Source organism: Psychrobacillus sp. INOP01, from assembly GCF_018140925.1.
Taxonomy (GTDB): Bacteria; Bacillota; Bacilli; order Bacillales_A; family Planococcaceae; genus Psychrobacillus.
Genome location: NZ_CP073315.1, coordinates 3,459,514 through 3,517,184, shown reverse-complemented (window position 1 = coordinate 3,517,184; position 57,671 = coordinate 3,459,514). Strand labels below are relative to the sequence as shown.

At 36.3% G+C, this 57,671-nt stretch carries 57 protein-coding genes (1 of these 57 running past the window's edge); 14 read left to right on the top strand and 43 right to left on the bottom strand.

Going from position 1 to position 57,671, the window contains the following annotated elements; translation table 11 throughout:
- The 18 genes from KD050_RS17165 to KD050_RS17080 all read right to left on the bottom strand — a co-directional run.
- Positions 1–803, bottom strand: partial view of an FtsW/RodA/SpoVE family cell cycle protein gene (locus KD050_RS17165; protein ID WP_370627238.1) — the 5' portion only. It extends 253 nt beyond the left edge of the window; 803 of the gene's 1,056 nt are visible here — the first part of the coding sequence; its start codon is at positions 801–803; its stop codon lies beyond the left edge, outside the window.
- 55 nt (positions 804–858) lie between these two features.
- Positions 859–2,214: a UDP-N-acetylmuramoyl-L-alanine--D-glutamate ligase gene (gene murD, locus KD050_RS17160; protein WP_211893543.1), complete on the bottom strand. Its 1,356-nt coding sequence runs from the start codon at positions 2,212–2,214 to the stop codon at positions 859–861.
- A 1-nt stretch (position 2,215) separates the two neighbouring features.
- A complete protein-coding gene (mraY, locus tag KD050_RS17155) occupies positions 2,216–3,187 on the bottom strand; it encodes a phospho-N-acetylmuramoyl-pentapeptide-transferase (protein WP_211893542.1) in 972 nt (323 codons plus the stop codon).
- Between the two features lie 46 nt (positions 3,188–3,233).
- The gene (locus KD050_RS17150) at positions 3,234–5,114 is read right to left on the bottom strand and encodes a penicillin-binding transpeptidase domain-containing protein (protein ID WP_211896338.1); all 1,881 of its coding nucleotides are present in this window, start codon (positions 5,112–5,114) and stop codon (positions 3,234–3,236) included.
- A gap of 89 nt (positions 5,115–5,203) precedes the next feature.
- Positions 5,204–7,369 carry a penicillin-binding protein gene (locus KD050_RS17145; RefSeq protein WP_211893541.1) on the bottom strand — a complete coding sequence of 722 codons (2,166 nt, stop codon included), beginning with the start codon at positions 7,367–7,369 and terminating at the stop codon, positions 5,204–5,206.
- 35 nt (positions 7,370–7,404) lie between these two features.
- Positions 7,405–7,773, bottom strand: a complete 369-nt coding sequence (gene ftsL, locus KD050_RS17140; protein WP_211893540.1) for a cell division protein FtsL — start codon at positions 7,771–7,773, stop codon at positions 7,405–7,407.
- Complete coding sequence (gene rsmH, locus KD050_RS17135) at positions 7,774–8,724, bottom strand: 16S rRNA (cytosine(1402)-N(4))-methyltransferase RsmH (protein ID WP_211893539.1); 951 nt, start codon at positions 8,722–8,724, stop codon at positions 7,774–7,776.
- A 136-nt stretch (positions 8,725–8,860) separates the two neighbouring features.
- A complete protein-coding gene (gene mraZ, locus KD050_RS17130; RefSeq protein ID WP_211893538.1) occupies positions 8,861–9,292 on the bottom strand; it encodes a division/cell wall cluster transcriptional repressor MraZ in 432 nt (143 codons plus the stop codon).
- A gap of 955 nt (positions 9,293–10,247) precedes the next feature.
- Positions 10,248–11,864: a bacillithiol biosynthesis cysteine-adding enzyme BshC gene (bshC, locus tag KD050_RS17125; protein WP_211893537.1), complete on the bottom strand. Its 1,617-nt coding sequence runs from the start codon at positions 11,862–11,864 to the stop codon at positions 10,248–10,250.
- Between the two features lie 107 nt (positions 11,865–11,971).
- Positions 11,972–12,349 (bottom strand): DUF3397 family protein, encoded by a 378-nt coding sequence (locus KD050_RS17120; protein WP_211893536.1) that lies wholly within the window; start codon positions 12,347–12,349, stop codon positions 11,972–11,974.
- Positions 12,342–13,232: a 2-dehydropantoate 2-reductase gene (locus KD050_RS17115; protein WP_211893535.1), complete on the bottom strand. Its 891-nt coding sequence runs from the start codon at positions 13,230–13,232 to the stop codon at positions 12,342–12,344. The genes KD050_RS17120 and KD050_RS17115 overlap by 8 nt, the downstream gene beginning before the upstream one ends.
- Before the next feature lie 872 nt (positions 13,233–14,104).
- Positions 14,105–15,646: an acyl-CoA carboxylase subunit beta gene (locus KD050_RS17110; RefSeq protein ID WP_211893534.1), complete on the bottom strand. Its 1,542-nt coding sequence runs from the start codon at positions 15,644–15,646 to the stop codon at positions 14,105–14,107.
- A 15-nt stretch (positions 15,647–15,661) separates the two neighbouring features.
- On the bottom strand, positions 15,662–15,874 hold the full coding sequence (locus KD050_RS17105) for a biotin/lipoyl-containing protein (RefSeq protein WP_211893533.1): 213 nt from the start codon (positions 15,872–15,874) through the stop codon (positions 15,662–15,664).
- A complete protein-coding gene (locus KD050_RS17100) occupies positions 15,871–17,232 on the bottom strand; it encodes an acetyl-CoA carboxylase biotin carboxylase subunit (RefSeq protein WP_211893532.1) in 1,362 nt (453 codons plus the stop codon). Before KD050_RS17100 ends, KD050_RS17105 begins: the two co-directional genes overlap by 4 nt.
- Positions 17,233–17,362: 130 nt before the next feature.
- A complete protein-coding gene (locus KD050_RS17095; RefSeq protein WP_211893531.1) occupies positions 17,363–17,761 on the bottom strand; it encodes a transcriptional regulator in 399 nt (132 codons plus the stop codon).
- Positions 17,762–17,821: 60 nt separating this feature from the next.
- Positions 17,822–18,583 (bottom strand): enoyl-CoA hydratase/isomerase family protein, encoded by a 762-nt coding sequence (locus tag KD050_RS17090; RefSeq protein WP_211893530.1) that lies wholly within the window; start codon positions 18,581–18,583, stop codon positions 17,822–17,824.
- 93 nt (positions 18,584–18,676) lie between these two features.
- Positions 18,677–18,850, bottom strand: a complete 174-nt coding sequence (gene rpmF, locus KD050_RS17085) for a 50S ribosomal protein L32 (RefSeq protein WP_090562877.1) — start codon at positions 18,848–18,850, stop codon at positions 18,677–18,679.
- Between the two features lie 24 nt (positions 18,851–18,874).
- Positions 18,875–19,414 (bottom strand): YceD family protein, encoded by a 540-nt coding sequence (locus tag KD050_RS17080; RefSeq protein ID WP_211893529.1) that lies wholly within the window; start codon positions 19,412–19,414, stop codon positions 18,875–18,877.
- A 124-nt stretch (positions 19,415–19,538) separates the two neighbouring features.
- Between KD050_RS17080 and KD050_RS17075 the strand changes: the two genes are divergently transcribed.
- Complete coding sequence (locus tag KD050_RS17075) at positions 19,539–20,756, top strand: nucleotidyltransferase (RefSeq protein ID WP_211893528.1); 1,218 nt, start codon at positions 19,539–19,541, stop codon at positions 20,754–20,756.
- Between the two features lies 1 nt (position 20,757).
- Here the strand turns inward: KD050_RS17075 and KD050_RS17070 are convergent, their stop codons facing one another.
- The gene (locus tag KD050_RS17070; protein ID WP_211893527.1) at positions 20,758–21,804 is read right to left on the bottom strand and encodes a SepM family pheromone-processing serine protease; all 1,047 of its coding nucleotides are present in this window, start codon (positions 21,802–21,804) and stop codon (positions 20,758–20,760) included.
- 96 nt (positions 21,805–21,900) lie between these two features.
- On the opposite strand from KD050_RS17070, the gene KD050_RS17065 reads away from it, so the two are divergent.
- Entirely contained in the window at positions 21,901–22,776 is an 876-nt protein-coding gene (locus KD050_RS17065; protein WP_211893526.1) for a hypothetical protein, read from the top strand.
- A gap of 734 nt (positions 22,777–23,510) precedes the next feature.
- Here the strand turns inward: KD050_RS17065 and coaD are convergent.
- From coaD to KD050_RS17050, 3 genes are read right to left on the bottom strand one after another with little or no spacing between them, the layout of a single operon-like run.
- Entirely contained in the window at positions 23,511–23,996 is a 486-nt protein-coding gene (gene coaD, locus KD050_RS17060) for a pantetheine-phosphate adenylyltransferase (RefSeq protein ID WP_211893525.1), read from the bottom strand.
- A 1-nt stretch (position 23,997) separates the two neighbouring features.
- Positions 23,998–24,564 carry a 16S rRNA (guanine(966)-N(2))-methyltransferase RsmD gene (rsmD, locus tag KD050_RS17055; protein ID WP_211893524.1) on the bottom strand — a complete coding sequence of 189 codons (567 nt, stop codon included), beginning with the start codon at positions 24,562–24,564 and terminating at the stop codon, positions 23,998–24,000.
- A 15-nt stretch (positions 24,565–24,579) separates the two neighbouring features.
- A complete protein-coding gene (locus KD050_RS17050; protein ID WP_211893523.1) occupies positions 24,580–25,998 on the bottom strand; it encodes a hypothetical protein in 1,419 nt (472 codons plus the stop codon).
- A gap of 53 nt (positions 25,999–26,051) precedes the next feature.
- On the opposite strand from KD050_RS17050, the gene KD050_RS17045 reads away from it, so the two are divergent.
- Positions 26,052–26,438: a DUF7147 family protein gene (locus KD050_RS17045; protein WP_211893522.1), complete on the top strand. Its 387-nt coding sequence runs from the start codon at positions 26,052–26,054 to the stop codon at positions 26,436–26,438.
- Positions 26,439–26,444: 6 nt separating this feature from the next.
- Here the strand turns inward: KD050_RS17045 and KD050_RS17040 are convergent, their stop codons facing one another.
- Entirely contained in the window at positions 26,445–26,717 is a 273-nt protein-coding gene (locus tag KD050_RS17040; RefSeq protein WP_211893521.1) for a YlbG family protein, read from the bottom strand.
- Positions 26,718–26,917: 200 nt separating this feature from the next.
- Here KD050_RS17040 and KD050_RS17035 point away from each other — a divergent pair, with 200 nt between their 5' ends.
- The gene (locus KD050_RS17035; protein ID WP_211893520.1) at positions 26,918–27,820 is read left to right on the top strand and encodes a glycerophosphodiester phosphodiesterase family protein; all 903 of its coding nucleotides are present in this window, start codon (positions 26,918–26,920) and stop codon (positions 27,818–27,820) included.
- A gap of 562 nt (positions 27,821–28,382) precedes the next feature.
- On the opposite strand, the gene KD050_RS17030 is transcribed toward KD050_RS17035, so the two are convergent.
- On the bottom strand, positions 28,383–28,832 hold the full coding sequence (locus tag KD050_RS17030) for a YlbF/YmcA family competence regulator (protein WP_211893519.1): 450 nt from the start codon (positions 28,830–28,832) through the stop codon (positions 28,383–28,385).
- Positions 28,833–28,914: 82 nt separating this feature from the next.
- Between KD050_RS17030 and KD050_RS17025 the strand changes: the two genes are divergently transcribed.
- The gene (locus KD050_RS17025; RefSeq protein ID WP_211893518.1) at positions 28,915–29,412 is read left to right on the top strand and encodes a PaaI family thioesterase; all 498 of its coding nucleotides are present in this window, start codon (positions 28,915–28,917) and stop codon (positions 29,410–29,412) included.
- Here the strand turns inward: KD050_RS17025 and KD050_RS17020 are convergent.
- Entirely contained in the window at positions 29,361–30,752 is a 1,392-nt protein-coding gene (locus tag KD050_RS17020; RefSeq protein ID WP_235753846.1) for a UDP-N-acetylmuramoyl-L-alanyl-D-glutamate--2,6-diaminopimelate ligase, read from the bottom strand. The two genes, KD050_RS17025 and KD050_RS17020, sit on opposite strands and share 52 nt — an antisense overlap.
- Before the next feature lie 177 nt (positions 30,753–30,929).
- Here KD050_RS17020 and KD050_RS17015 point away from each other — a divergent pair, with 177 nt between their 5' ends.
- The gene (locus KD050_RS17015; RefSeq protein ID WP_370627131.1) at positions 30,930–31,661 is read left to right on the top strand and encodes an amino acid kinase family protein; all 732 of its coding nucleotides are present in this window, start codon (positions 30,930–30,932) and stop codon (positions 31,659–31,661) included.
- Here the strand turns inward: KD050_RS17015 and KD050_RS17010 are convergent, their stop codons facing one another.
- Positions 31,662–32,750 (bottom strand): CAP domain-containing protein, encoded by a 1,089-nt coding sequence (locus KD050_RS17010; RefSeq protein WP_211893515.1) that lies wholly within the window; start codon positions 32,748–32,750, stop codon positions 31,662–31,664.
- Positions 32,751–32,902: 152 nt separating this feature from the next.
- Here KD050_RS17010 and KD050_RS17005 point away from each other — a divergent pair, with 152 nt between their 5' ends.
- A complete protein-coding gene (locus KD050_RS17005; RefSeq protein ID WP_211893514.1) occupies positions 32,903–33,268 on the top strand; it encodes a YugN family protein in 366 nt (121 codons plus the stop codon).
- A 104-nt stretch (positions 33,269–33,372) separates the two neighbouring features.
- On the top strand, positions 33,373–34,437 hold the full coding sequence (gene ytvI / locus KD050_RS17000; protein WP_211893513.1) for a sporulation integral membrane protein YtvI: 1,065 nt from the start codon (positions 33,373–33,375) through the stop codon (positions 34,435–34,437).
- An 82-nt stretch (positions 34,438–34,519) separates the two neighbouring features.
- On the opposite strand, the gene KD050_RS16995 is transcribed toward ytvI, so the two are convergent.
- From KD050_RS16995 to cyoE, 7 genes are all read right to left on the bottom strand, one after another.
- Entirely contained in the window at positions 34,520–34,981 is a 462-nt protein-coding gene (locus KD050_RS16995; RefSeq protein WP_211893512.1) for a DUF420 domain-containing protein, read from the bottom strand.
- A gap of 31 nt (positions 34,982–35,012) precedes the next feature.
- The gene (gene ctaG, locus KD050_RS16990) at positions 35,013–35,924 is read right to left on the bottom strand and encodes a cytochrome c oxidase assembly factor CtaG (RefSeq protein WP_211893511.1); all 912 of its coding nucleotides are present in this window, start codon (positions 35,922–35,924) and stop codon (positions 35,013–35,015) included.
- A gap of 516 nt (positions 35,925–36,440) precedes the next feature.
- Positions 36,441–36,776, bottom strand: coding sequence for a cytochrome c oxidase subunit IVB (gene ctaF, locus KD050_RS16985; RefSeq protein ID WP_211893510.1), 336 nt, complete (start codon positions 36,774–36,776; stop codon positions 36,441–36,443).
- 1 nt (position 36,777) lies between these two features.
- The gene (locus KD050_RS16980; protein WP_211893509.1) at positions 36,778–37,404 is read right to left on the bottom strand and encodes a cytochrome (ubi)quinol oxidase subunit III; all 627 of its coding nucleotides are present in this window, start codon (positions 37,402–37,404) and stop codon (positions 36,778–36,780) included.
- A 2-nt stretch (positions 37,405–37,406) separates the two neighbouring features.
- Entirely contained in the window at positions 37,407–39,269 is a 1,863-nt protein-coding gene (locus KD050_RS16975; protein ID WP_211893508.1) for a cytochrome c oxidase subunit I, read from the bottom strand.
- A gap of 34 nt (positions 39,270–39,303) precedes the next feature.
- Complete coding sequence (gene coxB, locus KD050_RS16970) at positions 39,304–40,386, bottom strand: cytochrome c oxidase subunit II (protein WP_211893507.1); 1,083 nt, start codon at positions 40,384–40,386, stop codon at positions 39,304–39,306.
- Positions 40,387–40,485: 99 nt separating this feature from the next.
- Complete coding sequence (cyoE, locus tag KD050_RS16965) at positions 40,486–41,409, bottom strand: heme o synthase (protein ID WP_211893506.1); 924 nt, start codon at positions 41,407–41,409, stop codon at positions 40,486–40,488.
- A 321-nt stretch (positions 41,410–41,730) separates the two neighbouring features.
- On the opposite strand from cyoE, the gene KD050_RS16960 reads away from it, so the two are divergent.
- The gene (locus KD050_RS16960) at positions 41,731–42,642 is read left to right on the top strand and encodes a COX15/CtaA family protein (protein WP_305080224.1); all 912 of its coding nucleotides are present in this window, start codon (positions 41,731–41,733) and stop codon (positions 42,640–42,642) included.
- 44 nt (positions 42,643–42,686) lie between these two features.
- Here the strand turns inward: KD050_RS16960 and pyc are convergent, their stop codons facing one another.
- The 3 genes from pyc to KD050_RS16945 form a co-directional block, all read right to left on the bottom strand.
- On the bottom strand, positions 42,687–46,127 hold the full coding sequence (gene pyc / locus KD050_RS16955; protein WP_211893505.1) for a pyruvate carboxylase: 3,441 nt from the start codon (positions 46,125–46,127) through the stop codon (positions 42,687–42,689).
- 19 nt (positions 46,128–46,146) lie between these two features.
- Positions 46,147–47,304, bottom strand: a complete 1,158-nt coding sequence (locus KD050_RS16950) for an FtsW/RodA/SpoVE family cell cycle protein (protein ID WP_211893504.1) — start codon at positions 47,302–47,304, stop codon at positions 46,147–46,149.
- A gap of 67 nt (positions 47,305–47,371) precedes the next feature.
- On the bottom strand, positions 47,372–47,653 hold the full coding sequence (locus tag KD050_RS16945) for an Fpa/YlaN family protein (protein ID WP_211893503.1): 282 nt from the start codon (positions 47,651–47,653) through the stop codon (positions 47,372–47,374).
- 454 nt (positions 47,654–48,107) lie between these two features.
- Here KD050_RS16945 and KD050_RS16940 point away from each other — a divergent pair, with 454 nt between their 5' ends.
- Both KD050_RS16940 and KD050_RS16935 read left to right on the top strand, forming a co-directional pair.
- A complete protein-coding gene (locus tag KD050_RS16940; RefSeq protein WP_211893502.1) occupies positions 48,108–48,605 on the top strand; it encodes a peptidyl-prolyl cis-trans isomerase in 498 nt (165 codons plus the stop codon).
- An 11-nt stretch (positions 48,606–48,616) separates the two neighbouring features.
- Complete coding sequence (locus KD050_RS16935) at positions 48,617–48,820, top strand: YlaI family protein (RefSeq protein ID WP_211893501.1); 204 nt, start codon at positions 48,617–48,619, stop codon at positions 48,818–48,820.
- 770 nt (positions 48,821–49,590) lie between these two features.
- On the opposite strand, the gene KD050_RS16930 is transcribed toward KD050_RS16935, so the two are convergent.
- Together KD050_RS16930 and typA are read right to left on the bottom strand one after the other, a co-directional pair.
- Positions 49,591–49,917 carry a YlaH-like family protein gene (locus KD050_RS16930; protein ID WP_235753845.1) on the bottom strand — a complete coding sequence of 109 codons (327 nt, stop codon included), beginning with the start codon at positions 49,915–49,917 and terminating at the stop codon, positions 49,591–49,593.
- A gap of 21 nt (positions 49,918–49,938) precedes the next feature.
- Positions 49,939–51,786, bottom strand: a complete 1,848-nt coding sequence (gene typA, locus KD050_RS16925) for a translational GTPase TypA (protein ID WP_211893500.1) — start codon at positions 51,784–51,786, stop codon at positions 49,939–49,941.
- Positions 51,787–51,891: 105 nt separating this feature from the next.
- Here typA and KD050_RS16920 point away from each other — a divergent pair, with 105 nt between their 5' ends.
- Positions 51,892–52,077 (top strand): YlaF family protein, encoded by a 186-nt coding sequence (locus KD050_RS16920; RefSeq protein ID WP_211893499.1) that lies wholly within the window; start codon positions 51,892–51,894, stop codon positions 52,075–52,077.
- A 24-nt stretch (positions 52,078–52,101) separates the two neighbouring features.
- Here the strand turns inward: KD050_RS16920 and KD050_RS16915 are convergent, their stop codons facing one another.
- Both KD050_RS16915 and KD050_RS16910 read right to left on the bottom strand, forming a co-directional pair.
- Complete coding sequence (locus KD050_RS16915) at positions 52,102–52,908, bottom strand: inositol monophosphatase family protein (RefSeq protein ID WP_211893498.1); 807 nt, start codon at positions 52,906–52,908, stop codon at positions 52,102–52,104.
- Between the two features lie 104 nt (positions 52,909–53,012).
- Entirely contained in the window at positions 53,013–53,210 is a 198-nt protein-coding gene (locus KD050_RS16910; RefSeq protein ID WP_211893497.1) for a hypothetical protein, read from the bottom strand.
- A gap of 156 nt (positions 53,211–53,366) precedes the next feature.
- Here KD050_RS16910 and KD050_RS16905 point away from each other — a divergent pair, with 156 nt between their 5' ends.
- Positions 53,367–53,996 carry a YktB family protein gene (locus tag KD050_RS16905; RefSeq protein ID WP_211893496.1) on the top strand — a complete coding sequence of 210 codons (630 nt, stop codon included), beginning with the start codon at positions 53,367–53,369 and terminating at the stop codon, positions 53,994–53,996.
- Positions 53,997–54,036: 40 nt separating this feature from the next.
- Here the strand turns inward: KD050_RS16905 and KD050_RS16900 are convergent, their stop codons facing one another.
- On the bottom strand, positions 54,037–54,306 hold the full coding sequence (locus KD050_RS16900; RefSeq protein ID WP_211893495.1) for a UPF0223 family protein: 270 nt from the start codon (positions 54,304–54,306) through the stop codon (positions 54,037–54,039).
- 16 nt (positions 54,307–54,322) lie between these two features.
- Positions 54,323–55,279, bottom strand: a complete 957-nt coding sequence (locus KD050_RS16895; protein WP_211893494.1) for an NAD(P)H-dependent flavin oxidoreductase — start codon at positions 55,277–55,279, stop codon at positions 54,323–54,325.
- Between the two features lie 137 nt (positions 55,280–55,416).
- Between KD050_RS16895 and KD050_RS16890 the strand changes: the two genes are divergently transcribed.
- Positions 55,417–56,886, top strand: coding sequence for an aminotransferase class I/II-fold pyridoxal phosphate-dependent enzyme (locus KD050_RS16890; protein WP_211893493.1), 1,470 nt, complete (start codon positions 55,417–55,419; stop codon positions 56,884–56,886).
- Positions 56,887–57,258: 372 nt separating this feature from the next.
- On the opposite strand, the gene KD050_RS16885 is transcribed toward KD050_RS16890, so the two are convergent.
- Positions 57,259–57,447: a hypothetical protein gene (locus tag KD050_RS16885; RefSeq protein ID WP_211893492.1), complete on the bottom strand. Its 189-nt coding sequence runs from the start codon at positions 57,445–57,447 to the stop codon at positions 57,259–57,261.
- Positions 57,448–57,671: the final 224 nt, after the last annotated feature.

The following is a 57,671-nucleotide window of genomic DNA, read 5'->3' as shown; positions in this document are numbered from 1 at the left end:
ATCACAAATGCAAGTACGATTATGAAACCCCCGATGAAACCCGACTCTTCCAACAAGATGGAAAAGATGAAATCATTTTGAGGTTCCGGTAAATATAAAAACTTTTGACGGCTATTTCCATAACCAAACCCGAATAATCCAGCTGGCCCTATTGCAAGCAATGATTGTATAGCCTGAAACCCGGAGCCAAGAGGATCATTCCAGGGGTCTAAAAAGGCTTGTATTCGTACAAGTCTGTATGGCGCTGAAACGATTAATAACACAAAGGCAATAATTCCACTCATGCCAATCCAAAGGAAGAATTTAAACGGAAGACCTGCTGCAAACAATAAAAAGAATACAGCAACGACCAATACAAATGCTGATCCAAAATCTGGTTGAACCATTATAAAGCCAATTGGCAATAATAGGAGGCCTGCACTTTGAATATACGTTTTCATTCTAGATTTTTTTTCATCTGCTAGAGAGATAGCTAAAACTCCTAAAACAGCTATTTTAGCTAACTCAGCTGGCTGAAAATTCATAAACCCTAGTGGGATCCAGCTTTGAGATCCATTTCGAACTACTCCAATGCCTGGGATCAAAACGCCAATTAGCAAAAGTATGGCAACTACATATATACCTTTCCAAAATACATCCGACCGTATGAAACTCGATCTTTGAATAATGTAGGCCCCAATGATCCCTACAACTAAATACGCTGCTTGTTTTAGCGCAAAAGGCATTTGCCCTTTATAATGGACTTCACTCCAATAGGATCCCGCTGAATGAACAAATAAAATACCAATGATGGATAAAAACAGTACAGAAGATAGGAAAATAAATTTTCTTGTATCTTTCGTTTAGGTCATCCTTTCATTACTCTTCTAAAGAAATAACTCGGTCGATAAATTCTTCTCCACGTATCTCAAAGCTTTCGTATTGGTCCCAACTTGCACATGCAGGGGATAATAATACGATATCCCCTTCTGAAGATGCGTCTATTGCCATTTCAAATGCTTCACCTAATGTTTGGACACTAACTACTGAAGGTATTCCTTGCACTTCTCCAAATTTTTGCAGTCGATCTTTAGTTGCACCGTAGTGGACTAAAGCTTTCACTCGATTTAAGTATGGTATTAGTTCATCAAATGAATGGCCACGATCCACACCACCTGCTATTAATATAACTGGCTCCGTAAATCCCTCCAAAGCACTTTTAGTGGCAAGTGCATTGGTAGCTTTTGAATCATTGTAAAACTTACGCCCCTTCCATTCCCTGATGAACTGAGTACGATGCTTAACTCCGTGGAAAGTCGATAACACATTTGTAATAGCTTCTACTGAACAATTCATCGTTAATGCAGTAGCCGTAGCAGCTAATACATTTTCTAAATTATGTTTACCTCGTAGGGCAATGATCGATCGTTCAAATAATGGTTCCCCGTTCCAGTAAACGTATAGATCATCCGCACTAATACCTTCCTTTGTTTTACTGCTTACATAGAAAGGTATTTGGGATGCCATACTCTTTTGGGCATAGTCTTTAACAATTTGCTGTTCGCCATTAAAAACTAACCAATCGGTAGCATCTTGTTTTTGAGTAATTTTATATTTGGCATCTGTGTATTCTTGAAAATCCTTATGATAATCTAAATGCGCCTCATACAAGTTTAATAATACGGAAATTTTTGGTTTTAACTCCTCAGTACCCATGAGTTGGAACGAAGATAATTCGGTTACGATAATATTGTCAGCTGTCGCTTCTTTTGCAACACTAGTTGCCACCGTCCCAATATTCCCAGCTATTTTTGGCTCTTTATTTGCTGCGGCAAGCATCTCAAATATTAATGTAGTCGTTGTAGTCTTCCCGTTAGAGCCGGTAATTCCTATCATAGGGGCGTCACTAATGCGATATGCTAACTCTACTTCCGTCCATACAGGAATACCTCTTTTATTTGCCTCCGCAATGACTGGATTTGTATAAGGTATCCCAGGATTTTTGACGATCAGGCTAAACCCTTCGTCCAAAAGATCCTCCGGATGACTTCCACAAATAACAGTTAGCCCTTTGGATAACAAATACTGAGCATTTTCATTTTGCTCAAATGGCTTTGAATCATTTACAGTAACGAAAGCTCCTAAATCATGAAGAGTTTCTGCAGCTGCAGTACCACTTTTTGCTAATCCCAAAACGAGTATTTTTTTATGAAATACAATTGGTAATTTCTTCATCTCACAAAACCTCCAAGCAGACTACAATCATTGCAGCTATAAAACCTATTGCCCAAAATACGGTAACTATTTTACGCTCATTCCACCCTGATAATTCAAAATGATGGTGAATCGGGCTCATTTTGAATATACGTTTGCCGGTTGTTTTAAAACTAATTACCTGCAATATTACCGACAACGTTTCAATTACAAAAATAATCCCAACTAGGAGTAATAACAATTCATGTTTAACTAGGATGGATACCATGGCTAGTGCTCCACCTAACGCTAGAGAACCCGTATCTCCCATAAAGACTTTCGCTGGATTTTTGTTGAACAATAAAAAGCCTAAAAGCGCACCTGAAACACTGAATGTGAATATAGCTATATCTGTTTGTTCATAAGCAAGCGCTAGAACACCGAATGTCGCAAAGGCAACCGTTGCAGTTCCTGCTACTAAACCATCCAAGCCATCTGTTAAGTTGACCGCATTTGAAAATCCAACTAGCCAGAATATTAGGAACGCTATATACAATTGACCTAAAGGTAGTTCCATTTGTGTAAACGGTATTTCGATTGTTGTATCAAATGGACCTTGCTTTAGTAAGAAGTAAGCGATAACTGCAATAAGGATTTGACCAATTAGCTTCTGAATTGATGTTAAACCTAGATTTCTTTTCAATACAACTTTTATAAAATCGTCTAAAAACCCAATGACACCAAATCCTACCAAAATAACTAATAAAACAATTGACTGAGTCGTTAACTTATCAAAATAAAATGAAAGACCAAGTGTAGAAATAATAATGGAAGCTAAGAAGATTAGCCCTCCCATTGTAGGAGTACCCGCCTTTTTTTGATGCGACTGAGGGCCTTCTTCTCTTATACTTTGACCAAATTTCATTTTTCTTAAATATGGAATAACGATTGGAGCAAGAATAACAGAAAGTAAAAAACTAACAATAAGTGTAATAACCGTTGTAGATAATGTCATGAAAAAATCTCCTTAAATACGATCAACTATTAATGAATGTACTATTTTATTTATTTGTGTAAACATGTATCGTCCCATCTAATGGGATGAGCCCATTTTCTTTTGGTAATTGGGATATTATTTCGTCTCCATCACCATGCCAAACAATAGTGAACGGATACATATAGGACGTGATTTCTTTTCTTTTCGTTCCCACTAGATTTGGTGTACGAACTTGCTCCACATCTCCCCATCTATATTCTTTTTCCAGTTGGGTGCCACTACCTTTTGTCTTCAGGGAGTCTTCCAAAATTTGACCTACAATAGGTGCTGCAATGACTCCTCCAAATTGACTGCTATGTTTTGGGTTATCAATTGCCACGTATACAATAAGTTCTGGATTATCTGCAGGTGCAAAACCGATAAAGGAAACGATGTATTCACCTTCCATATACCTGCCGTCTTGAACTTTTTGCGCTGTACCTGTTTTTCCACCAATGCGAAGCTGGTCACGATACGCGTTTCTACCTGATCCTTCCGCGACCACGTGTTCCAAAGCATCTCGTACAATAGCCGAAGTTTCCTCACTAATAACTTGACGCTTCATCTCCGGCTCGCTACTTGTTAATATTTCGTTTGTTTCACCGTCGATTGTATTTTTCACAATATATGGCTTATAGAGATAACCACCATTAACTGCCGCAGCTACAGCTTGCACTTGTTGAATTGGAGTAACAGATATCCCTTGGCCGAAGGATGTTGTAGCATGTTCAACTGGTCCAAAGTTCTCTTTACTAAATAGAATACCCGTTGATTCACCAGCCATCCCTGATCCTGTTGATTCACCAAAGCCAAAGTTACGTATGTATTCTGACAGCTTCTCTGCACCAACTCTATTTCCTAATTCAATAAAACCAGGGTTACAAGAGTTTTCAACAACCTCTAAGAATGTTTGATCTCCATGCCCTTCACGTTTCCAGCAACGAAGCCTAGATCCTTCAACCATGGTATAACCAATATCATGAAAGTGATCCTCCTCTAAGTCTACTACATTCTCTTCTAATGCAGCACTTAATGTAATAATCTTAAAAGTTGAACCAGGTTCAAAGGTCATCCATACTGGTAAGTTTCGGTTATAAATAGTTGAATCCACCTCTTGGTATTTAGATGGGTCGAAGTTTGGAGCAGAAGCAAGTGCTAAAATTTCACCGTTTTTAGGGTTCATAACGATTGCAATCGCTTGGGTTGCCTCATACTTTTGCATAGCTTGAGTAAGCTCACGTTCAACCACATTTTGAATATCTAAATCTACTGTAAGTTGAACATGATTACCTTTTACGCCATTTTTCCAGCCATCGTCCACATGTGGAAGTGGTACTCCTTTTGCGTCAGTAAACATTCGAACAGCGGAAGATTCACCTTTTAAAATTGAATCATATTGATACTCGATTCCAGCAAGTCCTTGTGCATCATATCCTGTGAATCCTATTAATCTAGATAACATATTACCATAAGGATAGTCTCTTATATAATCGACTCCTGCATACAATCCTTTAATATTCTTATCTTGTATGTCCATTGCTAGTTCACTAGAAATATTTTTTCCTTTTGGTGCAATTTTTACCAAGTAACTTCTTTTGTTTATTTGCTCTAAAAGTTCACCTTTGTCCATACCAATTAATGATCCAATTTCATCTGCTACCTTTTCAGGATCATCATTTTGAGATGGCATATAAAATAAGGTAGGTGCAAGCTTATTTCCAACAATTACTTCTCCATTACGATCCAAGATGTTTCCACGAAGCGAGGCGTAGGGTAGTTCTCTATCCCAGCTTTCTTTCGCTTTCGTCGTAAGCTCATCAAATTGAAAAAATTGAAGTTGAACTAATTTAAAAAGTACCAACAAGAATAAAAAAATAATCATAATCCAAATCATTCGTAGACGCATAATTTGTTTTATTTTAGAAATTGCCAAATCCCCTTTAGTCCGTTTTAGATAACTTATGAGAAAATGACCCTAACTATTCTCTCCCTCTTTTAATCCTGAGGAAGATCTGTTATTATTTCTTCTCTATTTGTCTCCATATTCGTTACTTCCTCTGGAGTTGCAAATTGGACGACGATTGGAGTATCAGCAGTTACAATCGATCCTCCAGTCAGACTCTGTTCTGTTACAAATCCTTCTCCAACAATATCAATCTGTAAATTGGATAATGATTTATAGATCATGACATTTCTTTTTGACCATCCCTTAAAGTTAGGCAATTGAATATCTCCCTGTCCCTTTATAAAGACTGTGCCATTTGAAATAGTTGATGTATTAGCCTCTGGATACTGCTCTACTACCTTGTCGCCCTGACCAATAACTACAGTTTTCAACCCAAGTGCTTCCAGTTTGCTTTGACTTTCTATCATATTTTCTCCAATTACATTTGGTATTTCAATTGGATTCGCAAGTTCCAAATTCTCAGGTTCGATGTTTAAATATTTCAAACTTCTTTCCGTCACTGTATTGAAGATTTCTGATGTCGCATCGGAGCCTGATTCTGTTAACTCCAAATTAGGTCGATGAACCATGATATACACGATTAACTGCGGATCCTCAACTGGAGCCATCCCTAAGAAAGAATATAGAAAATCATTTCTTCCCCAGTAGTAACCACCACCTGGTTTTGCTATTTGGGCAGTACCTGTTTTACCAGCTGATGTATATCCATTTAACTTAAATTTCTTGGCAGTACCTTTTTCTGATGTTACGGTGCTCGCCAGTATTTCTTTTACCTGTTGTGCAGTTGCTGCAGAAATAGGAGATTCTTTCTCAGTCGGTTTATGATTCTGTACTACTTCATTTGTATTTGGATTGACAATTTTATCAATAATATAGGGTTGCATCATCTTGCCTTCATTTGCTATAGCAGTCATAGCTTGCACCATTTGTATAGGTGTCACAGTTGTCCCCTGACCATATGTTGTAGTAATACGTTCAACTGGACCAGAATCTGCTATAATTCCAGTTGCTTCATGTGGAAGGTCGATGCCAGTCTTTTGTCCAAATCCAAAGAGTTTAATGTACTCATTGAATGTTTTCTCTCCAATTTGGTTGAGTAAGTAAGCCATAGATACATTTGAAGAACGTTGAAATCCTTCTAAATACGATATATTTCCCCATCCTACTACGTTATGATCACGAATTGTTGTATCATATACAGTATAGGACCCAGATTTAAAGGTAGCATTAGGTGCCCATACTCCCTCTTCAATAGCAGAGGCTAGTGTGAATATCTTAAAGGTAGATCCTGGCTCAATCGTCTGCTCTGTTACTTCATTTAACCAGTTGGTTGATAATCCTTCTCTAGTATTCGGTTCAAAGGTAGGACGCTGGGACATAGCTAATATTTCCCCTGTTTTCGGATCTGCTACAATAGCCGTCATCCGCTCTGGTTCATATTTTTCTTGTGCATTATTCATCGCATCTTCTAGAAAGTTTTGAATGGTTTTATCTAGCGTTAGGTGGATATCCAAGCCATCCTGTGCCTCCGTCACCATCTTTTCAGCATTCGGAAGTAAAAAACCTTTTGTATCACTCTTGAATTCTACTTTCCCTGGCGTACCTGTCAGCTCTTCATCATAAATATATTCAAGCCCCATTTTTCCTACTGATTCAGCTGTCCCATCTTCCTTCTCTTCTTTTAGAGCAAAACCTATTAAATGAGAAGCAAACTGGCCATTTGGGTATAATCTTTTCAAATCCTCTATAAAAATAATTCCAGGCAGTTTGTTACTTTTAATCTCTTCCATTAGCTGGTTACTAATATCCCTACCAGCTTTTCCAAATTCCACTTGGTACTTCTCAGCTTTTATATTCTTATCTAGTAAATCTGTAATCTCTTGTTCTGTCATATCTATATAATTCGATAGAACTTCAGCAGTCTTTGCTGTATCACTAACATGTCTTTGTATACTACTATTGTTAGTGGCACTGGGGCTAATCACAGCAATCATTTTGTAGCTAAGTGTATCCTGTGCAATAATTTCACCATTACGATCAATTATTTCACCTCTACTCGCTTGAAGAGTTTGTTCTCTACTATATTTGTTCTCTGCTTTTGTTGATAATTCCTGTCCTTCTGCTGTGCCTGTATACTGTATAAATACAAAACGACTAAGTAATAAAAAAAAGAGCCCTCCATATAGTAAAAACATTAGAAAGGCTCCCCATTGAAAACGAAATTTCTTATTCATTGTCCTGGCACTACCTTTACATTTTGCTCATTCAGTTTCAAACCGAGCTCTTCCGCCTTTTTCCAAATGCGATCATAGGTAGATAATTCATTTACTTGTATAGACAAGTCAGTATTCTTTTTCACTGTAGAGTCAATTTCCTTTTCTAGCAGAGAAATATCGGTAGTTGTAGCCCGTACAGCAGTTTGAGTTTGAATAATCATTAAAGACAGAACGGTAACTACAGCTAACAATCCAACAAATAGGATTTTTTCTCCTCGGGAAATCAGTTTATTACGTTGTTTTGCCGGCTTCTTTACATGTGGTTGTTCAGGGTAAGAAGTCCGCGTTATGTATGAATGTGACTGTTGTTTACGTATAGCCATTTAGACACTCCCCTTTTCGATTAATTTTTCCACAATGCGTAACTTAGCTGAACGTGAACGATTATTTACCGCCAATTCTTCCTCCGACGGGACAATCGGTTTTCTTGTAACCAGTTTTAACATTGGCTCCATGCCTACAGGAATCATTGGTAAATTTGGTGGTAAATCAGGTATAGAGGATGCTTCTTTAAAAATTGTTTTAGTTAGTCTATCTTCTAAAGAATGGAAGGTAATAACGCTTACTCTTCCTCCTACTTTTATAAGCTTAATTGCATCTTCTAGGGAGTCTTCTGCTGCACCTAATTCGTCATTTACAGCAATTCGGATTGCCTGGAAAATACGTTTTGCAGGATGTCCACCTGTTCTTCTAGCAGCGGCAGGAATACCTTCTTTTATTAGTTCTACAAGTTGGAAAGTCGTAGCAATTGGCTCTATTTCCCTAGCTTTTTCAATTTTACGTGCTATTTGTTTAGAAAACTTCTCTTCTCCGTAACGGAAAAATATCTTAAGTAGTTTTTCATATGACCATTCATTGACCACATGGTAAGCAGTTAACTCACTTGTTTGGTCCATCCGCATATCTAACGGAGCATCATAATTGTAGCTAAATCCACGTTCTGGTGTATCTAATTGTGGAGATGATACACCTAAGTCATACAAAATACCATCAACTTTTTCGATACCAATTTGGTAAAGTTCATCTTTTAAATAACGAAAGTTAGCATGTACAAATGTGACTTTATCTAAAAATGGTGCTAGTTTTATCTTGGCATTTTCAATAGCCGTCATATCTTGATCGAAGCAAATAAGTCTACCTTTTTCATTCAATTGTTGTACTAAATATTCACTGTGGCCTGCTCCGCCTAGAGTGCAATCTACATAGACCCCATCAGGACGAATAGCTAGTCCATCTACTGTTTCTTTTAATAATACGGTTGTGTGATGAAACAAGCTGTTTCCTCCTCTTAATCAAATTCTCCTTGGCGTATGTTTGTTCAGATTTATATTGGTCTTGCTCGATGTAATCTGTAACAACAGCCAAAGGCTTTAACTAAATTCAACGGGGGCAATGCCCGGCTGAGTTTAGTTATATGTCAAAGCCAATCATATTTTCTGCAATATCATTAAAAGAATCCTCAGATTCCACAAAATAATTTTCCCAAGCATCTTTAGCCCAAATTTCAAGACGATTTGATACTCCAAGTACGATACATTCCTTGTCCATTTTTGCATAGCTACGGAGATTATTTGGGATGTTGATACGACCTTGTTTGTCTATTTCTACTTCAGTTGCACCGGAGAAGAAAAAACGAGTAAATGCACGAGCGTCTTTCTTCGTAACGGGGAGTTCTTTTAGTTTTTCTTCGAGTTTTCGCCATTCATTCATAGGATAACCAAATAAGCAATTATCAAGACCACGTGTTAGGACAAAATTGTCTTCTAAGTGCTCTCGGAATTTAGAAGGAATTATTAACCGTCCCTTCGCATCAACGTTATGTTGATATTCGCCCATGAACATGCTACTCACCCCACTTTATGTCAATAACATACCACATCGCCCCACTTTCCTCCACCGTTTTTTTAAAAACAGGACAATATTTCTTTAAAATGTGTAAATAGTACTTGTTGAGACGTTTTTTCTAGCAAATTCAACAAAGTAATCATAGAACTTAAGACGTGAAAAATTGATATATTTATATGTGTTTAATTGCAAATCCCCCACTTTAATGAAGAAATTACACAGAAAGTGGGGGCAGGTGTCATGAAACTAATCACCAAAAGATAAATCTGGTGATTAGTTGGAATGATAGCAAGGTAAATTGGAATTTCAGAACTGTTGGTTGAAAAATGGCGTTTCATTTGAAAAGCGGGAGGCCCTTTAAGTTTAAAAATTGCTTCTATCGTTTTCGGTGAGCTTTGGACGGACTTGCTGCAATATTATTACCGATTGATTTTTAAGAGAGGCTTATTGCTTTTTCCGTCCGTTGCCCTCCACAACTTTTTGAAACCAGAAGTGATTTTTTCCTACTTTTTTGAAATATAAGAAAGTATATAAAAAAGTAGCATGAACACCGGGTTCACGCTACTTTAACAAAATGAATACTCCTGCAGATTTCCGTTTCAGGCGGACGCGTTCCGCGGGGTGAGCGACGAACTATCACCGTCGCTCACGCGTCGGTTGTGATGTTTCATCTGTCTCACTCATCCCGCCGGAGTCGCCGCCCTACACTACAATCAAGTGATTTGTACTTATAGTGAGTTTTAATACAGCCAATCTAAGATGTAAGATTATAAGTGTCTAGCGTCATTTAACTAACTTTTTCGTAGCAATTCAGAATTACGTTTATTATTATACTAGTGGAATCATAGAGAATTAATAAGTGTTTGCCAAATAGAGAAGACATGAGCCAGAAATTGTATCTTCGAGCGCTTGCAATTTGAAAATCCCCACTAATGAGAGTGGGGACATCGAATTATATATATATCACATGATGTTTACCGTTAAATTCATATGGGACCTCCAATAGTTCTTGAATCAGAGATGGACCAAATTCATTTAACAATTGAATCGGTGTATATGTTCGTTCTTGCAGACCACCGTTTGGTACAAGACTCATACTAATATGATCATAGCGATTAATAGTCGCATCTATTTTACCTAAGAATGTATCCTCAATTGCATTTTTGATAAATTTCAGCTGTTTTTCATGATTTTGTAAATTCTTTTGCACTAATGGAGATAGCTTCAAACCGTCGGTCATTAAAAGCTTCTCCAACTTGTCATACTTTTCTATAAGGTCTTCTTTAATTTCTTCAATCAAATGAGGGATTTCTTCGTTACGATTATTATTAATATAATTCAACTTAGCATCCTGCAGCGATCCATCCCACACATCTTCAATAGTAAAGGATAACTTTTCTAGTAAGGATTGCGTTTTTGCATTTACAATCGAAATACTAATACGTGGCATTAGAACAGGCATTTTCATATCAAAGAGCTCAAATGCTGTTTTTAGTGTACCCCAATAAGCAATTTCACCAGGTCCAGCTATGAAACTTAACACCGGGAAGACCATTTCCTGCATTATTGGTCTAGTCACAACATTATTACTTAACTTTTCAGGATGTTCTCTTGCAATTTCCATCATTTCATCTAATGTAAACGAGAATCCCTTTGCCTCATGGATGAATTGATCGTTCACTCTTTCCAACAAGAAACGTTCTCCCTCTTCGATGTAAAATAAGTGAGCTGCTGATTCTTTTGCTTGGATTGGAGTGCCAAACCCTTCTTGTTCCATTTTTTTCTCATGCTCCAATACAACCTTAGCTATTTCTGGAGCATGTAATATTTGTAACTGGAAATAATCACTTTCCAGTTTTCTTAATGGTTCATATGCAGCGTCTAATAACAGCAACCCTTCCTCTTGAAAAAGTTCGTTCATCAAGGCCGTAAAAAAGCTTGTATACGTTAAGTTATTTTCTAAAAGCTCGATAACCTTTGATTTAAGATTTTTCGTGTATAAGGTTTCTGGTAAGCTTTTGAAAATTTCATCCAAGTAGCTATCCATTAGCTTCAGATCAAAAGCAGATTCGGAAGCAATTTTTTTAGTTCTAGTTTTTTCTGGATAAACAAGCTTTTGAAGTGTTCGGCTTCTTTCTATGTATACATGATTAATCTCATCAATATCATGATCCTCTCCAGCAATCCAAAAAACAGGTATAACAGGTATTCCGAGTATTTCTCTTTGTTGCTTTGCCAAGGCAATAACGGAAATTGCTTTATGGATTGAATACAAAGGTCCAGAAAGAATCCCCGCTTGCTGGCCACCAATAACTACAATCCCATTGTTTCTAAGTTCATCTATATGCTGGCTACTCTTTTCTGATATACCATATTTACTCATATACGAAGTTATGACTTCAGCAAGTTCAGTTCTTTTATGTTTGCTAAAATCAGCTTCTTTAATCCTTTTGTTTAGTGCCTTTTGATTCCATTCATAATGAAAGAAAGAAGATAAATCAGTTATATCCTCTAAATATTTCTTATAAAATGAGGAAGCGAATGGTTGTGTGTACTGCTCTAATCGCACGTTTTTTCCACCTCTATTATTTTCAAATTCATTTGGTGAAAATTCACCAAAGCTATCATTTTAAATACTTTAAGAGTATATCACTTACTATAAATGTGTGAAAATTATTAGCTTATATAAGATAAAACATATCGGATAACTCCGAATAACCATAATAACGCATATAGACTACATAATAGTAGAAATAATAATCTCCAAATTTTCCTTAATAACGGGATTACTTCTATCTCTTTTTTAGTGCGCCATTCTAGATACGTCATAATTGTTGCTAAAATAATAGAAAAAATAACAAGATACCAACCAATCTCTTTTAAGAAAATGAAAAAAAACAAATTTGTAATCGAAAAATATAAAAAGAAAGTCGAAACATCAGATGCTATCCCAATCGACTTTTTTCTTTTATGTAATATAAATTTACAAAATAGAAATACAACTAAAAAAACAACTATTGGATATATGACAAAAACGGAAAGAACATTAACCATTAGAATCACCCTCTTTATTTATTTCACTTAATAATAAATAAAATGTTTGTAAGATCGGCAATGTTTGCTTTCTTTGTGCGGCTCTTTCTAATATAGCTCCAACTATTGTATCTAACTCCATCATCCGACCATTCTCAAAATCCTTAAGCATGGAAGAACGATTTGCTCCAGTATTCTCACACAATGCGACGACTTCATCCCAAGGTAGTCTTTCTTTCCATTCTTCAAATGCTTCCATCATTTCGTCGTACATACTTCTCAATATAACTTTGTATGAATGATTTACAATAAGTTCACCATTAGTTACACGAGCAATAGTAGTCAATGGATTGATCAAACAATTTAGCATCGCTTTTTTAACAAGCATTTGCTCAATATTCGGGGTTAAGATTAATGGAAATTGGTCGTTATTATTTTCCACAAACTTATTAATGGAATGCCATTCACCTTTATAAAACCCAATATAAGTTGGACCTATCCCGGAGTGTTGAACTGTAGAGTAATTCTTTTTCGCAGCACCATGTAACACAGAACCGATCATAATAGTTTCTTGTTTTAAATTCTTTAGAAAAACTATATGTGATAATCCATTTTGTATAAATAGAAGAGGGATATGTTGTGGTAAAGAATTTAACTGGTCTTCAATTTGTGTAAGATGATGGTATTTCACGGCAATAACAATAAGATCCATCTTTTTTAAATCAGCTATGTTTGAAACAATATCACTAGTAATTTGTTGTGGTTCTTGAGCGTTTTTTTCTATGTAGAATTGCTTGGCTATACTAGTTTCTCGGACTAAGAAAGTAATGTGATGATCAGCTTCCGATAAATAAGAACCAAATAGTAACCCTATTGCTCCTGCACCAATAATACCAATATTCATAAATTCACCCCTGCGTTCTAAAAAAGTGGCAAGCACTCTTTAAGGTCAAAAACTGATTCCTATCGCTTTCGAAGTGCTTCTGACAGACTTGTTGCTATATTATACCTACTGATTTTATTAGAGAGGCTGATCGTATGGCATTTATCTGTCCGTCGCCTTTCTTCAACTTTAGGCACTGATCTAGTACTGCTTTTGGGAAGAAAACAAGTATCTCTTTCCTACCCTTGAAAAGGATGACAGTCTAAGGACACGACATCGTGGTGCTCCTGTTCGAAGCTCTTCGCAAAATAAAAGGGCATTTCGCAACGATTTCCTATCCCGCATCGTGAGGGTCTCCAAGATGCAATTTCGATCGCACCCTCCTTCTTTATTGGATAAACACTAACTATTCATTGTAATTCCATTACTATAAAATCAGTCTACTTCCTGAATTGCTAATTAATAGGAGATAAATGACATTAACATCCTTTAAGCATAGATAGTATTAATGTGCTAAATCCCACCAGAACTTAGAAAAATAATATCATCTCTAATTCAATAGTAATTACACAATTGGTATAATCCCTACATTAACTTAGAATAATCCAATAGTCTTACCGATAAACTACGCTAAATCTTCTTGTTGGATACTACTCACTTCATTGATTGTAGTGAACGGCGGCAACTCCAGCGGGAAAAACGTTTAGCTAAGACCCCGCAGCAAAACGAGGAGGCTGAGGCAATGCTTAACTATAAAGGGTCCGCCTCAGACGGAAATCAGCAGTATTATTAGATAGATCCTATACTTCAAAATACATGGCACTCTATATTTATATACTTTCCTATCTTCTAAAAAAGGCCTACCTCTGAGGTAGACCTTAGTATTAGAATTATTATACAGGAAGCACCGGATGTTTTCGAGGTGCATTTACTATTTGTTTGTTTTCATAAAAATGCAGACGATTTGCAAGCTCCGAACGTAGATTACTTGGCGCTACAATCTCATCGATGATCATTTCAGAAGCAAGTTTATAAATATCAATTTCCTCTTTATATTCTGCATGCTTTTCTTGAACAAATTTCAAACGCTCTTTCGGATCTTCGATTGCTTCGATTTTGTTTGAATACACAGCATTTACTGCCGCTTCTGGTCCCATTACAGCAATTTGCGCTGTAGGTAGAGCTATGCACACATCCGGCTCAAACGCAGGACCAGCCATTGCATATAAACCTGCTCCATATGCTTTACGAACAATAACAGATATTTTCGGAACTGTTGCAGAGCTCATCGCTGCAATCAGCTTCGCCCCATGTCTAATAATACCTGCTCGTTCTACTTTCGTTCCTATCATAAATCCAGGAACGTCAGCTAGGAATATTAATGGAATAGAAAATGCATCACAAAGTGAGATGAATTTTGTCGCTTTATCGGCAGAATCAACAAAGAGAACTCCACCTTTAGCTTTTGGTTGATTGGCAATAATTCCTACTGCTCGACCATCAATTCGTGCTAATCCTGTAATTAGCTCAGGAGCGAATAGCTTCTTCACATCAAAGAAGGTCCCTTCATCGATAATCGCATCAATTGCTTCGTACATATTAAACGGAGCATTTTGGTTTTCTGGAATGATTTCTTCAAGCGTTCTTCCTTCTTTTATAGACTTTGGTTCCACTTGTTTTGGTTTCTCTGTGTAGTTTGACGGGAAGAAGCTTAAGTAGCGTTTAGCCTCTGAAATTGCCTCTTCTTCTGTAGAAACAAGTACATCCCCTACACCACTGACCGTACAATGCATACGGGCTCCACCCATTTCTTCCAGTGTTACCTTTTCACCGATAACCTTTTCGGCCATTCGCGGTGAACCTAAATACATAGAAGCATTACCTTCAACCATAAAGACAACATCACAAAAAGCTGGGATATAGGCTCCCCCAGCAGCAGAAGGACCAAATAATAAGCAAACTTGTGGTATAAAACCAGAAAGTCTTACTTGGTTATGAAATATTCTTCCTGCTCCACGTCGATTAGGAAACATATCTAGCTGATCGGTAATACGCGCTCCAGCTGAGTCTACTAGGTACAACATTGGCACTCTATTTTTTTCCGCTATTTCTTGAATACGAATAATTTTTTCTACAGTACGTGATCCCCAGGATCCAGCTTTCACAGTGGAGTCATTTGCCATAACACATACAGTTTGCCCATTTACTTTACCAGTGGCAGTTACAACTCCATCTGCCGGTAAATCGCCTGCTTCGACATTCGCAAAGCGGCTATCCTCGATATATTCCCCATTATCGAAAAGTAGCGCTAAACGATCACGTACAAATAATTTATTTTGTTCTTTCATTTTTTCATGATACTTTGCATGTCCACCCGAATAAACGGATGCTAGCTTTTCTTCTAATCTATCATTATACCCTTTTGTTTCTCCCACGTTGTAAAGCCCCCTTTATTCAAACGTCACTAGTATATCGCCTTCATTTACAAAATCGCCTTCATTTACATTAATTGTAGCAACTTTCCCTGCTGTTTCCGCTTCCATTGGAATCTCCATTTTCATCGATTCCAATACCATGACTACCTGTCCAGCTGACACTTCTTCTCCAACTGCTACATTTACTGTAAATACTGTTCCCGCCATAGTCGATTCTAAATTTTTCATTTTGAAACTTCCTCCCTTTGCTTGTTCATCCATTCCCCTAAAACGGATGTTGAATACTCACCACTTGTAAAACTTTCATCTTCCAAAAACTGATGGAATAGTGGAATATTTGTTTTCACACCTTCTATTTTAGCAGAAGAAAACACTTTTTGTGCAGACTCTATCGCTAATTTTCTATTTTCCGCATGAACAATTACTTTAGAAATCATTGGATCATAGAACGGAGTGACTTTATCGCCTTCCGCGTAACCTGCATCTATTCGAATATCCTCTTCTGTTTCAAAGCTTTGGGAAGTGATAATTCCAGGTGATGGGAAAAATGTTTTTGGATCTTCCGCATATATTCTAAATTCAATAGCATGTCCATTAGATTTTATCGAAGATTGGTCTTTCACAGGTAATTCTTCCCCAGCGGCAACTTTTAACTGCCACTCCACTAAATCGAACCCCGTGATAGCTTCCGTAATTGGATGCTCCACTTGTAATCTAGTATTCATCTCTAAGAAATAAAACTGATGATTATGATCCACTATAAATTCAACTGTCCCAGCATTTATATAATTTACAGCTTTTGCTGCATTTACAGCTGCTTCCCATAACTTTTCCCTAGCTTCCTGAGGGAAATTTGGAGAAGGTGCCTCTTCCATTACTTTTTGGTTTCTACGCTGAACAGAACAATTTCGCTCGAATAAATGAACAATATTCCCATGAGTGTCCCCAAAAATTTGTACTTCAATATGTCTAGAAGAATCAATGAATTTTTCAAGAAAAACTACATCGCTACCAAAATAGGATTGTGCTCGTGTCTTAATCGATGCAAAATGTTTAAGAAGGGTCGCTTCATCGTCACAACGAATCATTCCAATACCACCACCGCCAGCACTCGCTTTAAGCATGATCGGATATCCAATCGAAGAAGCAGCTTCTATTGCATCTTCTACAGAAGCAAGTCCTTCTTCCGTTCCTGGAACAACTGGGACGTTTGCATTAATCATCGTAAGTCGTGAACCTATTTTGTCTCCCATTTTTTCCATTGTTTCTGGCTTTGGACCGATAAAGATAATTCCTGCAGCCTCTGCCTTACGAGCAAATTCAGCATTCTCCGATAAAAATCCATATCCTGGATGAATTGCATCAACCTTCTCCCTTTTCGCCAGTGCAATAATATCATCTACTTTTAAGTAGGATTGTTGAACTTGACTAGGCCCTATTAAAAAAGCATAATCAGCCTCTTTCGCATAAGGCAGATCTTTGTCTGCTTCGGAATAGATTGCTACTGTTTCAATATTTAATCTCTTACATGTTTTAATAATACGTCTAGCTATTTCTCCCCTATTTGCTATCAAAACTTTCTTCATATTACTTCCCCCTCGATTTGAACATTTACCCCATCTATATTAGTCTATACGAATTATGAAAGCGATTTCAACTAAATTCTAGTTTACCGTGTACTATATAACAAAAAAAAAGCCCTAAATAAGGCTTCTTTTACTTGCGTTCAATATGTGTAATACCTTGTTTGACCCAGTTTAATAGCTGTTCATAATCATTTTTCAACAAATTATATGCGCTTGAAATTTCATCATAAGAGTGCCTCATCTCATCATAACTTTCCATCGCCAATTGCAGATGATTTTGAAGAGAGGAGGAATCTGCTAATTCTTTAGTAGAATAAGAGGTTGGTTTATGTTCTTTTTTTATAATTTGAGGGCGTAGATTTTTGTTCCATCGGAATGCACATGCCTGTTTGGAACGTCCTAACAATACACTCGCTTCCTGAAAACCAGAAATTTGCGTGTGACCTTGATTAATTTTATTCAAAATTATTTCTTTTAGAAGATTATCTTCTTCCTCAGTCCAACTATCTTTTCTCAATTTTACATTCATCTGGATCACCCTTTGCTTTTTTATTAATATATGCAAAGTGGGTACAAATAGACTCTCATATTATTTCTTTTTAGATAAAAATGAATCGACCGCTTGATGATGTGCTTCTTGCTCCCAAAGTACGGAACAAGTTCTAACCTCTTCTATAATTCGTTCGAATAATTTGGTCTGTTGCCATTTTCGAATTAATTGCATTTTGTATGCTTTTAAAACTGCCTCATGTGGCACAATCATTTTTTGTATAAATACTTCTAGTGCATTGTATTTATTTCCTTCAAAAACTTCTGTTGCCCAGCCAATAGCTTCAAGTTTGTCAGATGAATAGGGAACCGCTTCTGTTAGCATTTGGAGCGTATGATCTTGTCGCATTCCTTTTTCCCACAAATAGGTTCCTCCACCCCATCCAGAAGTAATTGCCAATTGGCCTTGAATGAATCCACATCTTGCCTCTTTCTTTACTAATCGATAATCGCATAAAGTTGCAATCTCACAGCCTCCGCCTACTGCGGTGCCGTTAACTAATGCTATAGTTGGGATGGTTAGTGTAGCAACATCATATAAAATAGTTGCTGTGTCACTTAACATTTCATACGATTCTCGCTCTGTTTTCAACTTATGTAGAACAGATAAATCACCACCTGAGCAAAAAGACTTATCTCCCGCTCCCGTAATTACTGCTAGTTTGATCGATCGATCATTTCTTACTGTATGTACTAACTCTTTAAAACCTTCTAAGACTTCCATGTTTATCGCATTATGTATGGCAGGTCTGTTTATTTCGAATATGATTATTTCTTCTCTTTTCGCTAACGTATAAGCCATCTCTTTACACTCCTTTTAGAAAATGAATATAGAGAAAAAGACTACCAAAGAGCCATGGTCTCTTTGGTAGTCTTTTAAGGAACAAATACTGAATTATTTGCTCAATACTTCTTTCCCTTTGTATTGACCGCAAGATTTACAAATACGGTGAGCCAATTTCATTTCACCACAATTTGAACAAGCAACCATACCAGGTACGGATAATTTAAAATGTGTACGACGTTTTCTTTTTACAGTTTTAGAAGTTCTTCTAGCTGGTACTGCCATAGGTGGCACCTCCTTACAGATCTATTATTCGTCTGTTTGATCAAAATACTTTGCTAAATCAGCAAGTCTTGGATCTACTTTTGGTTGTTCATCTTCCTGCATTTCTTTGAGTTCTTCGTCTGTTGTATAACTCCAACCAGTTCCACCCTCATGTCTAAATTGGTCTGCACCTTCTTTATACACTTGCATTGGAATTTCTAAAAGAATTAATTCTTCTAGAACTGGGTCTACATTAATAACATCACCTTCTACAACATGAAAATTATCATATGCTCTTGCAGAAGCGAGTGCTGTTTCAGACCAGTTGAAGATTTCATCAGATTCGATCTCAAATGGAAATTCTACATCTTCCCACGTGCGTGCACATGGTAAAATAAGAGTCCCTGAAAGCTGAAAGTGACAAGTCATTTGCGCTGCACCAAATGTACAGTGCCCTTTTACGTGAACGGGTGAAATCCTTCGAACGTCCTGGTTCCGCTTCTTCACGTTTTCGAGTTCCACGAATTCATCTAAAGTTAGTCCGTTCTCACGATATTTAGATAGCTGATGAATTGCCCATTTCATACGATTATCACCTCAAGACAACAAAGTTGATTATATAATGACTGATTTTAGATGTCAAGATAATTTCTTGTCACTACATTAGTTTAACATTATACTTGCATTAAGGAAAGGATTTGATTTAAAGATGAAAGCAACTGGAATTGTTGTAGAATATAATCCATTTCATAACGGTCATTTGCATCACTTACAGCAAACTCGTGTAAAAACGAATAGCGATATAGTCATTGCCGTCATGTCTGGTAACTTTCTTCAACGGGGAGAACCAGCCCTTGTTGATAAATGGACTCGCTCAAAAATGGCAATTGCTGCGGGTGTTGACTTAGTAATTGAACTTCCTTATGCATTTGCTACAGCCCAAGCAAGTGATTTTGCAAAAGGCGCTATTTTCTTATTAGATGCTTTGAAATGTCATTCCTTTTGTTTCGGTAGTGAAGAAGGATCATTAGAAGCATTTCAACAAACATATAATCTATTATCAACCAAAAAAGACGAATATAATACAGCCATTGCAAATTATATGAAAAAGGGTATCAGTTATCCTAAAGCATTAAATGAAGCGTACAATGAAATTTCTAAAGCCACTACTGCCCCTTTAGTAGATCTATCCAAACCAAATAATATATTAGGTTACCATTACATACAGGCTGCAAACCTTTTAAATAGTAATATTCAGCCAGAGACAATTCAACGTGTCATTGCAAATTATCATGATGACGCTAGCAATACCGAAACTATAGCAAGTGCAACTGGAATTCGAAAATTACTATTTGAAGGTCAAAAGCTCTCAGAAGTAAATACTTACATGCCTAATACGAGCTTAAATGGCCTAAAGGAATGGGAAAGTACTAACTATTCTTTTGGTAGCTGGGATCAGTTTTATCCGACATTACGATTACTCATACTTCGCTCAACTAAGGAAAGGTTAGCACAAATAGCAGAGATTACCGAAGGGATGGAAAATGCTATTTGGAAATCTGCAATGGCACATTCTAATTTTGAATCATTTATGCAACAAATAAAATCAAAACGCTTTACTTGGACAAGGATTCAACGAATGCTAACACATATTTATACAGATTTTACTTGGAACCAATTACGAAATATCCATTTTCCCACTTATATTAGACCTTTAGCAATGAACAGGAATGGACAAGCTTATTTACAGAGCATAAAAAAAGACTTGCAGCTCCCACTTATAAGTAGAGTAGCAGCAAGTAAAAATGATAAACAGTTGCAATTAGATATTAAAACCGCTGACCTATATTACTTAGGGTTACAGTCTTCGTATGGTCAAAGCATGGTTGGCAGTGATTTTCGCATTGCTCCTATTATTCAAGAATAGACTACTTGGGCTCTAATTGATCTAAATAAGCAAGAGCATCATCAATCGTTTTCACAGGTACGATTTTCATTTTCGTACCTATTTTTCTTGCAGATTTTAAGGCTTCTTCATAATTAGACGTTAGTCCAGGGTTATTTGCCAAAACAGTAGGATCAATATCATCGTCAGGAGCGAACATTATTTCCATGTCTTTATTGTCTGCAGCTATTACTTTTAAATCTATCCCTCCAATTCTACCTACTGTTCCATCTGGTCCCATTTCACCAGTTCCTGCTATTTTATAACCCTTGGTTATATCTTCTGGTAATAACTGATTCAAAATTTCTAAAGTGAACATAAGCCCCGCAGACGGTCCGCCAATATCTTCGGAGTTAATATGCACTTCTGGAGTTGTTTCAACTTTTTTATCCGCAGTGTAACTAATACCGATTCCTGGCTTTTCAAGCACTCCAGGGATTGTTTTAAGGGAAACTTCTTTATTCAGCTGTTCTCCATCACGCTCAACCTTTAAATGAATAATATCCCCTTCTGTTTTGTCAGCTAGATAGGCTCTAATAGACTCTTCAGTTAGATCATCGATATCATCCATTTGTAAAATTTTATCTCCGGCCTCTAATATTCCATCAGCTGCACCTTCATCCACTACATTAAAAATAAATATTCCGTTATTTGATATAGTATAAGGCATATTTGCTCGGTTAAATGCAACTGAAATAGCATTAAATTGAGAATTAGACATAAGCTTTAATTGACGAACATTATATTCCTTTTCATCTTCATCTTCCTGACGAATTTCATTTGCTTTGTAAATTTTTTGACTATCCGTAATTTTGGCATAGGCGTATGTAAGAGGCGTAGCTTTTGCAAGGGCTATCGTTAGGAGACTCAATGTACCTTCGTCATCCTGATCCCCACCATCTACTTTTACAAATGGATCCAGCTCGTATGCACCACCTGGTTTAGAAATATAAGATTCCATTGGATAGAAACCTAATGCCAAAACTATCACTACTATGAAAAGAAGGATTATAGGATTTCTCTTCTTCATCAAAATATCCCTCTCTTTCTATAACACATTTGAATATTAGTTTATCACTTCCCTTTTTTTCTGACAAAATATATGTGAACAAAGGATGAATTTTTCATGCATAGACTGATAACGATTGGAAGCTGGGCACTTATTATCCTTTTATTTTTACAGCCCGGCATTGCACATAAAGGTGCAGTAGAAGGAATGAGGATTTTCACAACTGCTCTACTACCTTACTTACTACCCTATTTAGTAATAACGCAAATGTTTATACGTTCTCAAAACTCGTTTTTAAATACGTCGAATAAATTTAAAATGTATTTTAATGTCTATTTATTAAGTGCTATAGGTGGGTTTCCTAGTGGTGCTGCTGTTATAGCTTCTTTAAAAGATCTAGGTACTTTAAATAAGAGTAATGCTAGTTGGTTGCTTGCAATATGCCATGCCCCTAGTCCAATGTTTGTTATTGGGTTTGTCGGGATTGAGATCTTCCACGCTGAAATTGCGGGCATTAAACTTTTACTTATTATTCATGCGGTGAATTTAGTGTTTTTATTAGTATTTATCATTTTATCTCCGCCTATCCATGAAAACACGCATGTTCAAAAGGTTTCTGATTCACCGTTCCAAGAAAGTATTAAAGAGACCTATCAAATATTATTGCTAATTGGAACTACTGTCATATTTTTCACTACAGTAAGCTTTATCGTATTTGAATCCGTCAAAGAAATTCTACCTAATATTTCACCTATTCTACTTGTTTTTGTAGCGTCTCTTTTCGAAATGACTGGCGGGATTAGCTTAGCCGGGGAAATGTTATCAGGCTCCACGTTTTTACCTTTTGTAGTTGCAATTATTATTGCTTTTAGTGGCATAAGTATTCATATGCAAATAATCGTACTTGCTCAGAAAGCAAATATTCCTATCCGTAAATATATCCTTTTCCGCTTTCTTCATATTCTTATCATTCCGATATTGTTTTTCTTATAGTTGCGGGTAATACTCACAGGATAGAGAGTGAAAACGGATGAATTTTCCGTTTCGCAAATATAGAGCTTGTAAGCAAGTAAATTCGAATGTAACGCAATAAACTCCTACCAAGGCAAGTAGAAGTTTTCAATATTCGTAGAACACCGGACAAAAAAACGCCTGGTTCTCTAAGAACAAAAACCCAGATATGCCGTTGATTTCCGCTCCGCTCAGTCCAGGGTCTTCAGCTCGCTGTTCCCACTGGAGTAGTCGCCCTGCGCTCCAATCAACAAACGTTTCCCTTATAAAAACGGATAATTGTAAATAGTATCAGCTAAATAAACGAGTATTATAGGATAAAAAATCATGATGAAATAAGCGCTAGTTAATAAGGGAAATCTTATCATCTAAGCAATATGCTTTGCCAAACCACATAGTAGAGCACTACTCCCTATTTTGATTGTAGAGGAATGTGGCAACTTCAGCGAGATATGCGAGAAAGTAGAGACCCCGCAGGTAGCGTTTCAAAGGAACACTGGCTAAGAGCGCCACCTCACGATCGCAACGCCTTCGTGACCAACGTCCTGATAGCCTGAGGATGCTCCGCCTCGCCCGTGGAAAGGGCCACATGTAACGGAAATCAGCAGGATTATTCATTCTTGAAATTTCCGTGAACCCAGTTTTCGCGCTACATTTTTATATACTTGCTTATCTTTCAAAAAGAACCTCGCCATTGGCAAGGTTCTCTAGTTTGATTAGTATGTATTATATTTTTCTTTTAATGCTCTCTCCACATGAGGCGGAACAAGTTCCTCTATTTTACCACCATACCTAGCTACTTCTTTTACGATACTCGAACTTAGGAAAGAGTATTGATTTTTGGTCATGATAAAAAATGTTTCTATTTTATCATTTAGTACACGATTCATAGACGTAATTTGCATTTCATACTCAAAGTCAGAGACAGCACGTAAACCACGAATAATAACACTGGCATTTACACTTTCAACATAATCTATCAATAAGCCGGAAAATGTTTGAACCTTGACATTTGGTAAATGTGAAGTAGCATCTATGATCAATTGCATTCTTTCCTCAACGGAGAAAAGGGGATTTTTGGAAGAATTGTTCAAAACAACGACAAAAACCTCTCCAAAAATGGACGCCCCTCGATTAATAATATCTAGATGACCATTAGTTATCGGATCAAAAGTACCTGGCACTACAGCTATTTTTCCCAATTTAATTCCCCTCTTCTTTAAGGCAACGATAAATAGAGATAACCGTACCGCCATATATCTCTTTTTTCACTAATTCAAAGTCACCATAGGATTTTTCAAGTGTGACATTTTTCTCGTGTTCACAAACAATAATCGCAGTATCACTCATACATCCTTTATCAACTAATGATTGTACTAATTCGTAATACATTAATTTGTTATATGGTGGATCTACAAATAACAGGTCAATTTTAAGCTCTCTTTTCTCAAAAGCTTTAACTGCTCTTGTCGCATCAGCTTTGAATATTTCACCTGAGTCCTCTAGACGACACTTCGTCAAATTATCTTTAATAGTTTGCACAGCTTTTGGGTCTTTTTCGATAAAAACACATTTATCAATACCTCTACTCAAGGATTCGATCCCTAAATTACCGCTGCCTGCAAACAGGTCAACGGCAATACCACCATCAAAGTAGGGACCAATCATATTAAATATGGACTCTTTTACTTTATCTGTTGTAGGTCGTGTATTCATCCCAGGGACTGCTTTTAATGGCAGTCCTTTTCTCGAACCTGATATAACTCTCATCTCTACACTCCAATCCTAAAATAGTGCGGATTGTGTAATATTAATACGTTTGTCTTGTTTTTCAATATTCAATAAAAACAAACGTATCATCCACGCTTCTTCAATATATAATTGTGATCCAATAACTTCAAATGGTTCAGATAACGCATCATACCTTTTTTTATTCAATACATAGAATGGTTCTTGAATAGGAAAACGAAATGCTCTCGTAGCATTTTGAACATATAAGCCCTTGTCTGTGTCATTAAATGTATATCCTATGTTACTTAATAATGGTTCAGCCGCATATAAAACTTTGCCATCCTTAAATAGAACTTTCATCTCTTCATAATGTAGCTCATTGATATATACAGGTCTATAGTCTTCAAATAATAGTGGGAAGTTCTCTGCTCCTGCTTGTTCATTCAACACGAAGAAGGAAGTTTTTAAATCGATAATATCTGTCAATATCTCATCAAATTTCGCTGCAGTTGTTTTGTTATTGTTTAGTAAAGCAGTTTGAAACTCCACTCGTTGTTCGGGTGTTAAATAATTATTTACCGTTTCATACATCCAAATGGACTTCGCTGAACCGACAGGTATTTTCAACAAAAAGCTACTTAAAACCTCTGCAATCAGCTGATCATCTTGAGATAAATCATATTGAGCTTGTATATTCTTAATGATTAGCTCCTGTTGTATTGAAGCAATTTCCTCATTTTGTATAAATACAATACGAGAAGCATCAATATTATTCCTATTTCCCTCAAAAAGTACTGCTAAATGTTCGTTATTAGTAAAATCTAACTCCCCGAGTAAGTTAGTAATTTCATCCGGTAAAGTGTTAGAAGCATATATAGTGAAGTAATCATCTTCATATTGAATCGGTAATACCTCTTGCTGCCAATATAATTCTTGTACATCTCCGGCACCAAGAGAAAGTGTATAATCGATTAACTCAAGAGAAGTTTTACCGATTACAGGTAATCCGGATACCCACATACCCCCTCTTTTCATTTCATCCGTAATATGAAGTGAAGTGAGCGAGACACCTCCTGTTTCCAGTTTAACTAGGAAATTTTGGATTAATTGACCATCTATTAAACCATCTTCTAAAGGTATTTCATAGGAAATACTCTGTTTAGAATTCTCTCCTGCTTTAAACGTAGACATATCTTCAGTTAGGCGGTTGCAACTTTCACTAGTATCCAATTCACAGCTTCTATTTTCACTTATAATCGGCCACGATACAGTAACTTCTTCCTTTGGCATATCGTTAAAATGTTGTTTAATAACAATCTTATCCTTCTTTACTTTCATTTCCACTTCTTGTTCATAAAAGAATACTTGTCCCTCCTCTTCTAATCCAGAAGAGTAAGCATCATATTGAAACAAAAGTAAAACACTATTAGTAACAACAAGGAATAGGCATAAAAAACTTAAAACAAATTTCATAGAATTGTCCTCCAACAAAGTGGTAAGATATATGAGAAAGGAAGTGTTTTCAATTGATTCAACGTTTTATAGAACTAGGCGAAGGTTATGGCGATATTTACGAACTTTGTGAACTTGCAAGGGTAAACAAAGAACGTATACACCAAGCATTTATTTTTACTTCAACTAAAGACAATATAACCTATTTTTCCATCGCAATTGCACTTAAACCAGTAAATACTGCAAATTTTTTTCCTATATATATATGCCGAGAGGGTATAGTAGAAACCCAACATGAGCCAAAAAGACTCACAATATTTAAAGAAGTTTTAAACGAGTTATCAATCCAACCCATTAAAGTCGATATAAAACATTCTTCCGTCTATGTGGATGTAAATTTATATTATCAGTATATAATTGGTATTTTACGTTTAAATAATTTAATACCACCGCTACAATAGGCTTATTTATAGTCCAATTTTATAATCGTATTCTTTTGCTTTATCTGGTTTACTATTTTCAAATTCTGTTTTCAAAAATGGTCTATAGGACTCTAAAATTTCCTTGACATAAGGCAGTTTGTTCATCTTTTGTTTGGCTACGTCGATTTGATCTTGATCACAATATAATACGACATATTTTTGTCTTTTAGAAATATAATGAACGTGACCAAACTTGCGCAAGGATTTAGCTTGTTTTAAATGATGCACATAGACAATTAGTCCTTGTCTTTCTGTCATACTTTTCCCCTCATTTCTTACTCTCAAGAATAACATATGGAGGAATTTGTTAGCAACAACAACTAGCTGACAGTTTTGTGTACTTTGGCTATAATAAGAAAATAACTTTAGCAAATAAAATATACGGGAAAAATAATAGAAAATAAGTGAAATGTATTTTTATAAAAATACATTTCACTCTAAAAAGGAGGAATTGATTGATGGGTAAAAAATCAAATGTTGCTTTCGCGTTTGCAGCCGCAGCAGGTGCAGCGTGGGCTAGTACTAAAGCACTTTCCAAGCCTCAAAGTCGACTGACTAAAAAAGCATTGGAATACGAACAACCTATTATATTGGCTCATCGCGGAGGATCAGCACTTGCTCCAGAATGTTCTCCTTCTGCATTCGAACAGGCTGCAAAACTTGGGGTACATGGTTTTGAAATCGATATAAGACTAACAAAAGATGAAGAGATAATAGTATTTCATGATGAAGAGTTGAACAGAGTTACTAACTTTACCGGTAAGGTATCCGATTATACATTAGCGGAATTAAAAGAAGCGGACCTTGGACATCATTTTTTGGATGTAGAAGGAGCCACATCTTATAAAAACTGTGGAGAAAAAATTATTACTTTAGGAGAATTACTAAATTCATATCCACAGATGCTTATCAACATGGATATGAAGGATGCACCTCAAACTTATGAAGGTAGTTTAATGCCTTCCAAACTTTGGAGACTTTTAGAAGAACACCAAGCATTTGATCGCGTAGTGGTTGCTAGTTTCTATGATGATCAACTCGATCGTTTTAACTTATATGCACAAAACTCTGTTGCACTAGGTGCGAGTGAAAAGGAAGTAAGAAAAGCGTACGCAGCATACACGAGTCAATTTAAACACTTATATCATCCAAAGGCAGATGTTTTTCAGATTCCTGTAAGATCAAATGTATTCCCACTTGATAATCCAGGGTTTATAAAATTTTTAAATTCATTAAATATCCCTGTTCACTATTGGACAATCGATGACCCAGAGACTATGAAAAAACTTATTAGCAACGGTGCAAAAGGTATAATTACAGATCGACCAGATTTAGCGATGGAAGTTCTAAAATTAGATTAATAACAATAAGAAGAAGCGAGATTCAGCTATCTGAGTCAATTTTTAATCAAGTGAATTTCAATAAAATTCGAACAACTTTGATTTTCGCGCAAGGCGGACGCTTTCCGCGGGCACGGCTTCAATCTCCTCGTCACTGCGTTCCTGCGGGGCTTTCAGCTCGTGCTGTTCCCGCTGGAGTCGCCGCCTGCGCTCCAATAAACTAATGTTTAGGGTAACAAGGATTACAGGTTGGTAGTATCACTTCATTAACTTTGAATAATCCAATCGGCTTAGCGACAGGCTATGCTAGTTCTTCTTGTTGTATATTACTCACTTCATTGATTGTAGTGAAAGGTGGCGACTCCAGCGGGATGAGTGAGACAGATGAGACATCACAACGAAGCGTAGCGACGTGATGGCTCATCGCTCACCCCGCGGAAAGCGTCCGCCTGAAACGGAAATCAGCAGTAACGTTTAATACAATAGAGTACTATGAACACAGGGTTCGAAGCCCCGTAATGCATATAATTGTCTTTTAAAAAAAGATGTGTGCAGTTTTTGCACACATCCAATCATTTTAGTCTTAGGCAGAACAAGAACAAGATCCACCTGTACCGCATCCACTTCCACAGCTAGAGCCAGCGGAAGCAAAAAATGGGTTACTAACAGGAACTTTAACACCTTCTGAAACAGATTTACCAATTAACAAGCTCACTTCGTCCAGTAGGTCCTGCAATTCGTTCTCAGCGACCTTCAAGTTGGCCACTGCATCTACCATATCCAATTTTCGTTTAGTTACTCGGATGTCTTTCATAACCTTCGAATAATCAGGATGGTATTTCCCGAAACGTTGAACCTCTTCGTATTGCTCCTTTAGCCTAGTGAAGCTATTAACCTCACTTACTAAAGATGTATCTGTATATACAGCACGATGTGCATCTAAGTATTGGTAAAATTGTTCAGAGGAAAGAATCATAGTACATAATATATCCGATTGGTCCATTATATCGACCCATTCGTTTGTCATAATCATTTGATTAACCTCCAATCCTGTTAATCATACCAGAAAAGTAAAAATAAATGCCAAACTATTAACTTATTGTAAGGAGAAAATAATGAACAAACTACAAAATTTATTTGAAACAGTAACAGCGCAGGCATCTGAACAAGAACTAAACTTAGTAAATGATTTTCTAAATGCGATTCAGCAAAAACAACAAAACAAGGTACCTACATATTTAAATGCTGTATTTCAAATGGATACTCAGTATGAACAAGATCAATGCATCGTCACAATGCCAATAACTCCAATCGCATATAATAGTTTTAATATGCCTCATGGCGGGATTATCGCTACACTTTCTGATAACGCAATGGGATTTTTGATAAACAAGGATCTACACCCAGAAGGCAAGGGTGCAGTTACAACGAATATGACAATTCATTATGTTAAGTCTTCAACGGAAAAAACGTTAATTGCAACTGCTAAATACTTACATAAAGGTCGTCAAACAATAGTAATGGAATGCACCGTAACACAACCTGACGGAAGAAAAATAGCTTATGCTACGGGATCATTCTTTGTGATTAATCCTCCCTCTTCTGCAAAATAAGCATTGACTACATCACGATCAGAAAAAGGGACTACAAGGTCATGTAAAATTTGCTCTTGCTCATGTCCCTTTCCTGCTATTAATACGATATCCCCTGCTTCTGCCATTTGTAGTGCATAAATAATGGCCTGTTTACGATCGGATTCTATTCGAAACTTCTTGTTATCCAATCCTCTTACAATCTCTTTAATAATATCTAATGGATTCTCATTTCGTGGATTATCGGAGGTGATTATAGCTTGTGTTGCAAAAGCTGTAGCTACCTTTCCCATCTCGTTTCGTTTTTTCTTATCTCTATTTCCTCCACAACCAAATACAACGTATATATTTTTTTTTGCAAAGGATTTAATAGTTGAAAGGCAGGCTTCCAAGGCATCTGGTGTATGTGCGTAGTCAATTAGCACTTTAATCCCTTTATCGTTATCCACATGTTGAAATCTTCCTGTTGGAAGGCTAAGAGGTTTTATGTTTTGAACTGGGATGTTCAAAGCCCATAAAGAAGCAAGTGCAGCAGCGAGGTTCATCCCATTATAAAATCCACTATTCCTCATTTGTACTTCTATTTCTTCATTCTTTACTTTAAATTTATACATTATTTCATCTTCATTGTCGTTTTTCTGTTGAAACACAACCGTGTTACGAGCATCTAAACCAAAGCTTATAATAGGTAAAAAAGAATTTTGAGCGACTGTTCTACACCATTCATCATCTGCATTTACTACTAGTTTGGTACATAGTGGTACGAGTAATTCCTTTGATTTTTTGTAGGGGACCATCCCCCCATGAAATTCAAGATGATCTTTTCCAATATTCAAGAACACTCCAATATCTATCGGATAGTTCCCCAAGCGATTGTCCAATAATCCTTGCGAAGATGCCTCTAAAATGATGAACTCAATGGAATGCTCATAACAATAATGTACTATTTGTATAAAATCATAGAATGGTAATGTTGTATTATTGCGGAAATTTTGTTCCAACCGCTGTCCGTTTATAAACACGCCTAATGTCCCGATTACACAAACCGATTTCCTTTGTTGCATGAGTAATTGACCAACGAAAAAAGCGACTGTCGTTTTACCATTTGTTCCAGTTATCGCTACTGTCTTCACTTTCTTTCCATATAATTCATAGGTTTTTTTACCAATTCGCTCCTTTAATCGTTCCATTTCAGAAGGAATAATAACTTGTGGAATACTACAATCAGCTATAAAAACATCTGACACAACTGCAATCGCCCCTAGTTGAATCGCTTCATCTAAAATGCGACGATTATTTTTTTCGGAGATAAATATATCCCCTTCTTTAACCTGCTTTGAAAAATTTACGATTCTGCTCATACGACATAGTGAAAAGTTGCCAATTACACTATATGTTAATCCTTTTAAAAGTTCATTTAACGGATAAATAGTAACACACTCCCTACACCATTCTTGTAAAATCGCATACAGTAAAATGAATTCCCTGTATCGTATGAACGGAGTGTTTGAAATGTCACGAATAGAGTGGTTGAGATTATGATTGTTCAAAAATTTGGCGGTATCGCCATGCAAAATCATCAGAACAGACAATTAGTAATACAGCGAATCCAGCAAGCAATTAATACCCATCAAAAGGTGCTTGTTGTTGTTTCCGCAATGGGAAGAAGGGGGAAACCCTATGCTACCGATACGCTATTGGATTTGATTCCTTTCCCCGACAATAGCATTGAAACCGATTTGCTCTCGGCATGCGGAGAGTTGATATCAAGTTCTGTATTAACAACAGAACTAAAAGCAGAGGGAGTATCTTCTACCCTTCTGTATGGTAAAAACGCCGGCATTATTACGAACGATACGTATGGAAATGCACTTATTAAAAAAGTAGATTTAAGCACTGTACATCAAGCATTTGAAAATTTCCAATGCGTCATCGTCCCAGGTTTTCAAGGTGTCTCAGAGAGTACGCACAATTTCACAACATTAGGTAGAGGTGGTAGCGATTTAACTGCCGTAGTTTATGGCTATTATTTAAATGCTGACTTAGTTGAATTTTACAAAGACGTCCCTGGTATCATGACTTCAGATCCGTTTACTAGCAAGAACGTGGAACTCATTCCTTTTATGACCTATGAGGAACTTCAAGAAAAGATTGATGAGCCTGTCGAAGTCATACAAAAAAGAGCAGCCACATTTGCTGCTCTTCATCAAGTCCCTTTGCATATCCGATCTTTATATCAAGATAGTGAAGGTACCTTTGTCTCCAACTAATTATTGAGGAATTTCTTTTGTAGTATTTACAGCTATTCGTTCAATGAAGTTTTGCGTATAATAGCTACCATATACACCAATACCAGTATGTGTATAATCTTGACCTAATAAGATTTCTCGGTGATCTTTAGAATTCAACCAACCATTTACAGCTTCTCCCGCATCAAAATAAAAAGCGGCAGTATTTCCAGCGGCACTCGAAAATTCAATTGAGGACTCTTTTAATTGATCACTAAACTTAGATACTTCAAATTTTTCATTGACAACAATATTATTTTTGGCCATTTCTTCGCTATTCTCCATCGCAATATTTTGCAATTCATTATCTGAAACAAGTAATCGGAGGTTGTTACGATAACGATATACATTTGTGAGTTCAAATATCTGTCTCTCATTTGCACGGTCTATTGCAGCTTGGAAGAGGGAGTCAGGAGTTTTAGTTTCAACCATGACTCCATTATATAGAATGTCATATGGCTTATGCAGTAAAATAGTTTTAGGATCTGTATATCTAACTGCCTCTAGCTGTCGACTTTCTGAATCTATATATAACATAGCAAATAAATTATCAAACTGAACTAATATTCTATTGTCTATATCTTCTTCCGAAAGAGAAAAAGTATAAGTATTTGAATCTATAGAAAATGTAATTTCAGATTGCACTATCGTAAATCGATAAATTTCATCTAAGTCCTGACCAATCTTATAAGGAGCAACTTCTACGTTAGCCCCTGCAGCAAAGGCTTGTGTTACTTTATCATCTTCTACTCCGATTAACAAATAGGTCGTAAGAGATTTATTGTATACCCACCACTCATATCCAAATGCCGATGGTTCGGTCCGAGCGGGTTTCCCTAACAATTCAATAACTGCTTGGGTCGAACCTCCTACTAATGTTGAGATTCCTACCTTCGGACGTGTAAATACCGTCTCGACTTCCACCGTTTCTGAAGAAGTATCTGGAATTACCTGTCCTGTATTATTTGAACCAGTAATTAGCTCATTTTCATGTACAGGATTATCAAAATATATAAATATTACTAGTACTATAGCTATAGCAATAACAATTCGGATTAGATTATTCATCATAGCTTTTTCTCCTTATTCTCCCATCATTTCTCCTATTATACCAAAGGTTAGCTAGAAAGACACAATGTTACCATTGCAACATTATCAAATTTGAATTAATATTAATAGGAACAGATTCTATTTGGAGTATGAACGTGAAGGAGGACAATTCAATGTATTTCGAAAACACTGGTATAGAAAACACTGTCATTGATCTAAATATATTAGATGATCTTATGAAAAAACAAGGTTTAGTTCGTGCAGGTCAATGGGATTATGAACGCGTAACTTATGATAAGAAGTATGTGATAAAAGAAGGTACATTTTATCTTCGAGTATTTGGCTTTACAAAAGATGGTGATGTAGGTGCACACGATGCAAACATTACTCTTTTAAAACCGGTTATAGGGAAACACTATTACCCGCATGGTGTTGAATATGGTGAAAATGAAGTTTTCCCAAAACATCTTCTAAAATCAAGTGAACAAACATTAGCTGCTGTAAAAGCTGAATTAGCTGCTTTTGAAATTCACGCATAATAGGAAAATCCTAAAACGCAAGAGTTTCATTCTCTTGCGTTTTTTCTGTTCAAAAATTACAAACTTGTCTATACTATTAATAAGCGTGAAGAAAGGAGCATACAATGGTCTTAAATTTTTTTAAAAAGGAATATATTAAATATTTTGTTCTATCCGTTATGCTCTTATTATTAGCTATCTTCATACTTCCAGTATCTATTCCTATTATACTCGCTTTATTAACAGCTATTATTATGGAGCCAGTCGTCAAGTTCACTCAAAAAACGTTTAAATGGAAACGTAAACCTGCTGTCATAACTAACTTTGTTCTTTTTATAAGCGTCATTTCCGGACTATTGTACCTAGTGATTACAAAACTTTTTAGCCAACTCATTTATACATCACAGACCATTCCTACATATATAAATAGCTGGACAGGGTTATGGATCGATATGCAAAATAGCTTATTTAAATATACAGAAGGTCTCCCAAAAGAAGTTGTCGAATCGATTCAAAATAAATTTGATTCTACTTTAGTAAGTATGAGAGATGCCCTCCTAGATATTCTCAGTTACAGTAATATTTCTGCACTTTTGACGAATATACCGAACTTTTTAGTTAGTTTTATAGTGTTTATTATTGCTCTTTTTTTATTTATGTTAGATTTGCAGAATTTACAAGTTAAATTTTTTCATTATTTGTCTGATAATACTGCGAGTAAAGTACGTTTTATGTTTGCTAGTATAAAGAAAGTGGCTATTGGATTTATGAAAGCTCAGATTATTGCAAGTTTCATTATTTTGGGTGCCTCATTCATCGGTCTTTTGCTAATAATCACGCCAAAATATGCTTTGATAATGGCTATTGTCATTTGGATTATCGATATTATTCCTATATTGGGTTCCATCGCTGTTTTAGCGCCTTGGGCTATTTATCATTATTTAACAGGTGATATGGTAATGGGAACCAAGTTAACTATATTAGCAGTAGTATTATTAGTAATACGTAGAGCTGTGGAACCTAAGTTGATGGGTTCTCAAATGGGTATATCTCCCCTAGCTATCTTAATAGCCATGTTTATAGGGGCAAAGCTTTTCGGATTCATCGGATTTATGATAGGTCCTCTTGTAGTTATTATTTTTATAACTGCTAAAGAATCAGGAATGTTAAAACTTAACTTTAAAATTTGAATATGATCTATATTAAAAATACAATAAAAAGCCAATGCTCTTTTGGAATGAGTTCCTTTAGAGTATTGGCTTTTTATTTGTTTTATCCACCGATTATTGCTTTGATAACCGATGTTGTTTCTCCACCAGTATAAAATACGTATAACAGTAAATAAACAGCAACACCTGTAATAGCGACAAAAAACCATATAACACTTGTGATTGGTCCAATTTTACGATGCTTTTGAATATTATTTTTATACCCTAAATATAGAGTTACCAATCCAAAAACAGCACCAGTCGTTGCTAATGTAATATGGAATATTAAAAAGACTGTATAGTAAATTTTAATATCTGCTGGTCCACCAAAAGCTGTATTCCCGATGAAAATAGTTCGTGATGCATAAATGATGAAAAATATTAATGCTGAAATTGCAGCTGCAATCATTGTTTTTTTATGGGCTTCAATTTTCTTTTGTTTTATGAGTGCCCAACCAATCGCTACTAGAACAGCACTTAATACGATAAAAAATGTACTTATAGTTGGTAGAACGGGTAAATTCATCAATCATTCTCCTCGAATTACTTTATTAAGTTTAAAGATTAGCTTGTACTTTCAAATCATCTAGAGCTTTTTGTGTAATTTCTTCCGCGTTGTCCTGCTCATTTTTATACCATTTAAAGAAAATAGACATTAAGAATACTGCATAAATTATCTCTTGTACAATTTTCATCAGTATCCCACCTAATTGCTGGTCATCGATAGGTGACATATTAGAAAATAATTCAGGTCCGCTTAATGATAGTCCAGCTAATGTACTTGCTGGAACACATAGCTCCATAGCTTTCAACCATGCATCTGAATTTGTGTACGTATCATACAAAGGTGTTCCAGTGAAGATAATTAGAGCACATGCAGGAGTTATTAAAACTGCACTTCCAATAATGAAGCCAATTTTTTTTAACCCATGCAAACGTTGACTAACTCCCTCTATATCAACGATAGACCACCACATGAAAAGCGCTGATAGGAATAAAATAAACGTGTACGTTCCATGTAATCCTTCATCCAATTTGATATAATCGAAAAATAAAGGGATGTGGTAAAAGGAAAACAATCCCGAGAAGACAATTAGAGAAAGTAATGGCTTTGTTAGTACTGGAAAAACCTTACGAACTGCTGGCAATTCTATTACAGCTTTCCATACCCACCACGGTATCCCCTTCATTAGTAGCGGCGGAACTAATAATAGTAAAAGAGCCATCTGGACCATATGAAATGAAAACATAATATGTGCCATTAAATCCACAGGTGAACCCTTTACAATATATAAAAGAACTATGCTGACTAGAAAGTAAGCTGCCTCTTTCTTTTTCAGTGGCTCTGATACTTTAAAGTCATTTCGCCATTTGACTGTTATTAAAAAATATAAAATAGTTAAAAACACTAATACTCCAATCATAACAGGGCTCCACAATGCTTGGAATCCAAATATACTTATAGGCATAAGTATCATCGCTCCTTTTTGGTAACTTCCTTTATTATATAGGTCAAGCCCAATAACTTCAATGAACGAACTATGACAATTAAGTATTTCAAGATGTCTCTATTGACTTGTAATATGTACAAACACCCCTCTTAAAGGCAACTTTCTAACAGATCCATCCCCTCTACGTTACGTTCACTTAAAAGCATAAACTCTCTTTCAACCATTTTTTGATAGAGGAATGTTAAAATTGACACTAGTATTAAAAAAAACTAATTCTGAATCGCTATGAAAATGGTATTTAAATGGCTCTTGACACCTTACAAGTACTACTCACTTGATAGTAAGTGAAAGGCAGTGTCTTCGACGGGATTAGGGAGACAGATGAAGCATTATAAACGACTCGGAACGAAAATCTCCAATACTTTTCACTTGTTAAATTACCATGATCTCAATGTTCATAGGACATTTTCATATACTTTCTTACCTAAAAAAAGCCGAGACAAAGTGTTTAACTTTGTCTCGGCTTTAAATTGTTTAACCCCACCAAATAATTGTAAGGAAAGTTAAGATAAATGTGAATGCTATCAAACAAGCGCTATATAAGAAAAATGCAGCCACCTGATGATTTTTTTCACTCATATGCATGAAGTAGTAAAGCTGTAATACTACTTGAACTCCAGCAAGCAACAAAATAACTGGAACTATTAAATATACGGAAAAACCAGCAGCTACAGCAGTAAAAGCAATTAATGTTAAGAATATCATAATCGCAAATGTTGTAACTTGGTTACGCATATCTTTTTTACGTTTTTGCTTAATATATTCAAATTCTGTTTGTGATCTCATATAAACTTGAGCGTCGTGTGACATATTAACCAACAACTCCCATCAAGTATACTACTGTAAAGATGAATACCCACACTACATCAATAAAATGCCAGTATAGGGAAGCAGTATAATATTTTGGTGCATTATACAAACTAAATCCACGTTTTGCATTGCGTAACATCAATAGAATAATCCATCCTAGTCCAATTACTACGTGCAGTCCATGAGTACCTACAAGCGTAAAGAATGCAGACGAGAAAGCACTTTGTCCATAAGTAAAACCTAAATGTACGTAGTGATTAAACTCATAAATTTCTAAACCTAAGAAAGCTAATCCTAAAAGAACAGTTATAGCTAACCAAGTTTGCATACCTCTGAAATTATGATTTTTCATGTGATACATTGCATAAACACTTGTTAATGACGAAGTTAATAATAACATCGTCATAACAAATACTAAAGGTAATTCAAAAAGGGTATCTGTTGAGAACGTCATACCACTTGGGCCTTTGTTTTTTAATGCTAAATAAGTAGCAAACAAACTTGCAAATAGTACAGTTTCTCCACCTAGAAATAACCAAAATCCTAAAAATTTATTCTTACCTTCTAAAGTAACTTGCTCAGGATGATCTGGCCAAGTTTGTGGGGTGTACTTTTTATTAAAGTCCATAATTATTTACCCCCTTCATCATTCATTAAATCTTCTTTGTGAACATGAAATCCATGATCGTCTTTAATCGAACGAACAGCCATAGAACCAATTGTAATTGCTAAACCTAAAACAATGACTGGAACTGCCCAATCTTTTTCACCATTGTATAGTGCTCCAAAGGCTGCGATAAACAAACCAATTGTCATAACAAAAGGAATGAAAGAATTGTTTGGCATATGTATATCAGAAAGTGGTTCTGCATATGTCATACCTTCTTTGTTACCTTCTTGTTTTTCAATCCAGAAAGTATCTAATCCACGAACAAGTGGCGTTTGTTTAAAGTTATAGAACGGGATTGGTTGTGGAATAGCCCACTCCAATGTACGTCCATCTTCCCAAGGGTCATTTCCAACTTTTTCATTCTTAACAGCTGTAATGATGATGTTAATCACTAGTATAATTACACCAATTGCCATTAATATAGCACCTATAGAACTGATTAAGTTGAAAGTATCCCAACCTTGGTCTGCTCCGAAAGTAAATACGCGACGAGGCATACCCATAAGTCCTAAGAAATGCTGTATAAAGAACGTACAGTGGAAACCAATAAAGAAGAACCAGAACGTCCATTTACCTAATGTTTCACTTAACATTTGATTGAACATTAACGGCCAATATAAGTGTACTGCTGCTAAAATTGCTAGCACTACTCCTCCAACTATTACATAGTGGAAATGGGCAACGATAAAGTACGAATCATGTAATTGGTAATCAAGCGGAGCTGCTGCTTGCATAATACCTGTTACCCCACCCGCTACGAATGAAGGGATGAAACCTAACGCATATAGCATTGGAGTCGTAACTTTAATACTTCCGCCCCAAATTGTAAGCAGCCAGTTAAAGATTTTCATACCTGTTGGAACAGCGATTGCCATAGTAGCAACTGCGAAAATAGCATTGGCTGTTGGTCCTAAACCAACTGTAAACATATGGTGAGCCCAAACCATGAATCCTAAGAAACCGATTAATACAGTTGCAAAAACCATGGATGAGTATCCAAATAAACGTTTACGTGCGAATAAGGCGAATATTTCTGAGAATATACCAAAAGCAGGTAATATTAATATATATACTTCAGGATGCCCGAAAATCCAGAATAAATGCTCCCAAATAATCGTATTACCACCCATTGTATGATCAAAGAAGTTACCACCGAACATACGGTCAAAGATTAAGAAGAATAATCCAATAGTAAGTGGTGGGAATGCAAATAAAATCAGTGCACTAGCTACAAATGTAGTCCAGGTAAACAATGGCATACGCATGTAAGTCATACCTGGAGCGCGCATATTAATAATTGTTACAAGGAAGTTAATACCTCCAATATAAGTACCTGCACCGGCTATCTGTAGCCCAAGAGCATAAAAGTCAATACCATGACCAGGTGATGCTAATGATAATGATGCATAAGAAGTCCATCCTGCGTCAGGTGCTCCTCCCATAAACCAAGATAGGTTAAGGAAAATACCACCAAACAAGAATAACCAAAAACCAAGTGCATTTAGAAATGGAAACGCTACGTCACGTGCACCAATTTGAAGTGGCATGACTGCGTTCATAAATCCAAATAATATAGGCATGGCTGCAAGGAATATCATAGTTGTACCATGCATTGTTATAATTTCGTTAAATAGACCCGCACTAACAAAATCATTATCTGGTTTTGCTAATTGAATTCGAATAAGCATTGCTTCGATACCACCGATTACGAAGAACAAACCGCCGGCAGCAAGGTACATGACTGCAATTTTTTTATGGTCTACTGTTGTTAAATAGTCCCATAGAGTTGCGCCAAAGCCTTTTTTCTTTGCGATAGAACTCACAACTTTAACCTCCCTCATAATTTATCTGTGGAACTTATTTTTCTACAGATAGTCCCATTAGATATGCTGCAAGAGCATCTAATTGATCTTCACTAAACTTTTTGCCATCATTAATAGTTTCTGGCTGAGGCATTAAGTTACCTGGTTTGTATTCTTGAGGATCATTAATCCATTTTTTCAAGCTTTCTTCATCATGAGACATAAATCCAGCAACACGATTACGATCACCAAATGAAGCTAAGTTTGGTCCCATTCCGCCGGTAGAACCAGCACCTGAAGTTGCGTGACAAGCGATACAGCTAGTATTGAAAATTTCTTCTCCTTGAGTTGCAAGTTCGCCTTCTGCAACATGTTCAGAAGTTTTCATTGATTCAACCCAATTATTAAAGTCTTCTCGTTCTAATGTTTTAACTTTGAAATCCATTAGAGCATGTGACGGACCACATAATTCCGCACATTTACCATAGAACACACCTTGTTCTAAACTAGCAGATGCATCATCAAATTCTAAATAGAATTGGTTAACGTTTTCGACGTTTGTATCCATTTTACCGCCAGCTGTAGGAATCCAGAATGAGTGTTTCACATCAGCAGCTTTTAAATTGAAATAGACTTTTTCATCCGTAGGTACTACTAATTCTTGAGCAGTAACAATTCCTAAATCCGGATATTCAAATTCCCACCAATAAAGACTTGCTTTAACATTTACTGTTACATTTGTTTTGTTTCCTTCTTCATCTACTTGATCCATCGCAGCTACATCAGCATGTTTATAAGTATAATAAACAGTTGGAATAGCAAGGACGATTAACAGTAATATTGGAATAACTGTCCATATTATCTCAAGCGTATGACTTCCTTCTACTTGTTTAGGAATAACATCTTCCCCAACTTTTTTACGACGGAATTTCACTAGAGCAATAACATAAATAATTACTACTACAATAATAACTAAAGCCATAATAGCAGAAGATAGTAATAACAAGTTAAATTGATCTCTTCCGACTTGTCCTGCAGGTGTAAGCGTTGATAAGTATTCTTCGCCACAACCCGATAAGAAAATCGTTAGAGCTGCTAACAGTGAAAAAAGTCGCCATTTTTTAAGCCCTCTCATCATAGCTAAATCAAACCCCTCTTTCATAGTTGTTTTCATGTTTCTTTGGACTGTGGTTCTGTTTATATGAATTCTTGTTGACTAAAGAAAGAATTCCAGCAATTAAATAAAGATAGAAAAAATAATTATAGCTACGAATAATATCGTCATATAGTTTAAGGAATATATGAACATTCCTGTTGCCCATTTGATATCATCCTTTGCACGGAAACCTTTAATGGAGAAGTATAACCACCCCAGATTAAGTGCCGTTGCCAAAACAACAAATATTACCCCTAATTCCATTAATAAAAATGGTAATGGGAATAATAGTAGAATCCATAAAAGTATAGACACTTTTGTACGTTTAAAACCTTTTACTACAGGTAGCATTGGAATATTTGCAGCACGATATTCTTCCGTACGCTTCATCGCAAGTGCATAAAAATGTGGAGGTTGCCATGCAAACATGATCAAGAATAAAGCTAGTGCTCCAAAACCTAAACTAGGTTCAACAGCTGCCCATCCAATCACCGGTGGGATTGCACCGGATATACTACCTACTATTGTGTTACTCACATGTTTTCGTTTAGACCACATCGAGTATAACACAACGTAACTGACGATTCCTGCTAGTCCCCAAACTCCAGCTGAAGTAGAGGCCAAAAATAATAATATTTCACCTACAATCATTAGTGAAAAAGAAGTTATTAGCACGGCTGATGGACTAAACCGTCCAGTAACTGTTGGTCTTCCTTTTTTGCTCTTCATGACAGGATCTATATCACGATCGATAAAATTATTCATAGCTGCAGAACCTGCGATAATCAATCCGGACCCTATAAGCGTATAAAATAATATGTCTAACTCTCTAAGAAAGTTTCGATCAGTAAATTGAAATGCTAGCCACATACCAGCAAATGTTGTGAATAAGTTAGAATTGACTATACCTATTTTAATGAGCGAAAGAAAATCTTGAAAAAATGTAGTGTTTACCTGTTCAGTTTCAGTCTCATTAGTTGCGGTTATTGAATGACCATTTGACATGCTGCCCCTCCTTTCAAAGTTGTAAGCATATTCCGCTACCTTTTACTATAACGAAAATCTTTAGTAATTTCTACAGTTAATGATAATTTTCGCATAAATAGTTGAGATACTCATTAATATACTTAGAACATATCAATAGTAAAGCATTTACGCAGATTGTTTGTGAATGTTCGAGTACGAATTTATGAACAATTTGTGAAAAACAATTACTCTACCTATTAGTTTAAAGGTTATACATTGTATTTTTCGCCGTGATTCGATATCATCAAAAAGCAGATACCGTCTTTTAAGACGAGCAAGATACATAAAGTAGGTGGCGTATTGCATATTCATAAAAATTTAAAATGGTTAGCTGTTGCATCTACAGTTGGTATGCTGCTCATTCTTTTAGGAGGAGCATTAGTTACTAAAACCGATAGTGGTATGGGTTGCGGTAGACACTGGCCGGGCTGTAACGGACAACTTATACCCGATGTAATCACAGCTGAAGTATTGATTGAATTCTCACACCGTTTAGTTACAGGGGCTGTTGGTATATTAATCGTCGCACTAGCAGTTTGGGCATGGAAGGCACTTGGACATGTTCGAGAAACTAAATTCTTATCGGCAATGGCGGTATTTTTCTTAGTCGCTCAAGCATTGATAGGAGCGGCACAGGTAAAATGGGGACAAGGCGATTTTATATTGGCCCTTCATTTCGGGATATCTCTTATCTCCTTCGCTTCCGTTTTATTACTAACCTTGTTAGTTTTTGAGATTGACCGGAAGTTTGATACAGATAAAATCAGAATCGGCAAAACATTAAAATTCCATACAATTGGTGTAACACTTTATTCTTATATTGTCGTTTACACTGGTGCATTAGTTCGACATACCGAATCTAGTCTTATATGTAATGACTGGCCATTATGTAATAATGACCAATTTGCTCTCCCTTCTAATTTATATGAGTGGGTACAAATGGGGCATCGGGCTGCTGCAGGATTAATATTTATTTGGATTTTAATCATAGCAATTCACGTAATGCGGAATTATAAAGGGCAACGGGCAATTTACTGGGGATGGACCATCTCTTTAATATTAGTTTCCTGCCAGGTAATTACCGGCATGTTAGTCGTGTTGACTAAACTAAATCTTTATATAGCTTTACTGCATTCGTTGTTTATATCCTTATTATTCGGTTTGTTATGTTATATGATTCTATTATTATCCAGAAGTAAATTGAACGACTAAACAGAGTAAAGGCTGTCAGACAAGAATGTCTAACAGCCTTTTGTTTATTCTTTTTCCATAACGATCAATAAATCGCCAGTTGCAATCGCTTCTCCAGCGACAACATGAATCTCTTTAACAACTCCATTATATGGAGCTTGTACAGTAGTTTCCATTTTCATAGCCTCGGTAATAAGGAGATGTTGACCTCTTTTTACTTTGCTACCTGTAGAAATGGCCACCTTTAGAACAGTACCTGGCATAGTTGCCCCAATATGACCATCATTCGTCAAATCTGCTTTTGGCTTAGCCAAATGACTAACTTCTACATTCATATCCTGAATAGAAATCTCCCGCGGTTGACCGTTTAATTCGAAGTAAATAATTCGGTTTCCATCATGGGTCGGCTCACTTATAGATACAAGCTTGATGATTAACGTTTTTCCGATTTCGATTTCTACTTCAATTTCTTCCCCTAATCTCAATCCATACAGAAATGTAGGTGTATCTAATACAGAAACATCACCAAAGTTTTTTTCCGTTTCGCTATATTCTTCAAAAACCTTTGGATATAGAGTGTAAGCAAGAATCTCTTGACTGGTTACAGGTCGATCTAATTTATGGAATAGCATTTCTTTAATTCCCTCGAAGTTCACAGGCTCCAATAATTCACCTGGACGAACTGTTATCGCTTGTCGATCCTTTAGTATTACTTTTTGTAATTCTTGTGGGAATCCTCCATAAGGTTGTCCAATATATCCTTCAAAAAACTCAATAACAGAATCCGGAAAATCGATTGTCTTCCCTCTCGTTATGACAGAAACTTCATCTAAATTATTTTGCACCATGAATAAAGCCATATCCCCCACTACTTTAGATGAAGGTGTAACTTTCACAACATCACCAAATAATAGATTTACGCGAGAATACATTTCTTTTACTTCTTCCCAGCGCTCTCCCAGTCCTACCGCTTTTGCTTGTTGCTGAAGATTACTGTATTGTCCGCCCGGCATCTCATGAACATAGATTTCAGTGTGGGGGCTCATCATACCACTTTCAAAATCTTGATAATATTTACGAACATCTTCCCAATAATAAGAGATTTTTTCAAATGCGTCGATATTTCCTATAACCTCTCTATTAGAACCTTTAAGTGCATAACTCAAACTACTTGCACTCGGTTGGGAAGTTAAACCTGCCATTGCACCTAATGCAGTATCAACAATATCTACTCCAGCTTCTATTGCTTTTGCATACGTATATACTCCGTTACCACTAGTATCATGTGTATGAAGATGAATAGGGATATCAACCGTGCTTTTTAACTCACTCACTAAACGATAAGCTGCTTCTGGTTTCAATAGCCCTGCCATATCTTTAATCGCTAAAATATGCGCCCCAGCGCTTTCTAATTCTTTTGCCATATCTTTGTAGTACTGTACCGTGTATTTGTCTCTAGAGTCATCTAAAATGTCTCCAGTGTAACATAAAGCTGCTTCCGCGATTTTACCTGATTGTCTAGTTGCATCAATCGCAACTTCCATTCCTTTTATCCAGTTTAGGCTATCAAATATTCGAAATACATCTATGCCAGCATCCGCAGATTTTTGTATAAACTCTTTAATAACATTGTCCGGATAATTTTTGTATCCTACTGCGTTTGCGCCACGGAATAACATTTGGAATAATACGTTTGGAATCATTTGTCTCATTTTCAGCAAACGATCCCACGGATTTTCTTTTAAGAAGCGGTATGCAACATCAAAAGTTGCTCCTCCCCACATTTCATAGGAGAATAAATTATGCATCCCATGCGCAGATTCTTTCGCTATTCCAAACATATCGTAAGATCGGACTCTTGTTGCTAATAATGATTGGTGAGCGTCTCGGAAAGTTGTATCTGTAAGCAACACACCTTGTTGTTCCTTCACCCATTTAATCAAGCCAGCAGCACCTTGTTCATCTAAAATTTGCTTCGTGCCCATTGGAGGAGCAGTACTTAAGTCAAAATTAGGTGTTCTTGTTGGACCAAATATAGGTTTAGACTTTTTCTCGATACCTGGGAAACCATTAACCGTAACATTTCCTATATAATTCAATAATTTAGTCCCACGGTCTTTGCGATTTGGAAATAAAAATAATTCAGGTGTTGAATCGATAAAACTCGTATTAAATTGACCAGAAATGAAACTTGGATGTTTTACAACATTTTCTAAAAACGGGATGTTCGTTTTTATTCCTCGGATTCTGAATTCCTGCAAATTTCTGTCCATTTTAGCTGCAGCTTCTTTAAAGGACATGCCCCAAGTAGAAACTTTCACCAACAATGAATCATAATATGGTGATATTACCGCCCCTTGGAAACCATTTCCTGCATCTAAGCGTACACCAAATCCACCACCCGAGCGATAAACCATTAGTTTACCTGTGTCAGGCATAAAGTTATTCAATGGATCCTCCGTTGTTACACGGGATTGAATCGCAAATCCAAATAACGGCATGTTTTCCTGACTTGGAATTCCCATTTCTTCACTATTAAGAGCTATACCATCCGCTATTTTAATCTGTGCATGTACTATATCTACACCGGTAATCATTTCTGTAATCGTATGCTCCACTTGAATACGTGGATTTACTTCGATAAAAAAGAATTCATCATCCGTCACTAAAAATTCTACTGTTCCAGCATTTATGTAGGATACATTTTTCATTAATTGGACAGCTGCCTCGCATATTTTGTCGCGCAATTCTGAATTTAAAGAATTGGAAGGTGCTATTTCCACAACCTTTTGATGTCTTCTTTGAATGGAACAATCGCGTTCATATAAATGGATTAAATTCCCTTGCGTATCTCCAAGGATTTGAACTTCAATATGTTTAGGTTGGAAAATACAGCGCTCAACATATACTTCATCTGATCCAAAAGCAGCTTTCGCCTCCGATTTAGCACGTTCAAATGCACTTTCAAGCTCGTCTTCAGTTTGAACGACGCGCATTCCACGACCGCCACCACCTAAGGACGCTTTAATCATTAAAGGATAGCCGTGAGCTTTCCCAAAGGCCCGCACCTCTTCAACAGTATCTAAAGGGCCATCGCTCCCTGGAATAACGGGTATACCAGCTAGTACTGCTTGTTCACGAGCTTTCACTTTATCTCCAAACATGTCTAAATGCACAGAGGTAGGACCGATGAAGATAATTCCTTCCTCTTCACATCTTTTCGCAAAATCTACATTTTCCGAAAGAAAACCATACCCAGGATGGATTGCATCGGCTTTACTTTCTTTAGCAATTCGAATGATATCCTCAATATCTAAGTAAGCATCAATTGGCTTCTTACCTTCTCCAACTAAATAGGACTCATCGGATTTAAATCGGTGAAACGAACCACTATCTTCTCTTGAATATATTGCTACTGTTCGAAGGTTTAACTCCGTACATGCTCGAAAAATTCGTATTGCTATTTCCCCTCTGTTTGCAACTACAATCTTTTTAATCTTTCTCATCCCATGCACCCCTTATTGTCTATTTTTTTTCATGCTTCACGAACATAGATACGTTCATCAATATCCCAATTGCTGCCGATAAAATAATAATAGAAGTACCTCCGTAACTTATAAATGGAAGTGGTACCCCGGTCAGCGGGATAATCCCAAGCATTCCTCCTAAGTTTATAAATGTTTGAAATCCTATAATACTGCCAATACCCGCAGCAATCATACGAGCTTGAGGATCCTTTGTATGTAAAGCAATATTAATAGCTTTAAATACAATAAAGAACAATCCACATAAAACAATTAATACCCCAATAAGACCAAGCTCTTCTGCAATGATAGACATAATGAAATCAGTATGTGGCTCGGGCAAATATCCATATTTTTGATTGGAATTCCCTAAACCTAAGCCTGTTAAACCACCTGATCCAATAGCAATATAACCATTCACAATTTGATATCCATATCCTTGCTCGTAATCAAAAGGATTGAAAAATGCTTCTAATCTTCCTCTACGATGGGGAGTCAACAATGCATCTTTCATCATATAGATTGCAAATAGTCCCGCTATTATAACTATACCAATTAATCCGATTATTTTGGAAAATGATTTAAATTTAATTCCACTAGCTGCAATTACTGAAATAGCTACAAAACTAATAATCATTGTATTGCCAACATCTGTCTCCATCATGATTGACACGAAAACAAAAAATAGCACAATTAATGGTGGACCAACTGATTCATTTAATTTATCTAATGTACCATTTTCTGATTTTTTTGCAAATATCCCAGCGAAATATAAAACTATCACTAGTTTCGCAATTTCCGATGGTTGTAGGTTAAACCCTAAGTCGAGCCAACTTTGGGAACCACTTTCCCCACCGACTCCGATAATATGCACTAAAAATAAAAGTGTAAACATAACTAGAAGCATCAGTTGCATCATTGATTTATTTTTATAATGCTTATAAGGAAAAAAGGCGGTTACGAAGAATACTGGAATACAAAGTAATAAATTTGTTTTTTGCTTGTTGAAAAAATAATCAGGCTCCCAGCCGTAATTCATTACTGCCCAGCCCATACTTGCGCTATAAATCATTACCAAACCAAATAAGCACAAAGCTAAGTAGACAAAAAATAATGGGTAATCAAAATTTCTTGCATAACGTTTTAAATATGAAATCATATATTATACCTCTATTTCTTTATATAGAAAAAAAACTCAAACAGATAGTTTTGTTTGAGTTTTATAATTATTTTTCTGTATGAATCTCATGTAAAACGGATAATTCTTTTTCAAGAGAAGCGATAATCTCTTTCCCTTCACTTTTCTCTAAAAGACCAAGTTTTACCGCAAAATCTATTTCACGTGATAATCCAAACATTTGTGTGTCTAAAACCTCTTCATAAAGAGGACATTGAGGCATCGTTAAGTTATCCATCTGCACTTTAATAAGCTGTGCAATCTTTTCTGCATCTTTTTTCAAAAGCTCTAAAGCCTTATCTTGATACGAAATTTGTATATTAGTATCCATGAGGACGCCCCCATTTTTATTATTTCTTATTATTTATCTCCCTAAAGTGTATCTTTTGCACGGAAAAATTGCAAGTGTTCTCTTATTTTACTTTTGGAAATAATTAAATATTCTTTAGAACTTTTCAATTTAAAGGTATACTTAATATGTGAAACTTCGATCAGTGGGTGAGTTTCTTCATCTCCCACTGAATGAAAAACTGAACTCAGTCAATTAACGCCGCATCGTGTGGCAATGCCTGAGTGACCAACGTCCTGTTGGCCCGAGGCTCGCTGATGCGAGTCACATAGACGAAGCCACACGAAGTGGCGCTTTTCGTCTATGTTCTACGGCGGGCTTTTACGGGCAGTTATCCCCCACTTATGATTTGTTACTTGGGTCGAGCCTTGAAGTGGTAGTCATACTGCCCGTTAATGCGGGATAAAGATTAGATAGTTTAAAGGAGGCAATTTTGTTGGAACTTATCATACCAGTTAAAGGTGCAGTTAAATTTAATATTACGTTAGACCCTACCGTTTGGATTTTCGATGATCGTAAAATCGATTTGGATGAGTTTTTTTCTGGTGAGTATGAGTACAAAGATGAGCTAGAAGAGTATACAAAAGTCACATCGGCTCACTGGTCACGTGAAATCATTGAAGGATCTACAAACCCACCAACTTTACAAACAGAAAAAAAATATGAACGTACAAAAGTACTAACAAGTACTTTCGGAATTGATATGAAACCTTTTATCCTGAATTCTGAACCTTTGCCAAACGCAACAAGAGTTGTGGTCGAAACGACAGAGGGTGAACATATATTTGCTTTAGAAGATTTAGATACGCTATTGTTAAAGTTTAGTCATAAGGGTAAACCACTTCGTGAGGATGGCCCTGTACATGTATTGAAAAAAGATGGATCAAATATTAATACTCCGTTAAAATGTGTCACTGCGTTTCGTGTAGAATAGGAGATGTATAGATGAAAGTACAATGTGCCATTTGTGATCGAATTGATGAACTTCCAGATGATTTACCTCTTGCTAAGAAGCTCAGAAATCGTCCAATTCACACGTATATGTGTCCAGAGTGTCATGACCGTATTGAAGAAAGAACTAACAGTCGTCTTGCAACTGGGAAGTTTGTTTTTTATAAGAGTTCACGTCTAATTGAAAATGAGTTTTAAACATTGTAAATTAGCTATAAACCAAAACCTGTTTCTATTGCTTTCGAAGGGCTTTGGACTGACGTTTTACTATATGAATACCGATTGAATTTTTGGGAGATGCCGGTTGGTTGTGACGTTCGTCACAACCAACCAGCATCTTTTTTTAGAAAACATTTACTATCCCCCTTATTTCCACTAGTGTTATAGAAAATCTACCTTTTCATCCTCATTACAACATATTATCTCTAATTCAACAGACTGTTATATCCCTCTATTAACTTTTCCTAGGCTTATAAACTAAGCTATACGTGGTGCTATATCTTATAGTGAAGTACTACTCATTATATTGATTGTAGTGAAAGGTGGCGACTCCAGCGGGAAACCGGTAGGCGAATACCCCGCAGCGCAGCGAGGAGGCTGAGGCAACGCCCGCAGAGGCCAACAAGAGGTTGGTCACGAAGGCGGTGCCACACGAAGTGGCGCTCTTAGCCCTAGTTCCTTAACCTGAAACGGAAATTAGTAGTATTTTCTTTCTTTCTCCCATATAAACAATGTAGTCGGTACATTTTTATTTTCTTCACTGGATATAGACTTAGAACGCCACAGAGTGTTCGAAGCCTTCGTAGCCAACATTTTATAGAGCGGAGGAGATTGAAGCTGTACCCTTCAAAACATGAAAGTGTGTAGAAGCAGAAATCAGTGCTTTTTCGCATTTCACTACTAATTACTTTTTATGAAATTTACTAGTGAAATGGTAATTTGCTGCAAAAGAAAAAGCTCGGCTACATTTAAGTAGTCGAGCTTTGTCTTTTCTCAAGTCGTAAGCGTATTTTATAAATGATTAGGATCAACGCTGCCACGATTAACCCTTCCACAACTGGAAGGAAAAATGCGAGGAACGTCAACATCAGACAACCTAATAACAAGAATACGTAAATGACAGCATTTTGACTAAAACGCAATTTCTTAGCAAATCCAAGCTTGTACACAAGCACAGAAAGCAAGAAGATTAAAATAAATAGTACATATCCAGCTATATCGTAAGATGGCATAACCTCATAAATATATCTCGATATACTAGACATTCTACCAAATACGAATTGCTTTTCCTCCAAGGTTATTCACCCTTTCAGCTTTTATTCAACTTCTGCATTTTTCTTTTTCTTCGTTACACGTTCGCGTTCGCTCTTCTCAAGAACTTTTTTACGTAAACGGATCGATTGAGGAGTAATTTCTAAATACTCATCATCTCCTAAGAACTCAATTGCTTCTTCAAGAGTTAAAATACGAGGTCTCTTAATCACGTTCGTTTGATCTTTGTTAGCTGAACGAATATTAGTTTTTTGTTTTGCTTTTGTAATATTTACAGTGATATCGGCATCACGATTATTTTCACCGACGATCATACCTTCATAAATATCAGTACCTGGTTCAACGAATAAAGTACCACGGTCTTCAATACCCATCATACCGTAAGTTGTTGATTTACCTGTTTCCATAGAAACAAGCACACCTTGGTGACGTCCACCAACACGACCAGAAACTACTGGTTGATAGCTATCGAAAGTATGGTTGATAATACCATAACCTTTAGTAAGGGACATGAATTCTGTTGTATAACCGATTAATCCACGAGCAGGAACCATAAAGATTAAACGAACTTGTCCACTACCATTGTTGACCATATCGACCATTTCGCCTTTACGAGTACCCATAGATTCGATAATTGAACCTACACTGTCCTCTGGAACATCAATTTGAACGCGTTCGATTGGCTCACATTTTTTGCCATCAATTTCACGAATAATTACTTCTGGTTTAGAAACTTGTAATTCAAAACCTTCACGACGCATATTTTCGATTAAAATCGACAAATGAAGCTCTCCGCGACCTGAAACAGTCCAAGCATCAGGAGAATCAGTATCTTCAACACGTAAAGATACATCTGTTTCTAATTGAGAACGAAGACGCTCTTCAATTTTACTTGAAGTAATCCATTTACCTTCACGGCCAACAAATGGTGAGTTGTTTGTTAAGAAAGTCATTTGTAAAGTTGGCTCATCAATACGTAATGGAACTAAAGCTTCTTGATGGTTTGTAGGACAAACTGTTTCCCCTACGTTAATATCTTCCATACCAGAAACAGCAATTAGATCCCCAGCTTTAGCCGATTGGATTTCATCACGTTTTAAACCGAAGAATCCAAATAATTTTGTTACACGGTAATTTTTAGCAGTTCCATCAAGTTTCATTAATGAAATTTGTTGACCCACTTCAATTGTACCGCGGAATACGCGACCAATACCAATACGACCCACATAGTCATTATAATCTAGCAATGCTACTTGGAATTGTAATGGCTCATCCGAGTTATCAATTGGTGCTGGAATCGCAGAAATAATCATTTCGAAAAGACATTTCATGTTTTCTTCTTGTTTAGCAGGATCTTCATCTAAAGAAGCAGTACCGTTTACACCTGAAGCATAAACAACTGGGAATTCTAGTTGATCTTCATCTGCACCTAATTCTATGAACAATTCAAGAACTTCATCTACTACTTCTAGTGGACGAGCTGAATCTTTATCTACTTTGTTTACTACTACAATTGGCGTTAACTTTTGTTCTAACGCTTTTTTCAATACGAAACGCGTTTGAGGCATACAACCTTCATATGCATCGACAACTAGTAAAACACCATCTACCATTTTTAAAATACGTTCTACTTCGCCACCGAAGTCAGCATGTCCAGGCGTATCAAGGATGTTAATACGTGTCCCATTGTAATCGACTGCTGTATTTTTTGCTAAAATTGTAATACCGCGTTCACGCTCTATATCATTAGAGTCCATGGCTCTCTCATCAACATGTTCATTTGAACGAAAAGTACCTGATTGTTTTAATAATTGGTCGACTAATGTCGTTTTCCCATGGTCAACGTGTGCTATAATTGCAATGTTTCTTAAATCTTGACGTATATTTGTCATATTTCCACTCCATATTCTTTTTTCGAGTCCATAACTGTGTTATTATATCACAAGTGAAACTAAAGTAATATTATTTTTTATCATTTATTTTTGGAGGTAATCATTTTGGGTAATATTAAATGGATTTTCGCACTTTATTCCCTAGGCGCAATTTTATCAATGGCACTTATTGGGATTGCTATTGCACTACGAAATATTCCACTTATTTTTGTATTCCTTATCTTATTATTCGTCATTATGGGATTTGGTTTCAAAACAAAGAAAAAAATGCGTGACGCAGGTTTGCTCTAAATACCTAATCCTCTCCAGCAAAATTTATTTTGCTGGATTTTGTTTTAATTGAATATAATCTGTCAATAATTGTTCATGTAATCCTGGTTTAGAAACGATAAAGCTATCAGCATCTAGTAAATCTAGATGTTCAAATGCTAAATTCGTAACAATTGCCCCAACTTCTTTTGCTAAAACCATTCCGCCAGCTACATCCCAAGGTGATAACCGCATAGATATATAGGCATCTAACCTTCCAGTCACTACATACGATATTTCGATTGCTGCTGAACCAAGTGACCTAGTACCTCTGACGGTTTTAAGTAAGTTCACCATCCCTTCATTTTGTACATATCTATTCGGCACTACCCATCTAGCGTTTATACCAACAACTGCCTCCTCAACCGAGGAAGCGTGTAACTTCGGCAAACGCATATCATTAAGATATGCACCACCATTTAAGGACCCACTAAGCAAAGTATCCTCCATCACATTATATATATATCCTAGGATACCTACTCCATCTTTATATATCCCCAATGAAATAGCAAAATTTTGTTTTTGATGAATGAAATTTGTTGTACCATCTATTGGATCAAGTAACCATACATAGCCGTCTAAATCCTTTATGTCATCACCAAATCCTTCTTCTCCAAATATTCGGTGCCCTGCAAAATCTGCTTTTATATGCCTGATAAAAAATTGTTCAGTCTCTTTATCGATATTAGTAACTAGGTCATTTGCCTCTGACTTCGATTCAATGATGAGCTCGGAAGACAAGGAAGTTTTAATGTTATATGCCGCTTCCTTTATTAACGACTTCGCGTATGTATCAAGCTTGTGTATATCCAATCGTCCCACCCCTTCTTAACACCTATGCTTTTAGTATAAAGAAAAAAACACCGGCTGTCTTTTCATTAGCAGGTGTTTTTTATGGTACTCCTATAATTGGAACATTAATCGAGAGCATTGAGTTCCTCCAAAAGCTGGTGAATTTCAGCTAGTCGGGTTTTAGAAGCACTTATTTCTTTATCATTTTTACTCGTCATTGCGTCAAATAAAGTTGCCAGCTCATAATCTAACTCCATCTTTAATGTTCGAATTTTTTCTTTTTCCAAGTCTTCTTTACGAATAATATGCACTACCTGTCTCATCACTGCCACCCCTTCTTTTTAATATCGTAATATTCAGAAGATTCTTTATAATAAAATATGCTACCATATAAATAATGTCTACTGAAAAATACTACTTACAAGATTTTTACCCAAAATTCCTATAAAATAAACATAGAAGTTGAAAGGAGTTTACATATGAGCAAAACATTTTGGACTGAAGAAGATTTTGATGTCTTTCAAATAGATGGACTTGAAAACAGAATGGCTGGATTGATCGAAAAAGTAAGACCTAAATTCGAGGAGTTAGGCAATCATTATAGTCATTATTTTTCTACAATACTTGGACAAGAATATTATCCTCACGTGGCAAAGCATGCAAGACGTTCAGTTAACCCTCCAAAGGATAGCTGGGTCGCATTTGCACCTTATAAGAGAGGGTATAAAGCTCTACCTCACTTCCAAATAGGATTATGGGGTAGCCATGCTTTTATCATATTGGCGGTTATTTATGAAGCGCCCGATAAAGTAACTATTGGTGAACGATTATTAAAGAAAAAAGCGTTATTTAACAAATTGCCTGCCGACTTTATCATTTCCGGAGATCATATGAAGCCAGAAGCATTCCTGTTAAAAAAGGAAAAGAAAGAAGGTCTTGAGCAACTACTGGTCCGTTTAAAAGATGTAAAAAAAGCAGAATTTTTAGTAGGTCGTCATATTAGTAAAGAAGAAGCAGTACAGCTTTCCGTGGAGGAGTTTCTAAAACTTGCAGAAGAAACATTTGATTATTTAATGCCAATATATAAAACAATGATCCAAATGAAATAAGTAATCCCCTCCTATACTCAAATGGGTATAGGAGGAATTTTTATCCTTTAATAATTGCACTATCCGGTAGTTCTTTCATCTTTTTTATAATAGGGAAACTTACATAACCACTTTCTTTTTCAAATTCACGAAAATAAGTTTTTTCTTCTGCAATAGAAGGTACTATTTCTTTAAATCTTCGGTATCTTTTCATTAGTTCTTCTCGTTTGATTCCATTTTCATATGCTTTTTCTATCGCTTCAAAAAATTGCACTACATCTACTATTTCTTCTGTCGACCAATCCAATGAAAAAGGGTATGTGTATTCCATCTTTTACTACCTCCTATTATTTCCACTTATTTCGTATATCCATTGCTTGCATTTCCATGCGATCGAATAATTCTTGTACGGAAGGGATATCCTTTATTAACCCTACTGACTGCCCTGCCCAACCAAAGCCTTTATCTTCATCACCTTCATAAATGAACTGCTTATTAGCTTCACCACTAATATAGTCCTTAAGAGCATCATATGTTGGATTCGCTCTTTCAATACTTAAAATCGAATCTGTCCAACTATTTTTTATAGCTCTTGCAGGAGCACCGATGGATTTCTTAATAATTACAGTATCCATTTCTCCGCTATTTATTAATGAATTTTTATAAGCAGGTGAAGCATGAATACATTCTTTTGTAGCGATGAATCTGGTACCCATTTCAATCCCTTCTGCCCCTAGTGCATGAGCAGCCATCCATCCCCGCCCGTCTGCTATACCACCAGAAGCAATGACTGGAATAGAAACAGCATCCACTACTTGAGGGATTAACACGATAGATCCGACATCATCTCTTCCAAGATGCCCTCCACCTTCTTGTCCCACTACCATAACTGCATCAGCACCAAGCTCCTCTGCTTTTTGAGCTTGTCGTTTAGCAGCAACAAGTACTAGCTTTTTAATCGATGTACTTGCGAGTTTTTCTAATATTGGAGCTGGATTTCCTCCAGTCATCGATATTACCGGAACCTCTTCCTCTATAGCCACTTGTAACATATGATCATAAGGTCTCCCTGTCTGACCAATTGCAAAATTTACACCAAAAGGTTTGTCCGTCAACTTTCTGACTTTATGTATTTCTTCCCGTAATTCTTCTGGCGTCTTTAAACTCATGGCAGTTACCTGTCCTAAACCTCCCGCGTTTGAAACAGCTGCACATAAATCAGAATACGCTAAATAAGCAAGCCCTCCTTGAACAATTGGAAGCTTCGTACTTAATAATTTTGTAACCCTTGTATGAAAAGCCATTCTCTCCTCCTCCTTATATTAATAGTTTAATGAATTTAATCTAATGATACAAATTACAATGATTTTAATAGTATTACGGCTATTGAAGTGCTATAATTTCTTTTGTTTATAAATTCTAACTAGAGGTGGTATGAACGTTGTCACAATTAGAAACTCCATTATTCGATGCATTATTAAAGCATCGAAATCGTCATCCAATCCAGTTTCACATTCCTGGACATAAAAAAGGGAAAGGGATGGACCCTGCATTTCGAGAGTTCGTTGGAGATAATGTACTTTCTATAGACCTGATCAATATTGCTCCTTTAGATGATTTACATTCACCTAAAGGTGTTATTAAAAAAGCACAGCAATTGGCAGCTGAAGCGTTCGGTGCTGATGAAACATTTTTCTCTGTACAAGGGACAAGTGGTGCAATTATGACTATGATACTTACAATTTGTGGACCCGGAGATAAGATTCTTGTTCCACGAAATGTTCATAAATCGATTATGTCCGCAATTGTGTTTGCTGGCGCGATTCCAGTTTTTATCCATCCGGAGGTAGATAAAGAATTAGGAATCTCTCACGGTATATCGGTTGAATCGGTAGAAAAGGCATTAGAGGCACATCCGGACGCAAAAGGATTATTAGTTATTAATCCTACTTATTTTGGTTTAGCAGCGGATCTTAAAAGGATTGTAGAGCTTTCACATGAGAAAGGGATTCCTGTTGTAGTAGACGAGGCACACGGAGTTCATATTCATTTCCACGATTCACTTCCAGTTTCTGCAATGCAAGCTGGGGCTGATATGGCAGCAACATCTGTTCATAAATTAGGTGGATCGATGACTCAAAGTTCTATTCTCAATGTAAAAGAAGGTTTAGTATCCACTAAGCGTGTCCAGTCTATTTTGTCTATGTTAACAACAACTTCCACATCCTATCCGTTGCTTGCATCTTTAGATACTGCAAGACGTCAACTAGCTATCCATGGTGAGGATTTAATTGGAGATGCAATTAGACTTGCAAAAGATACACGTAAACGTATTAACGCAATCCCACATATCCGCTGTGTAGGGGAAGAAATATTAAAAACTTCTGCTACGTATGATATGGATCCAACTAAACTATTAATAAGTGTTAAAGACTTAGGAATGACAGGGTATGATGCGGAAATCTGGTTAAGAGAAAAAGCAAATATAGAAGTAGAACTTTCTGACTTGTATAATATTCTATGCTTGATCACACTTGGAGATACGAAAAAAGAAGTTAACCTACTTGTTAATGCTCTCTCAAGAATGGTAGCTGCTCATGAATCTGATGCAGTTGTCGTAGAACCATCTGTTACTCTGCCGGATATACCAGGACTAGCTATGTCCCCTAGGGATGCTTTTTACGCTGCTACAGAATCTATTCAACTAAAAGAAGCAAGTGGCCGTATTTCTGCAGAGTTCGTAATGGTTTATCCACCAGGTATCCCGATTTTTATTCCCGGGGAAATAATTACGCAAGGTAATATCGACTATATTACGATGAATATCGAAGCAGGGTTACCTGTGCAAGGTCCTGAAGATGACACTCTTGAGATGATACACGTCATTAAAGAACATCAAGCGATATTTTAATAAAGTGAAACTTGGTGGTTTTCGTTCCCTCACTGATTGAAAAATTGACCTTAAATATTAATATTACCGTGTCATGTAGCAATGCCAGAGTGACCAGCTGCCCGTTTATACGGGCTAAACATAAAAGGAACTCCTATTAATGTAAGTAGTTCAGTTATTGTGGAGAAACTAAATAACAAGCGGAATAACATTTGAATTCACAGATTTAAACCACATATTAATAGGACGCGAAAAAAGCACAGAGCTAATTGCTCTGTGCTTTTCTTTTTAGGGAAGTAATTACATTAAAGTCCCCGTTTAAGTCCCCGTTTGTATAGTAAATTTCTTCACAAAAATAAACTATTTTCATCTAAAACCATTGCCAAAAACTCACTAAATTTTACTAAACCACAACCCAATAAGAATGATGCTCACTACCCCAAAAACTGTTGTTCCCACTATAAACCAAACTGTAGATTGGATAGTTGAACTTTTCTTACTTTCCATATTTCTTTTTATAAAAGCGAGAACAACAAATCCGATTACGATGAAACCAACGGTTATCCAAAGTAATAAATCCAATTTTTATCCCCCTTTTTTGTGAAATTACTTACCTTAATCTACTAGGTAATTTAAGTACATCGCTTAGTAATGATTAACATCACTCTTCGACTCTCCTATTTCGTTAAAAGAACAAGAACAAAAAAACAGGAATAACCCTTAAATATCAATAAAAATCGAGTATAAAATCTTTGCGATTCCATACTCGATTTCCGACACTAATTCTATTGTTTCTCCGTTGTTTC

Coding starts and splice junctions, on each gene's coding strand:
- murD (WP_211893543.1), bottom strand. CDS start 2,214: ATGAAGAAATTACCAATTGTATTTCATAAAAAAATACTCGTTTTGGGA.
- mraY (WP_211893542.1), bottom strand. CDS start 3,187: ATGACATTATCTACAACGGTTATTACACTTATTGTTAGTTTTTTACTT.
- KD050_RS17150 (WP_211896338.1), bottom strand. CDS start 5,114: ATGCGTCTACGAATGATTTGGATTATGATTATTTTTTTATTCTTGTTG.
- KD050_RS17145 (WP_211893541.1), bottom strand. CDS start 7,369: ATGTTTTTACTATATGGAGGGCTCTTTTTTTTATTACTTAGTCGTTTT.
- ftsL (WP_211893540.1), bottom strand. CDS start 7,773: ATGGCTATACGTAAACAACAGTCACATTCATACATAACGCGGACTTCT.
- mraZ (WP_211893538.1), bottom strand. CDS start 9,292: ATGTTCATGGGCGAATATCAACATAACGTTGATGCGAAGGGACGGTTA.
- KD050_RS17120 (WP_211893536.1), bottom strand. CDS start 12,349: ATGGTTAATGTTCTTTCCGTTTTTGTCATATATCCAATAGTTGTTTTT.
- KD050_RS17115 (WP_211893535.1), bottom strand. CDS start 13,232: ATGAATATTGGTATTATTGGTGCAGGAGCAATAGGGTTACTATTTGGT.
- KD050_RS17105 (WP_211893533.1), bottom strand. CDS start 15,874: ATGAAAAATTTAGAATCGACTATGGCGGGAACAGTATTTACAGTAAAT.
- KD050_RS17100 (WP_211893532.1), bottom strand. CDS start 17,232: ATGAAGAAAGTTTTGATAGCAAATAGGGGAGAAATAGCTAGACGTATT.
- KD050_RS17095 (WP_211893531.1), bottom strand. CDS start 17,761: ATGAATGTAAAATTGAGAAAAGATAGTTGGACTGAGGAAGAAGATAAT.
- KD050_RS17090 (WP_211893530.1), bottom strand. CDS start 18,583: ATGGCTTATACGTTAGCGAAAAGAGAAGAAATAATCATATTCGAAATA.
- rpmF (WP_090562877.1), bottom strand. CDS start 18,850: ATGGCAGTACCAGCTAGAAGAACTTCTAAAACTGTAAAAAGAAAACGT.
- KD050_RS17080 (WP_211893529.1), bottom strand. CDS start 19,414: ATGAAATGGGCAATTCATCAGCTATCTAAATATCGTGAGAACGGACTA.
- KD050_RS17075 (WP_211893528.1), top strand. CDS start 19,539: ATGAAAGCAACTGGAATTGTTGTAGAATATAATCCATTTCATAACGGT.
- KD050_RS17070 (WP_211893527.1), bottom strand. CDS start 21,804: ATGAAGAAGAGAAATCCTATAATCCTTCTTTTCATAGTAGTGATAGTT.
- KD050_RS17065 (WP_211893526.1), top strand. CDS start 21,901: ATGCATAGACTGATAACGATTGGAAGCTGGGCACTTATTATCCTTTTA.
- rsmD (WP_211893524.1), bottom strand. CDS start 24,564: ATGAGAGTTATATCAGGTTCGAGAAAAGGACTGCCATTAAAAGCAGTC.
- KD050_RS17050 (WP_211893523.1), bottom strand. CDS start 25,998: ATGAAATTTGTTTTAAGTTTTTTATGCCTATTCCTTGTTGTTACTAAT.
- KD050_RS17040 (WP_211893521.1), bottom strand. CDS start 26,717: ATGACAGAAAGACAAGGACTAATTGTCTATGTGCATCATTTAAAACAA.
- KD050_RS17035 (WP_211893520.1), top strand. CDS start 26,918: ATGGGTAAAAAATCAAATGTTGCTTTCGCGTTTGCAGCCGCAGCAGGT.
- KD050_RS17030 (WP_211893519.1), bottom strand. CDS start 28,832: ATGATTATGACAAACGAATGGGTCGATATAATGGACCAATCGGATATA.
- KD050_RS17025 (WP_211893518.1), top strand. CDS start 28,915: ATGAACAAACTACAAAATTTATTTGAAACAGTAACAGCGCAGGCATCT.
- KD050_RS17020 (WP_235753846.1), bottom strand. CDS start 30,752: ATGAGCAGAATCGTAAATTTTTCAAAGCAGGTTAAAGAAGGGGATATA.
- KD050_RS17015 (WP_370627131.1), top strand. CDS start 30,930: ATGATTGTTCAAAAATTTGGCGGTATCGCCATGCAAAATCATCAGAAC.
- KD050_RS17010 (WP_211893515.1), bottom strand. CDS start 32,750: ATGATGAATAATCTAATCCGAATTGTTATTGCTATAGCTATAGTACTA.
- KD050_RS17005 (WP_211893514.1), top strand. CDS start 32,903: ATGTATTTCGAAAACACTGGTATAGAAAACACTGTCATTGATCTAAAT.
- ytvI (WP_211893513.1), top strand. CDS start 33,373: ATGGTCTTAAATTTTTTTAAAAAGGAATATATTAAATATTTTGTTCTA.
- KD050_RS16995 (WP_211893512.1), bottom strand. CDS start 34,981: ATGAATTTACCCGTTCTACCAACTATAAGTACATTTTTTATCGTATTA.
- ctaG (WP_211893511.1), bottom strand. CDS start 35,924: ATGCCTATAAGTATATTTGGATTCCAAGCATTGTGGAGCCCTGTTATG.
- ctaF (WP_211893510.1), bottom strand. CDS start 36,776: ATGTCACACGACGCTCAAGTTTATATGAGATCACAAACAGAATTTGAA.
- KD050_RS16980 (WP_211893509.1), bottom strand. CDS start 37,404: ATGGACTTTAATAAAAAGTACACCCCACAAACTTGGCCAGATCATCCT.
- coxB (WP_211893507.1), bottom strand. CDS start 40,386: ATGATGAGAGGGCTTAAAAAATGGCGACTTTTTTCACTGTTAGCAGCT.
- cyoE (WP_211893506.1), bottom strand. CDS start 41,409: ATGTCAAATGGTCATTCAATAACCGCAACTAATGAGACTGAAACTGAA.
- pyc (WP_211893505.1), bottom strand. CDS start 46,127: ATGAGAAAGATTAAAAAGATTGTAGTTGCAAACAGAGGGGAAATAGCA.
- KD050_RS16950 (WP_211893504.1), bottom strand. CDS start 47,304: ATGATTTCATATTTAAAACGTTATGCAAGAAATTTTGATTACCCATTA.
- KD050_RS16945 (WP_211893503.1), bottom strand. CDS start 47,653: ATGGATACTAATATACAAATTTCGTATCAAGATAAGGCTTTAGAGCTT.
- KD050_RS16935 (WP_211893501.1), top strand. CDS start 48,617: ATGAAAGTACAATGTGCCATTTGTGATCGAATTGATGAACTTCCAGAT.
- typA (WP_211893500.1), bottom strand. CDS start 51,786: ATGACAAATATACGTCAAGATTTAAGAAACATTGCAATTATAGCACAC.
- KD050_RS16910 (WP_211893497.1), bottom strand. CDS start 53,210: ATGAGACAGGTAGTGCATATTATTCGTAAAGAAGACTTGGAAAAAGAA.
- KD050_RS16905 (WP_211893496.1), top strand. CDS start 53,367: ATGAGCAAAACATTTTGGACTGAAGAAGATTTTGATGTCTTTCAAATA.
- KD050_RS16900 (WP_211893495.1), bottom strand. CDS start 54,306: ATGGAATACACATACCCTTTTTCATTGGATTGGTCGACAGAAGAAATA.
- KD050_RS16895 (WP_211893494.1), bottom strand. CDS start 55,279: ATGGCTTTTCATACAAGGGTTACAAAATTATTAAGTACGAAGCTTCCA.